The 54612-nt window shown below is 70.8% G+C and carries 60 protein-coding genes and 2 pseudogenes (1 of these 62 only partly in view); 34 read left to right on the top strand and 28 right to left on the bottom strand.

The features are described 5' to 3' along the window. A protein-coding gene (locus ABNG04_RS16730) for a bifunctional metallophosphatase/5'-nucleotidase (protein ID WP_371163506.1) crosses the window boundary here: on the top strand, positions 1-914 show its end. It extends 1006 nt beyond the left edge of the window; 914 of the gene's 1920 nt are visible here — the last part of the coding sequence; its start codon lies beyond the left edge, outside the window; it ends in the stop codon at positions 912-914. Positions 915-935: 21 nt separating this feature from the next. Here ABNG04_RS16730 and ABNG04_RS16725 read toward each other — a convergent pair whose 3' ends face one another. Further along, positions 936-1403, bottom strand: coding sequence for a VanZ family protein (locus ABNG04_RS16725; protein WP_371163505.1), 468 nt, complete (start codon positions 1401-1403; stop codon positions 936-938). Positions 1404-1585: 182 nt separating this feature from the next. On the opposite strand from ABNG04_RS16725, the gene ABNG04_RS16720 reads away from it, so the two are divergent. Beyond that, on the top strand, positions 1586-3517 hold the full coding sequence (locus ABNG04_RS16720; protein WP_371163584.1) for an aldehyde ferredoxin oxidoreductase family protein: 1932 nt from the start codon (positions 1586-1588) through the stop codon (positions 3515-3517). A 99-nt stretch (positions 3518-3616) separates the two neighbouring features. Beyond that, entirely contained in the window at positions 3617-3949 is a 333-nt protein-coding gene (locus ABNG04_RS16715) for a DUF8066 domain-containing protein (protein WP_371163504.1), read from the top strand. Positions 3950-3982: 33 nt separating this feature from the next. Here the strand turns inward: ABNG04_RS16715 and ABNG04_RS16710 are convergent, their stop codons facing one another. The 6 genes from ABNG04_RS16710 to ABNG04_RS16685 are packed head-to-tail and all read right to left on the bottom strand — an operon-like array spanning position 3983 to position 7336. Continuing rightward, on the bottom strand, positions 3983-4339 hold the full coding sequence (locus ABNG04_RS16710) for a branched-chain amino acid transport AzlD family protein (RefSeq protein WP_371163503.1): 357 nt from the start codon (positions 4337-4339) through the stop codon (positions 3983-3985). Beyond that, positions 4336-5025, bottom strand: a complete 690-nt coding sequence (locus ABNG04_RS16705) for an AzlC family ABC transporter permease (protein ID WP_371163502.1) — start codon at positions 5023-5025, stop codon at positions 4336-4338. The genes ABNG04_RS16710 and ABNG04_RS16705 overlap by 4 nt, the downstream gene beginning before the upstream one ends. A 1-nt stretch (position 5026) precedes the next feature. After that, on the bottom strand, positions 5027-5911 hold the full coding sequence (locus ABNG04_RS16700) for an RNA methyltransferase (RefSeq protein ID WP_371163501.1): 885 nt from the start codon (positions 5909-5911) through the stop codon (positions 5027-5029). After that, entirely contained in the window at positions 5908-6495 is a 588-nt protein-coding gene (locus ABNG04_RS16695; RefSeq protein WP_371163500.1) for a DUF8114 family protein, read from the bottom strand. Before ABNG04_RS16695 ends, ABNG04_RS16700 begins: the two co-directional genes overlap by 4 nt. 8 nt (positions 6496-6503) lie before the next feature. After that, a complete protein-coding gene (locus tag ABNG04_RS16690; RefSeq protein WP_371163499.1) occupies positions 6504-6941 on the bottom strand; it encodes a hypothetical protein in 438 nt (145 codons plus the stop codon). Beyond that, complete coding sequence (locus ABNG04_RS16685; RefSeq protein ID WP_371163498.1) at positions 6938-7336, bottom strand: hypothetical protein; 399 nt, start codon at positions 7334-7336, stop codon at positions 6938-6940. The genes ABNG04_RS16690 and ABNG04_RS16685 overlap by 4 nt, the downstream gene beginning before the upstream one ends. Before the next feature lie 131 nt (positions 7337-7467). Here ABNG04_RS16685 and ABNG04_RS16680 point away from each other — a divergent pair, with 131 nt between their 5' ends. Further along, positions 7468-8061 (top strand): DUF192 domain-containing protein, encoded by a 594-nt coding sequence (locus ABNG04_RS16680; RefSeq protein WP_371163497.1) that lies wholly within the window; start codon positions 7468-7470, stop codon positions 8059-8061. Between the two features lie 34 nt (positions 8062-8095). Here the strand turns inward: ABNG04_RS16680 and ABNG04_RS16675 are convergent. Beyond that, positions 8096-8524 (bottom strand): annotated as a pseudogene (locus ABNG04_RS16675) (desampylase). A 155-nt stretch (positions 8525-8679) separates the two neighbouring features. Between ABNG04_RS16675 and ABNG04_RS16670 the strand changes: the two are divergent. Both ABNG04_RS16670 and ABNG04_RS16665 read left to right on the top strand, forming a co-directional pair. Continuing rightward, entirely contained in the window at positions 8680-9918 is a 1239-nt protein-coding gene (locus tag ABNG04_RS16670) for a dihydropteroate synthase (protein WP_371163496.1), read from the top strand. 162 nt (positions 9919-10080) lie between these two features. After that, complete coding sequence (locus tag ABNG04_RS16665; RefSeq protein ID WP_371163583.1) at positions 10081-10824, top strand: 6-hydroxymethylpterin diphosphokinase MptE-like protein; 744 nt, start codon at positions 10081-10083, stop codon at positions 10822-10824. Here ABNG04_RS16665 and ABNG04_RS16660 read toward each other — a convergent pair. Then, positions 10821-11612, bottom strand: a complete 792-nt coding sequence (locus ABNG04_RS16660) for a creatininase family protein (protein WP_371163495.1) — start codon at positions 11610-11612, stop codon at positions 10821-10823. The genes ABNG04_RS16665 and ABNG04_RS16660 overlap by 4 nt on opposite strands. A 142-nt stretch (positions 11613-11754) precedes the next feature. On the opposite strand from ABNG04_RS16660, the gene ABNG04_RS16655 reads away from it, so the two are divergent. From ABNG04_RS16655 to ABNG04_RS16640, 4 genes are all read left to right on the top strand, one after another. Next, positions 11755-12162: a nascent polypeptide-associated complex protein gene (locus ABNG04_RS16655; protein WP_371163494.1), complete on the top strand. Its 408-nt coding sequence runs from the start codon at positions 11755-11757 to the stop codon at positions 12160-12162. Then, positions 12159-12899: a methyltransferase domain-containing protein gene (locus tag ABNG04_RS16650; RefSeq protein ID WP_371163493.1), complete on the top strand. Its 741-nt coding sequence runs from the start codon at positions 12159-12161 to the stop codon at positions 12897-12899. The genes ABNG04_RS16655 and ABNG04_RS16650 overlap by 4 nt, the downstream gene beginning before the upstream one ends. Before the next feature lie 100 nt (positions 12900-12999). After that, entirely contained in the window at positions 13000-14019 is a 1020-nt protein-coding gene (locus ABNG04_RS16645) for a transcriptional regulator TbsP domain-containing protein (RefSeq protein ID WP_371163492.1), read from the top strand. A 93-nt stretch (positions 14020-14112) separates the two neighbouring features. After that, the gene (locus ABNG04_RS16640; protein WP_371163491.1) at positions 14113-15234 is read left to right on the top strand and encodes a pyridoxal phosphate-dependent aminotransferase; all 1122 of its coding nucleotides are present in this window, start codon (positions 14113-14115) and stop codon (positions 15232-15234) included. A gap of 30 nt (positions 15235-15264) precedes the next feature. Here ABNG04_RS16640 and ABNG04_RS16635 read toward each other — a convergent pair whose 3' ends face one another. Then, a complete protein-coding gene (locus ABNG04_RS16635) occupies positions 15265-16254 on the bottom strand; it encodes a hypothetical protein (RefSeq protein ID WP_371163490.1) in 990 nt (329 codons plus the stop codon). A gap of 190 nt (positions 16255-16444) precedes the next feature. Between ABNG04_RS16635 and ABNG04_RS16630 the strand changes: the two genes are divergently transcribed. Both ABNG04_RS16630 and ABNG04_RS16625 read left to right on the top strand, forming a co-directional pair. After that, positions 16445-17647: a methionine adenosyltransferase gene (locus ABNG04_RS16630; RefSeq protein WP_371163489.1), complete on the top strand. Its 1203-nt coding sequence runs from the start codon at positions 16445-16447 to the stop codon at positions 17645-17647. A gap of 88 nt (positions 17648-17735) precedes the next feature. Then, on the top strand, positions 17736-18188 hold the full coding sequence (locus ABNG04_RS16625; protein WP_371163488.1) for a DUF5804 family protein: 453 nt from the start codon (positions 17736-17738) through the stop codon (positions 18186-18188). Positions 18189-18207: 19 nt separating this feature from the next. Here ABNG04_RS16625 and ABNG04_RS16620 read toward each other — a convergent pair whose 3' ends face one another. From ABNG04_RS16620 to ABNG04_RS16610, 3 genes are all read right to left on the bottom strand, one after another. After that, positions 18208-18750 carry a DUF7109 family protein gene (locus ABNG04_RS16620; RefSeq protein ID WP_371163487.1) on the bottom strand — a complete coding sequence of 181 codons (543 nt, stop codon included), beginning with the start codon at positions 18748-18750 and terminating at the stop codon, positions 18208-18210. 2 nt (positions 18751-18752) lie between these two features. After that, positions 18753-19964: a glycosyltransferase family protein gene (locus ABNG04_RS16615; protein ID WP_371163486.1), complete on the bottom strand. Its 1212-nt coding sequence runs from the start codon at positions 19962-19964 to the stop codon at positions 18753-18755. Positions 19965-20063: 99 nt separating this feature from the next. Beyond that, positions 20064-21248, bottom strand: a complete 1185-nt coding sequence (locus ABNG04_RS16610; protein WP_371163485.1) for an MFS transporter — start codon at positions 21246-21248, stop codon at positions 20064-20066. A gap of 163 nt (positions 21249-21411) precedes the next feature. On the opposite strand from ABNG04_RS16610, the gene ABNG04_RS16605 reads away from it, so the two are divergent. Beyond that, a complete protein-coding gene (locus tag ABNG04_RS16605; protein ID WP_004595617.1) occupies positions 21412-21582 on the top strand; it encodes an HVO_0758 family zinc finger protein in 171 nt (56 codons plus the stop codon). Positions 21583-21684: 102 nt separating this feature from the next. Here ABNG04_RS16605 and ABNG04_RS16600 read toward each other — a convergent pair whose 3' ends face one another. The 4 genes from ABNG04_RS16600 to ABNG04_RS16585 form a co-directional block, all read right to left on the bottom strand. Next, positions 21685-23037: a serine/threonine-protein kinase gene (locus ABNG04_RS16600; protein WP_371163484.1), complete on the bottom strand. Its 1353-nt coding sequence runs from the start codon at positions 23035-23037 to the stop codon at positions 21685-21687. Then, positions 23034-23693 carry a hypothetical protein gene (locus ABNG04_RS16595; protein ID WP_371163483.1) on the bottom strand — a complete coding sequence of 220 codons (660 nt, stop codon included), beginning with the start codon at positions 23691-23693 and terminating at the stop codon, positions 23034-23036. Before ABNG04_RS16595 ends, ABNG04_RS16600 begins: the two co-directional genes overlap by 4 nt. 57 nt (positions 23694-23750) lie before the next feature. Next, positions 23751-24863 carry an aldo/keto reductase gene (locus ABNG04_RS16590; RefSeq protein WP_371163482.1) on the bottom strand — a complete coding sequence of 371 codons (1113 nt, stop codon included), beginning with the start codon at positions 24861-24863 and terminating at the stop codon, positions 23751-23753. Positions 24864-24933: 70 nt separating this feature from the next. Next, on the bottom strand, positions 24934-25557 hold the full coding sequence (locus ABNG04_RS16585; RefSeq protein ID WP_371163481.1) for a class I SAM-dependent methyltransferase: 624 nt from the start codon (positions 25555-25557) through the stop codon (positions 24934-24936). 122 nt (positions 25558-25679) lie between these two features. Here ABNG04_RS16585 and ABNG04_RS16580 point away from each other — a divergent pair, with 122 nt between their 5' ends. From ABNG04_RS16580 to ABNG04_RS16550, 7 genes are all read left to right on the top strand, one after another. Beyond that, complete coding sequence (locus ABNG04_RS16580; protein WP_371163480.1) at positions 25680-27305, top strand: GMC family oxidoreductase; 1626 nt, start codon at positions 25680-25682, stop codon at positions 27303-27305. Positions 27306-27485: 180 nt separating this feature from the next. Beyond that, on the top strand, positions 27486-28295 hold the full coding sequence (gene dacZ / locus ABNG04_RS16575; protein WP_371163479.1) for a diadenylate cyclase DacZ: 810 nt from the start codon (positions 27486-27488) through the stop codon (positions 28293-28295). Positions 28296-28298: 3 nt separating this feature from the next. Then, complete coding sequence (locus tag ABNG04_RS16570) at positions 28299-29087, top strand: mechanosensitive ion channel domain-containing protein (RefSeq protein WP_371163478.1); 789 nt, start codon at positions 28299-28301, stop codon at positions 29085-29087. 104 nt (positions 29088-29191) lie between these two features. Next, on the top strand, positions 29192-29857 hold the full coding sequence (locus ABNG04_RS16565; RefSeq protein ID WP_371163477.1) for a GNAT family N-acetyltransferase: 666 nt from the start codon (positions 29192-29194) through the stop codon (positions 29855-29857). 70 nt (positions 29858-29927) lie between these two features. Further along, complete coding sequence (locus tag ABNG04_RS16560) at positions 29928-32336, top strand: DEAD/DEAH box helicase (RefSeq protein ID WP_371163476.1); 2409 nt, start codon at positions 29928-29930, stop codon at positions 32334-32336. Between the two features lie 46 nt (positions 32337-32382). Further along, complete coding sequence (locus tag ABNG04_RS16555; RefSeq protein ID WP_371163582.1) at positions 32383-32829, top strand: phosphate-starvation-inducible PsiE family protein; 447 nt, start codon at positions 32383-32385, stop codon at positions 32827-32829. A gap of 84 nt (positions 32830-32913) precedes the next feature. Next, complete coding sequence (locus tag ABNG04_RS16550) at positions 32914-34458, top strand: cryptochrome/photolyase family protein (protein ID WP_371163475.1); 1545 nt, start codon at positions 32914-32916, stop codon at positions 34456-34458. A gap of 27 nt (positions 34459-34485) precedes the next feature. Here ABNG04_RS16550 and ABNG04_RS16545 read toward each other — a convergent pair whose 3' ends face one another. After that, a complete protein-coding gene (locus ABNG04_RS16545) occupies positions 34486-34848 on the bottom strand; it encodes a DUF7522 family protein (RefSeq protein WP_371163474.1) in 363 nt (120 codons plus the stop codon). A gap of 82 nt (positions 34849-34930) precedes the next feature. Further along, positions 34931-35929 (bottom strand): phosphomevalonate decarboxylase MvaD, encoded by a 999-nt coding sequence (gene mvaD / locus ABNG04_RS16540; RefSeq protein ID WP_371163473.1) that lies wholly within the window; start codon positions 35927-35929, stop codon positions 34931-34933. A gap of 119 nt (positions 35930-36048) precedes the next feature. Between mvaD and ABNG04_RS16535 the strand changes: the two genes are divergently transcribed. Further along, positions 36049-36555: a hypothetical protein gene (locus ABNG04_RS16535; RefSeq protein ID WP_371163472.1), complete on the top strand. Its 507-nt coding sequence runs from the start codon at positions 36049-36051 to the stop codon at positions 36553-36555. Positions 36556-36642: 87 nt separating this feature from the next. Continuing rightward, complete coding sequence (locus ABNG04_RS16530) at positions 36643-36978, top strand: 2Fe-2S iron-sulfur cluster-binding protein (RefSeq protein ID WP_371163471.1); 336 nt, start codon at positions 36643-36645, stop codon at positions 36976-36978. Between the two features lie 18 nt (positions 36979-36996). Here ABNG04_RS16530 and ABNG04_RS16525 read toward each other — a convergent pair whose 3' ends face one another. Continuing rightward, complete coding sequence (locus ABNG04_RS16525) at positions 36997-38466, bottom strand: short-chain fatty acid transporter (RefSeq protein ID WP_371163470.1); 1470 nt, start codon at positions 38464-38466, stop codon at positions 36997-36999. 91 nt (positions 38467-38557) lie between these two features. After that, positions 38558-38875, bottom strand: coding sequence for an ASCH domain-containing protein (locus tag ABNG04_RS16520; protein ID WP_371163469.1), 318 nt, complete (start codon positions 38873-38875; stop codon positions 38558-38560). 191 nt (positions 38876-39066) lie between these two features. Between ABNG04_RS16520 and pyrB the strand changes: the two genes are divergently transcribed. From pyrB to ABNG04_RS16505, 3 genes are all read left to right on the top strand, one after another. Next, on the top strand, positions 39067-40008 hold the full coding sequence (gene pyrB, locus ABNG04_RS16515; RefSeq protein ID WP_371163468.1) for an aspartate carbamoyltransferase: 942 nt from the start codon (positions 39067-39069) through the stop codon (positions 40006-40008). Beyond that, the gene (pyrI, locus tag ABNG04_RS16510) at positions 40005-40463 is read left to right on the top strand and encodes an aspartate carbamoyltransferase regulatory subunit (RefSeq protein WP_297884641.1); all 459 of its coding nucleotides are present in this window, start codon (positions 40005-40007) and stop codon (positions 40461-40463) included. The genes pyrB and pyrI overlap by 4 nt, the downstream gene beginning before the upstream one ends. Positions 40464-40775: 312 nt before the next feature. After that, complete coding sequence (locus ABNG04_RS16505) at positions 40776-41636, top strand: hypothetical protein (RefSeq protein ID WP_371163467.1); 861 nt, start codon at positions 40776-40778, stop codon at positions 41634-41636. Between the two features lie 194 nt (positions 41637-41830). Here ABNG04_RS16505 and ABNG04_RS16500 read toward each other — a convergent pair whose 3' ends face one another. Further along, positions 41831-43489: an NADH-quinone oxidoreductase subunit D gene (locus ABNG04_RS16500; RefSeq protein ID WP_371163466.1), complete on the bottom strand. Its 1659-nt coding sequence runs from the start codon at positions 43487-43489 to the stop codon at positions 41831-41833. 84 nt (positions 43490-43573) lie between these two features. Between ABNG04_RS16500 and ABNG04_RS16495 the strand changes: the two genes are divergently transcribed. Then, on the top strand, positions 43574-44242 hold the full coding sequence (locus ABNG04_RS16495; protein WP_371163465.1) for a helix-turn-helix domain-containing protein: 669 nt from the start codon (positions 43574-43576) through the stop codon (positions 44240-44242). Positions 44243-44296: 54 nt separating this feature from the next. Here the strand turns inward: ABNG04_RS16495 and ABNG04_RS16490 are convergent, their stop codons facing one another. Further along, on the bottom strand, positions 44297-45040 hold the full coding sequence (locus tag ABNG04_RS16490) for a ThuA domain-containing protein (RefSeq protein WP_371163464.1): 744 nt from the start codon (positions 45038-45040) through the stop codon (positions 44297-44299). Between the two features lie 92 nt (positions 45041-45132). On the opposite strand from ABNG04_RS16490, the gene ABNG04_RS16485 reads away from it, so the two are divergent. Next, positions 45133-45348, top strand: a complete 216-nt coding sequence (locus tag ABNG04_RS16485; protein WP_371163463.1) for a hypothetical protein — start codon at positions 45133-45135, stop codon at positions 45346-45348. A gap of 28 nt (positions 45349-45376) precedes the next feature. On the opposite strand, the gene ABNG04_RS16480 is transcribed toward ABNG04_RS16485, so the two are convergent. Continuing rightward, entirely contained in the window at positions 45377-45763 is a 387-nt protein-coding gene (locus tag ABNG04_RS16480; RefSeq protein ID WP_371163462.1) for a TlpA family protein disulfide reductase, read from the bottom strand. A gap of 422 nt (positions 45764-46185) precedes the next feature. On the opposite strand from ABNG04_RS16480, the gene ABNG04_RS16475 reads away from it, so the two are divergent. The 6 genes from ABNG04_RS16475 (at position 46186) to ABNG04_RS16450 (ending at position 51270) form a co-directional block, all read left to right on the top strand. Beyond that, a complete protein-coding gene (locus ABNG04_RS16475; RefSeq protein ID WP_371163461.1) occupies positions 46186-47106 on the top strand; it encodes a PLP-dependent cysteine synthase family protein in 921 nt (306 codons plus the stop codon). 57 nt (positions 47107-47163) lie between these two features. Then, entirely contained in the window at positions 47164-47562 is a 399-nt protein-coding gene (locus tag ABNG04_RS16470; RefSeq protein WP_371163460.1) for a hypothetical protein, read from the top strand. Beyond that, positions 47562-48134, top strand: coding sequence for an MOSC domain-containing protein (locus tag ABNG04_RS16465; RefSeq protein ID WP_371163459.1), 573 nt, complete (start codon positions 47562-47564; stop codon positions 48132-48134). The genes ABNG04_RS16470 and ABNG04_RS16465 overlap by 1 nt, the downstream gene beginning before the upstream one ends. Positions 48135-48237: 103 nt before the next feature. After that, entirely contained in the window at positions 48238-49350 is a 1113-nt protein-coding gene (locus ABNG04_RS16460) for a DUF3179 domain-containing protein (RefSeq protein ID WP_371163458.1), read from the top strand. After that, a complete protein-coding gene (locus tag ABNG04_RS16455; protein ID WP_371163457.1) occupies positions 49340-49969 on the top strand; it encodes a hypothetical protein in 630 nt (209 codons plus the stop codon). The genes ABNG04_RS16460 and ABNG04_RS16455 overlap by 11 nt, the downstream gene beginning before the upstream one ends. 83 nt (positions 49970-50052) lie before the next feature. Beyond that, a complete protein-coding gene (locus ABNG04_RS16450) occupies positions 50053-51270 on the top strand; it encodes an MFS transporter (RefSeq protein WP_371163456.1) in 1218 nt (405 codons plus the stop codon). A gap of 68 nt (positions 51271-51338) precedes the next feature. Here the strand turns inward: ABNG04_RS16450 and ABNG04_RS16445 are convergent, their stop codons facing one another. The 3 genes from ABNG04_RS16445 to ABNG04_RS16435 are packed head-to-tail and all read right to left on the bottom strand — an operon-like array spanning position 51339 to position 53422. Then, positions 51339-51596, bottom strand: coding sequence for a lamin tail domain-containing protein (locus ABNG04_RS16445; protein ID WP_371163455.1), 258 nt, complete (start codon positions 51594-51596; stop codon positions 51339-51341). Next, positions 51593-53137, bottom strand: a complete 1545-nt coding sequence (locus tag ABNG04_RS16440) for a peroxidase family protein (RefSeq protein WP_371163454.1) — start codon at positions 53135-53137, stop codon at positions 51593-51595. The genes ABNG04_RS16445 and ABNG04_RS16440 overlap by 4 nt, the downstream gene beginning before the upstream one ends. Before the next feature lie 33 nt (positions 53138-53170). Continuing rightward, positions 53171-53422 (bottom strand): hypothetical protein, encoded by a 252-nt coding sequence (locus ABNG04_RS16435; protein ID WP_371163453.1) that lies wholly within the window; start codon positions 53420-53422, stop codon positions 53171-53173. Between the two features lie 165 nt (positions 53423-53587). Between ABNG04_RS16435 and ABNG04_RS16430 the strand changes: the two genes are divergently transcribed. Then, complete coding sequence (locus tag ABNG04_RS16430; protein WP_371163452.1) at positions 53588-54373, top strand: PHP domain-containing protein; 786 nt, start codon at positions 53588-53590, stop codon at positions 54371-54373. 118 nt (positions 54374-54491) lie between these two features. Here ABNG04_RS16430 and ABNG04_RS16425 read toward each other — a convergent pair. Next, positions 54492-54612, bottom strand: a pseudogene (locus ABNG04_RS16425) (IS630 family transposase); the annotation flags it as partial.

Below are 54612 nucleotides of genomic sequence, written 5' to 3'. Positions count from 1 at the left end.
GCGAGACCGGATATGGGAACCTGATCACCGACGCGATGCGAGAGCGCGTTGACGCCGATGTCGCGATCACGAACGCCGGCGGTATCCGTTCGAACGCCGTGTACGGGCCCGGCGAGATCACCGGCGGGGACATCTTCAACACCCTCCCGTTCCCGAACACCGTCGTCACGCTGGAGCTCACCGGCGAGGAGCTCATCGAGACGCTGGAGAGTCAGGTCATCACGCTGGAAAGCGAAACGGGGCAGAGCTTCGGAGAAGAGATCTCACAGCAGACCAGCGGCCTGCGCTTCGAGTGGGTCCCCCACGAGGACGCCGACGAACTGGTTCGCGACGTGTACGTCGGCGGCGAGCCCCTCGACCCCGACGAGACCTACGCGGTCGCCGTCAACAGCTACATCGCGAACGGCGGGAGCGGGTACCTAATTGAAGACAAGGTGATCGAGGATACGGGAGAGCTTCAGGCGACGACCGTCGTCAAGTATCTCGAAGAACGGGAGACGATCGCCCCGGAGCCTGAAGGCCACATGCAGCGCGTCGACCGCGACCTCCCTGACGCGTCGGTCACCGTCGACGGGAACGGGAAGGTCGTCACGCAGTTCGATGCGCCCGAAGATGTCGACTCGGTCGCCGACGAGACCGTCGCGGTGTGGACGCCGGACGGCGAGCACCTCGACGCCGAACAGGTCGTCTTTGACGAGGACGACGAGACGCTAGTCGTCCGCGTCGACGACGGCGACCTTGCGGAGACGGTCGACGACGCCGACGACGGTGACGGCGTCGCACTCGACCTCTACGCCGAGTACGAGTCGAGCGAGTTTGAGCAGATTTACTTCGAGCGGTCGCGCCTGAACGCCGACGTCGCGGCGACGGTGCGGCGTCGGGGTCGCGGTCGCGCCGGTCCGCCCGGCCGCTGACGACCGCGCCGTCGTTCTTCCTCAGCGAAACCGATCGCGGTTCCCGTTTTTCCGGACCGTTCGCCACGCCGAGAAGAGTCCCGCTCCGACCGTCGCGCCGACCGCGTTGATCGCGACGTCGCTCCACGCGAACGACCGCCACGGGATCGGGGCTTGGACGAGTTCCACGCCGAACCCGAACGCGGTCGCGGCCGCGACGCCGACGGCGGTGGCCCCCACCGTCGCCCGCTCCCGTCCGGCGACCGCTCGGACCGTCAAGACGGCGAGCGCGGCGTACCCGATCAGGTGAAAGGGCGCGGTGAGCGCGATCCACGCCGGAATGATGGGGAGCATCCCCCTGCCGGTTCCCGGCACGGTCGGCACCGGGACGACCGACGCCGCGAAGACGAGCCCCGCGACCGCAGTGAGCGTCCGACAGTCCTTGCCGTCGATCGACCGCATGCGCGGGTCTTGACCGCGTCCGCCGGCCTCCTCGTCGCGGCTGTTCACGCGGCCACCTCGGTCTCGATTCGGGTTAATTCCCCGTTTCGACGCGCCGTCGCCTCTCGCGGCGAAGCCGGCGCACCGAGCGTCGCGCAACGCGAGGAAGACGGCGCCGATAACCGCTACCGGTTACGCAGCCGAATCAACAACTAACCCGATACGGCCCTAATATAATGATAGAGCATTACATGACTGAAATGGGCGGCTACAGAGACCGTGTGGCACAGGTCGATCTCGGCGGCGGGGAGGTCAACTATCAGGGGATCGACGACGAGGACGCAGAGAAGTACATCGGCGCGCGCGGGCTCGGCGTCAAATACGTCTTCGACAAGGGCCCAGACGTGGACCCGCTGGGACCGGAGAACCGACTGGCGTTCATGACCGGGCCGCTCACCGGTACCCAAACAGTGATGAGCGGTCGGATCGCGCTGGTGACGAAGTCCCCGCTGACGGGGACTGTCACCGACTCGCACCACGGGGGCTGGTCCGGCGCACGGCTCAAGTGGGCCGGTCTCGACGGGGTCCTCCTCGACGGAGAGAGCGACGAGCCGGTCTACCTGTTCGTCGAGGACGGCGAGGTCGAGGTACGCGACGCCTCCCACCTCTGGGGCCAGGGCGTCCACGACACGATCGACCAAATCGGCGAGGAGGTCGACGGCAAGGTCGGCCGTGACGTCTCCGTGATGGCGATCGGGCAGGGCGGCGAGAACGAGGTGCGCTACGGCTGCGTCATCAACGAGGACGACCGCGCCTCGGGCCGCGGCGGCACCGGCGCCGTCATGGGCGCGAAGAGCGTGAAGGCCGTCGTCGTGAAGTCGGGCACGAACATGCCGAAGCCTGCCGACCCCGAAACGTTCCAGGAGGGGTACCAGCAGGCGATGGAGGTCATCCGCGAGTCCGACGTGACCGCGCCCAACGAGGGCGGCCTCTCCATGTACGGGACGAACGTCCTGATGAACGCGACCGAGGAGATGGACGGCCTCCCGACGAAGAACGCGAAGTACACCTCGACGGAGGCGTACCACGACGCGGAGGGCGCCGACATCGAGGCGGAGCAGGTGTCCGGCGAGAACGTCCGCGAGAACATCCTCGTCGACGAGCCGACCTGTCACTCCTGTCCGGTGGCGTGTAAGAAGGAGGTCGACGTCAACGTCACCCACAAGGGCCAGGAGATGAACGTCCGCACGGAGTCGTACGAGTACGAGTCCGCGTGGGCGCTCGGCCCGAACTCGGGCCACTCCGACCGCGACGAGATCGCCCGCATGTTAGAGCAGTGCAACGACCTCGGGCTCGACACCATCGAGGCCGGTAACATGATGGCGATGGCGATGGAGATGAGCGAGGAGGGCAAACTCGACGGCGTCGGTCACCTCGACTGGGGCGACTCGGAGACGATGATCGACCTCATCGAGGAGATCGGGCACCGCTCGTCCGACCTCGGCGACCTCCTCGCGGAGGGTCCCGAGCGCGTCGCCGACGCGAAGGACGCGCACGGCAACAAGCTCTCGGTGAAGGGCCAGACGATGGCCGCCTACGACCCGCGCTGTATGAAGGGGATGGCGATCGCGTACGCCACCTCGAACCGCGGCGCGTGCCACCTGCGCGGCTACACGCCGGCCGCCGAGATTCTCGGGATCCCGGAGAAGGTCGATCCGTACGAGTGGGAGGGGAAAGGCGAACTCACCGCCACCTTCCAGGACCTCCACGCCGTTTCGGACTCGTTCGACATCTGTAAGTTCAGCGCGTTCGCCGAGGGGATCGAGGAGTACGTGCTCCAGTACAACGGTGTGACCGGCCAGGACCTCTCGGAGGACGAGCTGTTCGAGGCCGGCGAGCGCATCTACAACCTCGAGCGCTACTACAACAACCTCGCCGGCTTCGGCGGCGCGGAGGACACGCTGCCGAACCGGTTCATCGAGGGCCATCCGGACGCCATCCCCGGCACGGGTGCCAGCGAGGGCGAACTCGTCGAGCTCGACAAGCTGAAGGCCGAGTACTACGAGACCCGCGGCTGGGTCGACGGCGTCGTCCCGGACGAGAAGCTCGCCGACCTCGGCATCGATGTTGGCCCCGGCACCGGCGTCTCCGCCGGCGACTCCGCGGCCCCCGCCGACGACTGACCGGGGACGCGCCGCGAGCGCAGGCGACCGCGCTCACGCTCCGCGGTCTCTCGCCGCTTCGTGTTTATTTTTAAGTAAGTTCCGTCGGAAGCTCCGCGTATGGCACACGACCCGCTTTCGCCCTCCGAGGCCCTCCGCACGCGCGTCGGCGTCTCGCTCGCCGCCGTGAGCCTGTTCGTGTTCGTCTACTCGCTGCTGATCCTCGGACAGATACTGTTCGGCGTCTGGACCGTCCTCGTCCTCACCGTGGGACCGTACCTCTCGTACCGGGTGTTCGCCGCGCTCGACTCGCTCGCCGACGCCGCCCAGCGGATCGCCGCCGCCCGCGAGCGCGAGGTCGACCGAGACGATCGGTTCGACCGACCCGTCGACCGCGAAGACTCGGGGGCACGCGAGCGCCGAACGAAGCGACAAACTGAACGCGAGCGCTGACGACCGCGTCGCCGACCGGCCGCCCCGCCCGTCTCACGCGAACACGACGAATCGGAACGCCCAGAGCGTGACCATCCCGGTCGCGATGGTGGCGAACACGTTCTCCGTTCGCCACGCGACCGCGCCGGCGACGAGGCCGGCGACGAGCCGCTCGTCGAGCAGGGTCGCGGCGACGGACGGCTCGAGCGTCACAAGGTCGGGAAGCACAAGCGCCGCGAGGACCGCCGGCGGAACGTACCGCAGCGGCCGCTGGAGCCGCGTCGGGACGCCGTCGATCCGGCCGAACAGGTGGATGAACGAGAGCCGGATCCCGTAGGTGACAAGCCCGATCGCGACGATGGCGATCCAGGCGCGCGGCGAGGCGACGACCGACGCGAGCGCGCCCGTCACGACCCGGTCACCTCCGTCACCAGCCCGGCGGTGATCCCGGAGAGCGCTCCGATGAGAAGGCCGAGGTTGAGCGGGAGGCCGGCCGCGACGACCGCGACCGCGCCGCCCGCCGCACCCGCGACGGTGGTCGGCCGGTCCTTCATCGCGGGGACGAGGAGCGCGAGGAACACGAGCGGGACCGCGAAGGTGAGCCCCCACGCGTCGGGGACGCCCGCGCCGAGGACGACGCCGGCGACCGTCCCGACCTGCCAGACGACCCACAGCGACGCGGCCGCGCCGAGGTAGTAGCGCCAGCGGCTGCGGTCGGGGTTCTCGTCGAACTCGGCGACTGAGAGGGCGTACGCCTGGTCAGTGAGGAGGTACGCGAGTCCCGCGCGGAGCCGGCGACCGTACTCGGCGAAGTGCGGCGCGATGGAGGCCGAGTACATCAGCATCCGGAGATTGATGACGACGGCCGTCCCGACGACGACGGCGAGCGGCGCGTTCTCGCCGAGCAGTTCGAGCGCCGCCAGCTGGGAGGCGCCCGCGAACACGATCACCGACATCCCGACCGCCTCGGCCAGGCCGAGGCCGGCGTCGACCGCGGCGATGCCGGCCACGAGCGCGAAGGGGACGATCCCGAGCATGAGCGGGGAGACGTCGCGCACGCCGGCGACGAGGTCCTCGTCGATGGCGGGGCCGCGCACGCTACCGCTCCGTGGGATACGGCGGCTCGTCGTACTTCGCCGCGAGGTGGTCGGCGTGCTCCAGCTTCGCGTTCGCCTTCCGGAACGTGCCGAGCAGGGTGTGGATCTCGCGCTCGGTGGGGTGGGCGCGGCCGAGCAGCCGGCGCATCAGCAGCTCGTTCTTGTCGCGGACGTGCTCGCGCTGGCCGGTCGCGGCGAGGAACTCGGCGTAGAACTCGTGGAAGCGCTCGACGTCCGCCTCCGGGGCGCGGGTGACCTCGGTGTCGGGCTGCTGCGTCTCGTTGACCGTGAGGTCGCGCAGCTCGTACAGCAGCACCGTCGCGGCCTGCCCGAGGTTGAGGACGGGGTACTCCTCGTCGGCGGGGATCGAACACACCTCGTCGAGCCGCGAGAGCTCCTCGTTGTTGAGGCCGCGCCCCTCGCGGCCGAAGACGATGGCGGTGGGCGCGTCGACCGTCTTCAGCGATTCGCGCAGCTCGACGGGCGTCTTGAACGGGTAGCGCTCGTGGCTCCGGTCGTCCTCGCCGGTGATCGCGGTGGTGCCGACGGTGTGGTAGTTCGCGACGACCTCGTCGAAGCTCACCTCGTCGGCGTTCGGCAGCACGTCCTCTCGCGCGTGGCCGGCGAAGCCGTACGCCTCGCCGCCCTCCGCGATCTCCGGCGGGTTCACGAGCTTGAGGTCCGTGAGCCCGAAGTTCTTCATCGCCCGGGCGATGGTGCCGACGTTACCCGGCGTCTCCGGCTCGACGACCACGACAACGGGCTTCCGCCGCGACCGGGCTGGCTCCGCGTCGTCGGCCGGGTTCGGCTCCGCGCCGTCGGCCGGGTTCGGCTCTGCGTCGTCTACGGACTCTCCACCGTCCCCCGCCGCCTCCTCGTCGCTCATCGGTCCGACGGGTAGTCGGTCGAGAGGTCGAGGTCGGAGTCGGCGACCTCCTCCTCGGTCAGTTCCTCGTCGGACCGCTCCTGCCCGGCGAGTTCGAGGATGTCGATCCGGTCGCCCTCGAAGTCCTCTTCGAGCCGCTCTTGGACCTCCTGCTGGTCGGGGAGGTCCGGGAGTCCGTCGGGGTCCTCCTCGACGTGCTCGACCGAGCCGTACCCCTCCGGCGCCTCGTTGCCGGCGGCGACCCACTCGTGGAAGCGGTCGGCGAACTCGACGGACCCCTTGTGCTCGCTGCCGCCCGCCTCCCGGAACCAGTAGAGCAAGTCGCGCTCGTGTTCGGGGCAGAGCAGCACCTCTCCCTCGGGTTCGCCGTAGACGATCTCCGCCTCCTTACACCGGTGGACCTCCGCTTCGCCGTAGTCGAGGTAGCAGACGTCGCAGGGCTCCTCGACGAGCTTGACGAGCCGCAGGAGCCGCTCTCGCGGGTCCTCCGGGATCTCGTCGAGGGGCTTCAGCTCCTCGTCGTCGGTGAATATCTCGTCCTCCTCGAAGCGCCACCCGCGGAGGCCGATGCTCACTTTCGCCATGTCCCACGCTACGCTCCGGCGGCGATAAAAGCGCGTCCTTCCCGGAACGAGGGGTCGCTACGGCGCGTCAGCGACTCGGATGCCAAGCGCGGTCGTCGCCGAATCGGTTCCCGACGCCTCGATCGGACCAGAGAAACTCGCGTAGTTGACGACGACGAAGGCGACGGCGAGCAGCAGTGCGAGCGCGCCGAACCGAGGGCCAGCCGACAGCGACGCGCGGCCGAGAGCCCGAGACGGTCCCCGACGGGATCCGTCGAGAACGCGCCGGCGGCCGCGAGTGAGAGCCCGATCGCGACGACGTGCGCCCCGCCGAGGAGGGAGGCCGGCAGCAGCAGGAGCCCGTACAGCGCGACCGCCGCGCCGCCGACGAGCGCCGCGAGGCCGAGCGCGGTCTCGGTGCCGATGGCGGCTCGACGACCGGGCTGCGGGAGGGACGGGAGGTTCATACCGCGGACTGGGTTTGCCCGGGCCGATAGCATTTGTCGGAGCCTTGATAGCGCGACGGTGACGCGACGGCGACTGCTGCCGAGAAGCCGGGGTAGTCCACGGCGAAGAACGCGAGACCCAGCGCCGCCGCGAGCGCCGCGAGGCCGAGTGCCACGCGGCGGCGCGTCCCCGCTGAGAGCCCGGTCCGGCCACCGACTCGGTCGACCGCGAAGACGCCGGCGAACACGAACAGGAGACCGACCGCGGCGATGTGGCTTCCACCGCTCGCGGACGCCTGATACAACAGGAGACCGGACAGCGAGACCGCCGCCCCGAAGACGATCGCCGTGCCACCGAGAACGCTCGCGTTGTCTGGTGTCCCTCCACGCGACCTTCGGGTACTTTTACTGGTCATGCCGACGACTGTTCGTCGGCGAACATAATCTCCTCGGACCGTGCCGCGCCGACCGCAGCCCCGCAGTTCCGAGCGCGCTCCCGACGCGGGCGACGCGGCCGCTTATATCCCCGGCCGGCTTGGTGACGGCTATGAGACGGCGGCGACTCCTCGGACTGACCGCGGCCGCGACCGCGGGCGCCGCGGCTGGCTGTCTCGGGGGCGACGGCGTGCCCGGAGCGAGCGACGGGGATACCGGTGGCGGCGACGGCGGAGGCGACGACTCGGGGGGCGGCGGCGACTCGGGGGAAGACGGAACCGACGACGTCGAGTGGCCGAGCGGGACGTACGCGGACTACGAGACGACGACCGTGACCGTCGAGAGCCCGGGCGGCGAGGCGCGCGGCTCCGTCACCGCGGCGGTCGCCGACACCGGAGACAAGCGTCTGCTCGGGCTCAGCGACGCCGAGTCGTTGCCCGACGACGGCGGCATGCTGTTCGTCTACGACGCGCCGCGGGACTCGCTCACCTACGTGATGCGCCGGATGAGCTTCGGCATCGACATCGTCTACGTCGACGGCGACCGGCAGATCACCCGGATCCACAACGCGCCCGAACCGGGGCCGAACGAGGACGGCGAAGCGCAGCGGTACCCCGGTTCCGGCCAGTACGTGCTGGAGGTCCCCTACGAGTGGACCGACCGCCACGGCGTCGCCGTCGGCGACTCGCTGCGCTTCGATCGCTGAGCTGACCCCGCGAGGTGTCGGCCGCCCGGCGGCGTCACCGCTCGGATCGTACCGAGACGGTCTCTCGATCGAAGCCCGACTCGTCACCTCGCCAGCGCCAGGACCCGACGAACGGGTAGCCGTCGAGCGCGCAGATCACGTACGAGCGGTCGGGCTAGGTCGCCCGCGCGGCGTCGGTCTCGCTCGGCCGCGGCGGACCCGCCGGGTGCGAGTGGTAGAAGCCGACCACGTCGAGCCCGTCGCCCTCGATCGCCTCGATGAGCTCGAGTTGTTCCTCGGGGTCGATTCGATAGCGGATCTGGGGCCTGTCGGCGACGTTTTCCGCCCGGCGCGCGTCACTGACGACGGCTGGTTCGCCGGATTCACCGCGACTCCCGGCGAGCACGCCGCAGACCTCCGCCTCGCCGCCCTCGTACGCGTGGCGGACGATGTCGTCGTACGCCTCCCGCGACAGCGCTATCATGCTCGCGAAGACGGGCGTCTCGGTGATAAGTGCCGCCCGCCCGACGAGGAGGAACTGACTCCGGTGGCCACGTGGCGACAGCGCTCGCCGTCAGTTCTCCGGCGAGCGCGTCGGGTACTCGTCCCGTTTATATCGCTCGCGCCCGTGGTGATCGTATGCGAAACGTGGACGCCGCGGGGCTCGGGATCGGCGACGACCACCCGCCCAGGATCATGGGCGTGCTCAACGTCTCGGAGGAGTCGCCGTACGACCCTAGCGTGTACGACGACCCCGGCGAGGCCGCGGCGTACGTCGACGAGGAGCTGATCGGCGAGGGAGCCGACATCGTCGACGTCGGGCTGGAATCGGCCAACAAGGACCTCGACGTGCTCTCCGCCGAGCAGGAGCTCGACCGGCTCGACACCGCGATCGAGACGCTCGAGTCGACCTCCGGCGACGCCGTCTGGTCGATCGAGACGCGCTACCACGAGGTGGCCGACGAGGCCATTTCGCGCGGCTTCGACATGGTCAACGACATCTGCGGGTTCGCCGACCCCGAGATGCCCTGCGTCTGCCGCGAACACGACGTGGCGGTGTCGAAGATGGCCTCGCCGCCGGACCTCGAACGACCTGGCGCGATTGAGGACGTCGACGACATCTACGAGGCGCTCTCGATGAACGGCTTCACCGACAAGACGATCCTCGATCCTGCGTTCGGCGGCTGGTCCGCGGCCAAGACCCACGACGACGACCGCGAGACGTTCCACCGCCTCCGCGAGTTCCGGGGGTACGGCCGGCCGCTCCTCGTCTCGATCAACCGCAAGAGCTTCCTCCGGACGGTCGCAGGGCGCAGCACCGAGGAGGCGCTCCCGGTCTCGCTCGCCGCGACGTCGATGGCGGTCGAGCGCGGCGCGCACGTGATCCGCACCCACGACGTGGCCGAGACGCGCGACGCCGCCCTCATCGGCGCGGAGTTCGCGCGCGACCGCTATTCCGGACGCGGGGACGACGCCGTCACGGTCGAGGAACTCGACGTGACGACGGTCCGCGAGACCGAGCGGCACCTCGACCGGATCGGCGCTGCGGGCGCGACCCAGGGGAGCAACGCGGTCGCCGACAGCGCTGTGGTCCGCACCTTCGAACTCTCCGGCCTCGACGAGGCAGCGATCGGTGCGCTGCGCGCCGCGACCGTCGGCGGCGACGCGACCGGGGCGGCGTTCGCGCTCGGCGACTCGAACCGCGCGGCGGTGGCGACGCCTCACTCGGCGACGGACGGCGGCGACGAGGCCGCAGGCGACGACTGCGGGCTCCTCGTCGGCACGCCCGCGGCCATCGATTCGGTTCGAGAGGCGGTATCCGGCGTCTCGGACCCGCTCGACGCTGTGCTCGACGAGATCGACCGACACGTGAGTTAAGAGAAAGTTTATGCCCTCGTGTAGACAACCGATCGACCGGACGCCGGAGGGGCACGCGGGTAGGGGTACTCTGTGCCACTCCGGCCCATACCATCTATCGACTGGCGAGCGGCGGCGCCGCTCCGCGGCGAGCCCGGCTGGACCTCCGAGCGTGACCTCCTCGTGAACTTCGACACCTTCGAGCCGGTGTACGAGGCGATCCTCGACGACTTCGGCTTCGGCCGCGACGCAGACGAGCGCGTCCGCGACGTCGCCGCCGACCTCGCGACGCCGTTCCCGCTCGACCGCTTCGGCGACTGGGAGGGAAAGACGGTCGCCGTCGCGGGCGCGGCCCCCAGCCTCGCCGACGACGCGGCCCTCGCTCGCGACGCCGACGTCGTCGTCGCCGCCTCGACGGCGGCGGACGTGCTCGCCGACCGCGGCGTCGCCGTCGACTGTATGGTGACCGACCTCGACAAGAACCCGGAGACCGCGGCGGGGCTGACCCGAGAAGGGACCCCCGTCGCCGCGCACGCCCACGGCGACAACCTCTCCGCGGTCCGCGAGTGGCTCCCGCGCTTCGCCGACGAGTGGACGCTCCCGACGACGCAGGCGGCCCCCGCCGGGCCGGTCCGGAACACCGGCGGGTTCACCGACGGCGACCGCGCGGCCTTCCTCGCCGACCACGTGGGGGCCGGCGAACTCGTCTTCCCCGGCTGGGAGTTCGATGACCCCGAGGTCGACCCGATGAAGGCGCGGAAGCTCGACTGGGCGGCCCACCTGCTGCGCTGGCTCGAACGCCGCCGCGGCGAGCGCTTCGCCGTCTTAGACGGCCGACGCGAGGCGGCCGACGCCGCGCTCGAAGAGATACTCGGCGACGACCTCGTCGGCGAGAGCGGGCCCGAAGGCGGTTCAACCGACGGTTAGCGGATCGCCTCTTCGCCCTCGATCCGCGGCTCGGGGAACAGCTCGTCCGCGTCGCGGTCGCCGATCCACTCGGCCAGCTGGACGAGCTGATCCGTGGCCGCCTCGAACAGGCGCTCCGCCTTCTCCGGCGTCACGTCGGTGGGGTCGCCGAACGCGCCGTTCGGCGAGTTGTCGATCGCGTCGTAGAACGTCCGGGCGCCGTGGACGACCGCGTCCGACTCCGCGAGGTCGACGAGCCCGCCGTCGCGGGCGTCCTCCAGCCGGTCCTCGCGGACGAGGTCGGGCGCGAGGTGGGTGACCATCGCCGTCTCCTTGGGGCCCGCGTGGGGGCCGTTGCGCTCGAAGAGGTCATCGACCAGCTCCGGGATCGACTCGTCCCACATCCACTCGACGGCGTAGGCGACCTCGTCCTCGTGGAGCCGTCGGCCGACCTCTCGGAGGTGCTGGACGTTGCCGCCGTGGGCGTTCACGAACACGACGCGGTCGATCCCGTGGTACGCGAGGTTCCGGGTGAACGACTCGACGTAGTCGCGGAACTCCGGCGGGTCGACCCACATCGTCCCCGGGAACTGGCGGTGGTGCGGGCTGACGCCGACGTTGATCGTCGGCGTCCGGAACGCGTCGGAGCGCTCCGCGGCCGCCGTCGCCAGCCCCTCGGCGATCAGGTGGTCGGTCGCGAGCGGGAGGTGCGGGCCGTGCTGTTCGGTCGAGCCGAGCGGGACGAGCGCGACGGAGCCGTCGGACAGCGCGTCGCCGAGCTCCGGCCAGGTGTGGTCCGCGAGGTACATACCGCCGCCTCGCGCGCGACACGTATCAACCCCGCCGTCGCGGTCGGGTTCGCCGCCACCCTCCGGGAGCGGTGTGCCCCGAGCGGCGGGGTCTCGCCCCGTGTCGACACCCTTTTTGTATCGTCCGGCCGAACGTTCGGGCATGTTTGGAGGCGGCGGCATGAATCCGCGGAAGATGAAACAGATGATGAAACAGATGGGGATCGACGTCGAGGAGCTCGACGCCGAGCGGGTCGTCATCGAGACGGCCGACGGCGACGACCTCGTCTTCGACGGCGCGCAGGTCACCAAGATGGACGCCCAGGGACAAGAGACCTACCAGATCGTCGGCTCGCCCGACGCGGTGGCCGACGCGGGCGGCGCGACCGCGGTCGAGGGCGATGCGGACGCGAGCGCGATCGAAGCCGACGACGACGGCGACGACGAGGGGATCCCGGAAGAGGACGTCAAGCTGGTCGCTCAGCAAGCGGGCGTCTCGAAGGACGAGGCCCGCGAGGCGCTGGAGGCGGCCAACGGGGAGCCGGCGCGGGCGATCGCGGACCTGCAGTGACGGACGCCGCGTACCTGCTCGTCCACGAGGACCGCGAGTACCTGCTGGAGCCGGGCGAGGAGTTCGGGACCGACCTCGGCGTCATCGAGGTCCCCGAGGACGTCTCGGCCGGCGATGAGGTCGAGACGCACCTCGGCACCGTCTTCGAGGTCCGCGCGCTCCGCGGGCCCGACCTGTTCAACCACCTCGACCGCACCGGCGCGCCGATGATGCCCCGCGACGTGGGGCTCGTGATGGGCCACACCGGCGCGTCCGGCGGCGACCGCGTCCTCGACGCCGGTACCGGAACCGGGATCCTCGCGGCGTACCTCGGCCGGGTCGGCGCCGATGTCACCTCCTACGAGGTCGACGACGAGTTCGCGGACGTGGCCCGCGAGAACATGGTGACGGCCGGCGTCGCCGACCGGGTCGACGTCCGGACCGGCGACCTCACGGAGTCGCTGGACTCGCTCGCCGACGAGGGACCGTTCGACATCCTCACGCTCGACACCGGCGACGCCCCGGCGGTCGTCGAACGGGCGGACGACCTGCTCGCGTCCGGCGGCCACCTCGCCGTTTACTCGCCGTTCGTCGAGGGGACCCGCGAGGCGGCCCTCGCCGCCCGCGAGGCGGGGCTCTCCGAGATCGAGACGCTGGAGACGATCCAGCGCGAGATGGACTTCTCCGACCGCGGCTCCCGCCCCTCCACCGCCGGCGTGGGCCACACCGGCTATCTACTGTTCGCGCGCGCCCCCTGAGACGACCGCGCGCCGCTCTCCCGGCTCCGCGCCGTTCGCTCGATAGCCATCGTCCCTGAGCGGCGCAACGCTCTTTCGGGTCGCGCCGGTTGTCGACGGTGTGTCCGACGACGAGGTCGAGAACGACACTGCCGCGGACGGCGAGGGCGACCGCGGCTCCGTTCCCGATCCCAGCGGTGTCGAGGCTGGCCCCGAGGTCGCGGACGTCCTCCCCCGCGGCGACGACCCGCTCGCGGAGACGGTCGAGGCCGCGCTCGCGGGCCGAGCCGCGGTGGTCGCCGTCGGGGTCCCTCTCCGGCTCCTCCCGGCGGTGCTGGCGGCCCGCGAGCGCTCGTCGGGAGCGCCGTGGTGGATCGCGTGTCGCCCAGGCGTCGTCGACGCCCTCTCGCGCGCGCTCGTCCTCGGCACGGCGGTCGCCGAGGCGATCGAACGCGACGAGATACGGATCCGGACGGGGGAATCCCTCGACCACGGGTCGGGGGGGACCGTCCTCGCGAGCCCTAACAGCGTCGACGCCGTCGTCGGCCCCCGCGGCGACCGCTCGCTGGCGACCACGGCGGTTGACGACGATCCGGAGACAGTCGACGAGGTCTGCGAGGCCGCCGGGTCGCGGTTCGAGGCGGCGGCGGCGGAGCCGGTCGAGATGCCCTCGCGGACCCGCCTCCTCGCGGCCGCACGGGAGGTCCTCGACGACCGGTTCGCCGACGACTTGGCGACCCTGTTGGAGTCGCTCGAGCCCGGCGCGTTCGGCCGCACGACCGACATCACCGACCGCACCCTCCTCGTCGCGCTCGCGGCGCGACACGACCACCTCTTCCGGGACCTCCGCCGGTGGATCGGGGTCGACGGGGTCGACATCGCGCCGGAACAGGAGCTCACCGACGACCGTCGGACCCTCGTCGACCGGGAGCTGATCGAGTCGATCAAGATCCCCATGGGGCCGGGCAGACCGATGTACCGACTCCGCGCGGTCGACGACGCGCTGTTGCGCGCGCGACCGGAGGAGGTGCCGAGCATCCTCGAAGGGCAGTTCGCGCTGCCGACCGACGAGGACGGACGCCCGCGACGCGAGGCGAGCCGGAAGGAGCGACGCCCGGTGTGGGAGCGGCGGCGGTGGTGATCGCGCGGACCCGCTCGCAGCAAGGTCGCCTCCCGACCGGCGGACTGCCCGGACGTGACAAGAACTAACTCTCGGCGGCGCCCTCGAACGGATATGACGACGTTCTCCGAGCGGGTGGAACGGATCTCGATAAGCGGGATCCGCGAGGTGTTCGAGGCGGCCGGCGACGACGCGATCAACCTCGGGCTCGGGCAGCCCGACTTCCCGACGCCGACCCACGCCCGCCAGGCCGCGGTCGACGCGATCGAGTCCGGGAAGGCGGACGCTTACACCGAGAACAAGGGGACCCTCGGGCTGCGCCAGGCGATCGCCGAGAAGCACCGCGACGACCAGGGGATCGACCTCGACCCCGGCAACGTCATCGCGACCGCCGGCGGCAGCGAGGCGCTCCACGTCGCCATGGAGGCGCACGTCGACGCGGGCGACGAGGTACTGATCCCCGACCCGGGGTTCGTCTCCTACGACGCGCTGACGAAGCTGGCCGGCGGCGAGCCGGTCCCCGTGCCGCTCCGTGACGACCTCACCATCGACCCGGCCGCGATCGAGGACGCCATCACCGACGACACCGCCGCCTTCGTCGTCAACTCGCCCGGCAACCCCACCGGCGCGGTCTCCTCCGAGGCAGATGTCCGCGAGTTCGCCCGAATCGCCGACGAGCACGACGTGCTCTGTATCTCCGACGAGGTGTACGAGTACACAGTGTTCGACGGCGACCACCGCTCGCCGATCGAGTTCGCCGAGACGGACAACGTCGTGGTCGTCAACTCCGCGTCGAAGCTGTTCTCGATGACCGGCTGGCGGCTCGGCTGGGTGTACGGCTCCGCGGACCGCGTCGAGCGCATGCTGCGCGTCCACCAGTACGCGCAGGCGTGCGCCTCCGCGCCGGCCCAGTACGCCGCCGAGGCCGCGCTGCGGGGCGACCGCGGCGTGGTCGACGAGATGACCGCCTCCTTCGAGCGTCGCCGCGACATCGTGCTGGAGGGGTTCGCGGAGATCGGCCTCGACTGCCCGACGCCGCAGGGCGCGTTCTACGCGATGCCCCGGGTCCCCGACGGGTTCGTCGACGAGTGTATTGACCGCGGCGTCGTCGTCGTCCCCGGCGAGGCGTTCGGCGAGAACGGCGCCGGCCACGCGCGGGTCTCCTACGCGACCGACGAGACGCAACTCCGCGAGGCGCTCGACGTGATGGCCGAGGCGTACGAGGCGGCGCGCTGACGCTCCGGCCTCCGGGCCGCGGCTACCCTGTCAGTCGCCGCCCGAGAGACGCAGTTCCCACTCGTAGTAGTCGTCGCCGTACCGGATCATCCCCTTCCGCTCCGTGAGGACGCCGGCGTCGTTTCGAATACCGCCGTCGAGGTAGGGGCGCGCGTCGAGCGCGCGGAGCAGCGCCGTGTACTCGTCGGAGTACGGGTAGCGCTCGCCGTACTCGTCGGCGTCCGCCCGGTCGACGATCCTCCTGGCCTCGGCGGAGAGGTCGTCCGCGCCGATCCTCGGGCCGACGAACGTTGCCCGGAGAATCGCCTCCATGCGCTCGGGCCGCTCGGCCACGGGCTCCGCGGTCGGCCGATAAACGGTCTCGTGGAACCGCTCGCGATCTATCTCGACGCGGTAGGTGGTGTCTCGGTGGCGGACGTGGTCAGGGGCATCCGCGGCGAGGAGCGCACTCTCCTCGCGGGCGGCCGCGGTCCGGTAGGCGTAGCCGCCGCGGTCGACCAAGTCCGCGGGGTATCCACCCTCGTTCCCGCGGGCCCGCGCGGCGAAGTGCGCGATCCGGACCGCGCGCTGATCGACCCGCGGGAGCTCACCTCCCTCGCTGCCGTCGACCGGCGACTCGACCTCGTCTTCCGCCTCGAAGAGCCGGAGGATCGGATGTGTCTCGGCGACCTCGTCGACGGCGACGGACCGGAGCCGGTAGTAGGTCCCCTCATCGCGGACGTACGCGGGGTCGTCGGGTTCCGCGAAGAACGGCTTCCGGTGTTGGGTCGTGTACGAGTCCCCGGCCAGCACGGCGCCGAGCGCCGCTTCGTCCCAGTGGTCCGGCGGGTCGTCGCGGCCGCGAACGTGCCGGTCCCGCAGCGTCCCGTCGACCCGCGAGAGCGACAGCGAGAGCTCCGGGCCGTCGCCGCCGCTCTGCCCGTCGTTGTCGTCGTTTCCGAGACAGCCCGCGACGGCGCCGAGACCGCCGGCGACAGCACCGGCGAGGAGGGTGCGCCGAGACGGCGCGAGTTTGGTCATGACGTACCGTTCTGCGGGGGGACGGAAAAACGTCGCCGAGACACAAACGTCCGCTTGCGCGACCGGAGATGCGGCTGTGACGCGGTGATCGTGAGGCTCGTTACCTCTGTCCATAAATTACTAAAGGTAATTTGGTGTCGTCGAAGAGTTTCCGCAAGTTATACCGTCGCCCGCGGAGTATGCGGCGCTAATGGACCGGAACATACAGGTCAGCCGCCTCGACCGGCAGGCGGTCGAGGACCAGGAGGTCGAAATCGTCGAGCGGAAGGGGATCGGTCACCCCGACTCGATCTGCGACGGCGTCGCGGAGTCTGTTTCGCGAGCGCTCTCCCAGCTCTACTTGGACCGCGTCGGCAAGGTGCTCCACTACAACACGGACGAGACGCAGCTGGTCGCGGGCCGCGCGGCCCCCGCGTTCGGCGGCGGCGAGGTCGTCGAGCCCATCTACATCCTCATCGTCGGCCGCGCCACGAAGGAGTACAACGGCGAACAGCTTCCCGTCGACTCCACCGCGCTCGCGGCCGCCCGCGACTACCTCTCCGAAGCGATCCCGGAGCTGGAGTACGGCACCGACGTGGTCGTCGACGTGAAGCTCGGCGAGGGGTCGGGCGACCTCCAGGACGTCTTCGGCGAGGAGACCCAAGAGGTCCCGATGGCCAATGACACCTCCTTCGGCGTCGGCCACGCTCCGCTCACCGAGACGGAGACCATCGTCCACGAGTCGGAGCGCGCGCTCAACACGACCTATCACGACGACCACCCCGAGCTCGGCCCCGACGTGAAGATCATGGGCAAACGCGAGGGCGACCGGATCGACATCACCGTCGCCGCCGCGATGGTGGACGCCCACGTCGACGGCCTCGACGAGTACGACGACGCGGTCGCGTCCGTCCGAGAGTACGTCGACGACCTCGCTCGCGAGTACACGGACCGCGAGGTCCACGTCGACGTCAACACGGCCGACGACTACGACGAGGGCTCCGTCTACCTCACGGTCACCGGCACCTCGGCCGAGCAGGGCGACGACGGCTCGGTCGGACGCGGGAACCGCGCGAACGGGCTCATCACGCCCAACCGTCCGATGTCGATGGAGGCGACCTCCGGTAAGAACCCGGTCAACCACATCGGGAAGATCTACAACCTGCTCTCCACCCGCGTCGCCGAGTCCGTCACGAACGAGGTTGAGGGGATCCGCGACCTCCAGGTCCGGCTCCTCTCGCAGATCGGCCGGCCGATCGACGAGCCGCACGTCGCCGACGCGCAGATCGTCACCGAGGACGGCGTCGCGCTCTCGGACATCGAGGCGGACGTCCTCGCCATCGTCGACCGCGAGCTAGCCGACGTGACGGACGTGACCCGCAGCGTCATCGAGGGCGACGTCTCGACGTTCTGACCGGGGGGCCGCAGAACCCCACCCCTGCGCCCGCCCCTGCCGCCGGACGACCGCAACGGATTTGCGCCGTCCGGTCGGAGGTGCGCCCATGACGCGGGTGTGTCTCCTCGGCGACCCCGACGTGGAGCTCTCCTACGAGCTGCTCTCCCGCGAGACGGCTCGCGACGCGCTCGCCACCTACGATATCGAGGAGCCGTTCGAGAACAGCGTCGCCGTCGACACCGTGAGCCTCGGGGCCGCCGTCTCGCTGTTGAACGACCTCGACTGGTACCTCGTCCGCTTCGTCGACGAGGCGCTCGTGCTAGAGCCCTCGGTCGCGACCGACGAGTGGCTCTCCCGCGACCTCGCCCGCGAGGTCCGCGACGGCGACGTACCGCCGGAGGAGACGGACCAGCGACTGAAGCTGTTCGGCCTCGTCGACGGCCGCCCGGTCGAGCCGCTGTTCGTCCGCCGGCGACAGGGCGAGACGCCCGAGTACGATCTCAGAGATGTCGACGAGACGGTCGTCGTCCGCGTGAGCGAGGCCGAGTTCTCGGGGTGAGCGACGGGGTCGCGCCCCACTACGCGTCGACTTCCGCGAGGATCCGCGTCCGGACCGGATCCACGTCGACCGGGGCCCACGCCTCCACGTCGTAGGTCACATCCGCGAGCGTCTCAAGCCGCGCGGCGTCCCCCTCGTCTATCGCCGTCACCGCCTCGCGGCGAAGCCGTTCGAGGACCGCGTCCGCGAGGGCCTCGCGGTCGACGCTGCGGTCGGGCACGTCGAGGATGTGCGGGAGGTCCGCCGCGCCGTCCGGCAGCGTCGGGAACGCCGCCGGCCCGACCGCGAGGGGGGTCTCGTCCTCGATGGCCCCCTCCGCGTCGTCGCCGGCCGGACTGCGATCACCGGCGAGCGCTTCGTCGGGGGCGGGCACGAGCGTGTACTCGTCGACCGCGAGGTCGATGGCGGCGTCGATGGCCGCCTCGTCGACCTCGGTCCGCTGTTTGAACGCCAGCTCCGAGAGCGCCCGCGAGAGCTCGGCGCGGGTGAGCCACTCGAACAGGTCGACGACGCCCGCGAGGTCGTCTCGCGCGGCGACGCTCGGTCCGCCCTCGTCGGCCACCGTCAGTCCTCCCCCGGCGCGGGCTCCGGCTGTCCCGTCTCGACCGCCGACCCGCCGGCCGCGTCGCTCCGGTCGGCCGTCGGACCCGTTCCACTGCCATCGCCCGCGTCGTCGCCGCGCGCCGCGTCGAGGTCGTCGGTCGCGGCCGCGAAGATCTCATCGGGGTCCACCGGAGCGTCCCGCCACGCCGGCAGCCGGGTGTCGGGCCCCGGCGCGGCCAGCGCCTCGGCGTACGTCGCCACCTGCGAGCGCTCGTCGCCGGCGTCGTAGGAGAGCCCGTTGAACGCCGCGTCGGCGGCGTAGCTCTCCGTCAGCGACTCCGCTGCCTCGCGGTACCCCTCGGCGAGGCCGTCGTAGTCCACGTCGACGCCGGCGTCCTCGACCGCGCGCAGGGTCGCCGCGCCGACCGCACGGCTCATGTCGGCGAGGCCGGTCGGCCCGTCGACGGAGCGGTGGTCGTGCTCGTAGCGGCCCAGGTCGACCTGCGCGCTGTCGTCGAAGCCGGCGTGGCCGAACGCCTCGCCGAGCGTCCCGACCTCGAGCCCCCAGCCGCGCTGGACGCGGAGCCGGGAGACGAGGTCGCTCGTCGCCGCGAACTCGCCAGCGAGCGCGTAGCGGAACGCCGAGAGGTATCGGAGGACGTCGGGCTCCCGCCCCGGCGCGGCGTCGCCGAGCGCCCGCACGAGCGGCCGGAAAAACAGCCGGAACAGCCGCCCGTACAGCGAGCCGTCCTCGACGCGGGCGTAGTACCCCTTCGAGAACTCGTAGCCGCGCCCGAGCGGGAACAGCAGCCGGTTCACGAACGCCGGCGAGTACGTCTTCGTGTCCGCGTCGTGGACGACGACGAACTCCTCGTCGAGCGCGCGACCGAGGGCGAGCCACACGTCGCGGCCCTTGCCCCGGTCGCCGTCGAGTCCCCGCGCCTCCAACAGCGACGCGAGCCGGGGGCCGTCGCACCAGAGCGTCTCCACGTCGAGGTCGAAGCCGTCCAGCCACTCCGCGAAGGGGCCCGCGCGGTCGGCGGACGCCCGCAGCGGGACGATCACCCGGGCCGGGTCGACCGTCTCCAGCGTGGAGAGCACGCGCTCGGCCGCGAGCGTGCCGTACTCGCGCTCGGTCATCGGCACGACGACCGCCGCGCGGTCGGTCGGCGCGTCGGGCCGGTGGTCGGTCAACGCGTGGAGGGTCGTCACGCGCTCCTGAACGTACTCCATTTAGCGATCACACGGGTGCGACGACCAAAACAAGTGCGGTACCTCACCCCTATGCCGGTCCCCGACCGTGGGGCCGGGATCGGCGTCCGCGCCGTCGACTCAGACGGTCCGGGTCGCATCCGCCGCGCCTCCGGGGACGCGGCCGAACCGGTACAGCACGGCGTACGTCGCGACGAGGAGCGCCAGGCCGCCGGCGAGCGCGAGGAAGACCGCGTCGTACGTCGCGCCCGCCTCGATCGCCTCGCCGACGGCCCAGGAGCCGGCCGCCTGCGTGGACATCGTCCCGGCGGAGAACATCGCGTACGCCGACGCGCGCGACTCGTCCGGCAGCGACGCCAGCAGGTACGTGTCGCCGGCCGGGAACAGCATGTGGATGGCGAAGCCGACGACGACGCTCGCGGCGATTACCGCCGCCAGCCCCTCGGCGACGACGACGAGAACGACTCCGCCGACGAACGCCGTGACGATGCCGAGCAGGTACGGGACGTGGGGGAGCCGGTCCGCGAGGTCGCCCGAGACGAGGAACGCGGGGACGCCGGCCGCGAAGATCACCGTCAGGAGGTTCCGCGCGGTCGCCCGCGCCAGCCCCTTGTCGATCATGTACAGCTCGTAGAAGTTGAACAGCCCCTGCCAGACGAAGCTCGTGAGGCCCATCAGCACGATGCCGGCGAGGATCAGCTTCCACTCGCCGCGGGCGGCCCCGAGGAAGTCGGTGTCGCCCGCGCCGGCGTCCGGGAGGTCCGTCCGCCGCGCGAGCGCCGCGAAGATGAGCGTGCTGGCTGCCGCGGCGACCGCGAGCGCGTAGAAGGCGTACCGCCAGTCGTACCACAGCGCGACGGTGACCGCCGGCGCCGCGATGACGGCCGAGAGCTGGCTCGCCATGCCGTGGACGCCCATCACGCGGCCGACGCGCTGCGGGAACAGCTCCGCGATGAAGGGGTTCGCGGCGACGAAGTAGACGCCGGAGGCCAGCCCGACTGCGAAGGCGGCGACCATCAGCGCGAGCACGCTCGGCGCGAGGGCGACGCCGAGCGCGCCCGCCGTCAGCATCGCGCCGGAGACGAGGATAACCCGCTGCCGCGTGAAGCGCGTGAGCGCCCAGCCGGCGGGGAGCCGCGGGGCGGCCGAGCCGAGCCACGCGAGTGTGACGATGAGCCCGGCGGTCCCCTCGCGGATCCCGAACGCGTCGATGAACTCGCCCACGAGGGGGGCGAACACGACGCGCGCGAAGTTGACGAGGAACACCAGCGCGCAGAGCGATCCGAACAGCCGGGTCCGTGACACGGCGGCGATTCCGCGCGCCCGGACACAAGCGTTGCGAAAGCGGCTTGCGACGGCCCGAGGCCGGTCGCGGCGCGGCGAGGCCGCGTCTCCCGGCGGTTTCGGCCGATCCGTCAGCCCGACGTCGGACGGGGTTTTTATCCGCCCCGCCCCCGAACAGCGGGGTATGAAATCCACGCGCAAGGGACTCCGCGACGGCGACCTGATGAAGGACACCTACGAGCGGCTCAACTGCGCCGACTGCGAGCAGGTACTGAAGAAGGAGAACGACCCCGACGAGGTGTTCTCGGTCCGGATCTGTCCGGAGTGTGGCGCTCGATTCAAAGAGCTCCGCTGACCGCCGTCGTCGCGTCGTCCCCGCGCCGGTCGCCCGCTGCGCTCTTTTCACTCCTCCCGCGGCCCAGTACTCGCGACTCCGCCCCGTCCGCGTCGGCCCCGCTCACGACCCGAACTCGCTCGCGACCGACGTCGCGACCGCCTCGGCCTCGCCCGTCACCGTTTCGATCCACCGGTACTCGGCGTACGCCTCGGCCACCGAGCGCGCGCTCCGCTCGTCGGCCGCGAGCGCCGCGTCCTGCTTAGCGAACAGCGGCAGGAACTGCGTCGTCAGCCACCGAGCCAGCGGGTTCTCGTGGTCCGCGAGCGCCGCCGTCGACGCGATCGCCGCCTCGCGCGCCGAGCCGATAGCGTCGGGACCGTCCGGGAACATCGTCTCTCCGGCTTCGACGCGCGCGGCGACCTCGTCGACCGCCCGGAGACGCGTCAGGACGAGCGTGGTCCGCGTCAGCCCGGTCGCCGGATGATCCGGCTCGTAGTCACCGACGGCGACGGGGTCGAACCACATCCCGTCGAAGCTCCGGTAGACCGCGCTCGACAGGAGGGAGTCGCTCGGCGCGTCAGTCGCCACCCCGCGGTCCTCGACGAAGGCATCAGGGCCGGGGTTCTCTCGGAGGTCCTCGACGCCCTCGCCGTGGAGCTCGCGGAGCCGGTCGCCGACGGCCCGACCGAGACGGTTCATCTCCCGCCGGATCGGTTCGGCGACGGGTTCCGGGTCGGTGAGCGAGGACGCGTACCGGTCCCGGAGGTACCGCCCCACCTCGATGTACGACTGGACGCGCTCGACGTTGCCGACCGCCTCTCCCGCTCGAATCGGGTTCGCCTCGTCGGCCGGACTCCTGCCGCCGACCAGCGTCCGGCGGACCGCGGCGTCGTACCAGCGTTCGAGCGGTCCGTAGACTGCGGCCCCCGCGAGCGGGTCCGCGGCGGGCCCGGGGAGCGCGTCGAGCGTCTCGTACGCGCGGCTGCTCACTGTCCCTCCGTCTGCCGTGACCGCCTCCGGATCTCCCTCGACGGTCACGCCTGCCCACGTGCCGACGGCGGTCGCGGCGTGGTCGCGCGCCGCCGTGTACCGCTCGGCCGCTCCGAGCGGCGGGGGCGACTCCTCCGGTCCCGGGAGCGCCTCGCGGGCCGCCGCCCGCTCCGACTCGATGCGCTCGCGGAACTCGCCGTGCGGGAGCCGCTCCGCGGTCAGGGGGTCGGGGATCGGACTGAGCAGGCGGTCGACGCGGTCGCGGAACGCGGCGTCGACCGTCGGCTCGACGTCGACGGGGACGAGCCGCGGGCGGGACGGGACGGCCTCGTCGAACTCCCGCGGGATCGCGGCGACGTCGAGTGACGGCGAGTCGCTCCAGAACCGCGACTCGCTCCCGAGGCCCGAACACCCCGCAAGGGAGCCGAGCGCTGCCGCACCGACGGCCGCGAGCGCGTGTCGGCGGGTCACCCGCCGCGTCACCGGGAGTCACCTCCGGCGTCTATTGCGGTGTCGTTCCCCGGCACGGTCGCGTTCCCGTCGATCACCGCGTACTCCGTGTCCGTGGTCCGACACGGCGACCGTCCGCTAGACCCGGCGCCGGTGATCCGGCCGTCGAGCGCGACCGGCAGCCGGAAGAACAGACCGAGCGTGACCCACGTATCGGTCTCGCACGCCTCGTCCGGCGGCCTGAGTTCGCGGCAGTACTCGTAGTCCACGCGTTCGGGCTCCCACGAGACGGACTCGATGTGAATCTGTTCGCACGACCTGATGCCCGCGGGCGAGACGTACACCGTCTCCGCGTCGTAGTCGGTCGCGTCGAGGAACGACCGGATCCGCTCGCGGTCCGCGTCGGCGACGCCCTCGGCGGCGAACAGGTCGTCCGCTCGCTCCGCGCTCGTGACGAGTTCGCGACCGACGGAGATCGGTTTTCCCTCGCTGTCGACTTCGCTCCCGTCGAGGAGGATCCGGTCGCCGTCTGGGTTCCGCGGCTTCAGGACGGTCGGGTCCGGATCCGTGCCCGACGCCTGTCGCCGGACCGACTCCGCCCCGGGGTCGCTCGCGCCGGAACACCCGGCGAACGTGCCGAGCACGCCGAGGGCCGCGCTACCGAGGAGGGCTCGCCGCGTGGGGGACATGGGGGCTGCTACCGGCGGTCCGAATAAACGTCTTGTGGGGCCGGCCGCCGTCGGCGGTCACTCGAAGACCGCGTCGAACGCCGACGCGCCCAGCGGGTCGAAGGTGCCGGCCGCGACGTTCTCGCGGACGTGGTCCTGGTCGGCGCTCCCGACGAGCGACGAGGTGACGCCCGGCGCGCTCCGGGCGAAGTTGAGCGCGCGCTGGGCGGGCGTCTCCCCCGCGAGCGTCGCGTCGACGTCCGCCGGGATCGCGCCCTCGACCGCGAGGTCGCCCTGGCCGATGCTCGCGCTCGTCACCACCGAGAGCCCGGCCTCATGCGCGAACGAGAGCGCCGAGACCGGTCCGTCGGCGTCCGAACCCGGCGGCGCGCGATGGTTCCGCCGGGTGAACGCGTCGGCCATCGCGACGTTGAACGGGAGCTGGACCGCCTCGAACCCGTGGTCGTCGTCGGGGCCGACCGCCTCCCCCGCGGCCTCGGCGCGCGCGAGCACCTCGGCGAGCGAGAGGTACCGGTCGCCGTCCTGTGCGACGCGGAACGCGTCCCACGTCGCGACGCCGTAGGCCCCGACGTCGCCCGCGGCGCGCCGGCGTTCCAGCGCCTCGAATGCGGCTTCGAGCGCGTCGTACACGTCGCCCCGCGACCTGACGGCGAGTTGCGTCTCGGGGTTGTGGACGTAGAAGCAGTCGACCGCGTCGAGCCCGAGCCGGTCGAGCGAGCGGTCGAGCGACCACTCCAGGAACTCGGGCGTCATCGCGTGCGCGCCGTTCGCGAGGTCGTCGGGGACGACGATCCCCGGCTCGACGAAGCGCTCGCGGACGTACGCGCTCGGGTCGCTCGGGCGCTCCCCGTCGAACGGGAGGAAGCCGCCCTTCGTCACGACGACGACGGATTCGCGGTCGACGGGGGCCGCCCGGAGCGCCTCACCGACGACGCGCTCGGCGCGACCGCACCGGTAGTTGGCCGCAGTGTCCACGTGGTTCACGCCGGACCGCAGCGCCAGCTCGATCGACTCGCGCGAGGCCTCGTCGACCGCGGGCGTCGGCTCCCCGAGGTACGTCCCGATCCCGACGCTGGAGACGACGCCGGGACGGAACCGGCGGAAGTAGGTACGCCCGAAGGCGTCGCCGAACCGGTCCCGGTACCCCCAGAGGGCCTCGCGAGTCGCCATGTGGTTCGGGTAGTCGGCTCGCGGGTAAAAGTCGCGCGGGAGCCCGAGCCGGAGGGAGGCGAGCGATACGTCAATCGGCGACGCGGAACGTCCGCGTCGTGTCCCTGTCGCCGCGGACGACGTCGACCTCGTCGAACCCCAGGGAACCGAATATCTCGCCCCAGTCGCGGTAGTAGAGAGGCGTGTCGTCGTCGACGAAATTCACGTCCAGGTCCGCCGTCGGCTCCTTCACCGCCGTCGGTTCCTCGATCTCCGCCGTGACGAGGACCGCGTCGGTGATCCGCGCGATCTCTCCGAAAACCGGCTCGGCATCGGGGGGGACGTGCTGGAGCGTCTCGACCGAGTACACCGCGTCGAACGCGCCGTCGTCGAACCTTTCGAGGACGTCCGTCATTGCACCGCAGTAAAACGTCCCGGCGGCCGCGAGGTCGGGATAGGTCTCCCGCATCGTCTCGAAGGCTCCGGGGTCGATGTCGACGCCGGACAGGTCATCGAAGCCGTGCGCCGCGAGGTGTCGGAGGTGACGGCCCGACCCGCAGCCGAGTTCGAGGACCGCGGCGTCGCGGTCGAGACGCGCCCCGAGAGCCTCTCGAACGGCCGCGCTCGTCTCGTTCGGCCCGCGGTAGGCGTAGTACGCCGGCGAGTACTCTCCCGCCCGCTCTCGCCACGCGTCTCGGACGGTGTCGGGATCCACGGGTAACGACTCGGACAGCGAGGGATAACGGCGTCGAACGCCGCGCGGCGGCGCGGCGGTCCCGGACCGGCACCGGTCGCGGATTGGCCACAGTTAACTGGCGGTGACTCGCATGGTTGTCTATGACAGACACGGAATACGACTTCGTCGTCGTCGGGGCCGGCTCGGCCGGCTGCGTCCTCGCGAACCGACTGACCGCGGACCCGGACACGAGCGTGCTCCTGCTCGAGGCCGGCACGCCCGACGACGACCGGAACATGCGGATCCCGGCGGGCTTCCCGGAGCTGTTCGAGACCGACGCGGACTGGGAGTACCACACCGAGCCGCAGGACGGCTGCGCCGGCCGACGGCTCTACTGGCCGCGCGGCAAGACGCTCGGCGGCTGCTCCTCCACGAACGCGATGATATACATCCGCGGCCACCCGTCCGACTACGACAACTGGGCGGCCCTCGGCAACGACGGTTGGGGGTACGACACCATGTTGGAGTACTTCAAGCGGGCGGAGACGTTCGCCCCCTCGTCGTCGCCGTACCACGGCTCCGCGGGACCGCTCAACGTCGCGGCCCAGTCCTCGCCGCGGCCGGTCTCACGGGCGTTCGTCGACGCCGCCGCGCAAGCGGGGTACGACCGCAACGACGACTTCAACGGGGCGGCGCAGGCGGGCGTGGAGATGTACCACGTCACCCAGAAGAACGGGAAGCGCCACAGCGCGGCCGACGCGTACCTCAAGCCGGCCCTCGACCGGCCGAACCTCACCGCCGAGACCGGGGCGCAGGTGACCGAGGTGACCATCGAGGGCGGTCGCGCGACCGGCGTTCGGTACAGTCAGGACGGGAACGGTCGGTCCGTCGAGGCCGCCGAGGAGGTCCTCCTCAGCGCCGGCGCGGTCAACTCCCCGCAGCTGCTCATGCTCTCGGGCGTGGGCGACCCCGACCACCTCGCGGACCACGGCATCGACGTCGAGGCGGCGTCGCCCGGCGTCGGCCGGAACCTCCGTGACCACCTGTTCGCGTTCACGATCTACGAGACCGACGACGACGTCAGCACGCTGGACGACGCCGGGGGGCTGAAGGACGTCTTCAACTGGTTCCTCCGCAAGCGCGGGAAGCTGACCTCCAACGTCGCCGAGGCGGGCGGCTTCGTCGCCACCGACAACGACGAGTCGCGGCCGGAGCTCCAGTTCCACTTCGCCCCGACGTACTTCATGGACCACGGCTTCGAGAACCCCGAGACCGGGCGGGGGCTGTCGATCGGTTCGACGCAGCTCCGCCCGGAGAGCCGGGGGCGAATCACGCTCCGGTCGGCCGACCCGTTCGACGACCCGGTCATCGACCCGAACTACCTCGACGCGGACGCGGACGTCGAGGCCCTCGTGGACGGGGTCAAGCGGGCCCGCGAGATCGCACGGCAGGACGCGCTCTCGGAGTACGTCGGGCGCGAGGTGTGGCCCGGGGAGGACGCGCAGAGCGACGCGGAGATCGCCCAGCACGTCCGTGACACGTGTCACACGGTGTACCACCCCGTCGGGACGTGTAAGATGGGCGACGACGAGGCGGCGGTCGTGGACGACGAGCTCCGGGTCCGCGGCGTCGAGGGGCTCCGCGTCGTCGACGCGAGCGTGATGCCCACCCTCGTCGGCGGCAACACGAACGCCCCCACGATCGCCGTCGCCGAGCGGGCTGCGGACCTGATCCGCGACCGACCGACGCCGAGCGCGGAGGAGGCGGCGGCGGCCGCCGACGACTGAGCGGGTGATCGACGCCGCCGCGGTTCCGAGCGCGGGCCGGCGACCGCTCAGCCGTGGGTCGCGCGTCGATTCGGTCCGCCGGCCCTTCCGCTCCGGAGCACGTGCCGATCCGCCACTGCGTCAGACGCTCGCACGACGCCGACGCAACGACTATACGGCCACCGGGAGTCACCTCAGCCAATGGCCTCGCTCACCGAGCACCTATCCGATCTCGTCGCCGAGGTCGACGCCGTACTGCTGTTCTCTCCGACGAGCTCCTTCTACGAGCGGTTCGCGGACGACGGGATCGAGGTCGTCGTCGTCGCGCCCGACAACGACGTCGACGCCGAGACGTTCGTCGATCTCCCGCTCCCCTTCGACAACGTGAAAGACCGGATCCGGTTCGGGATCGAGGGCGCGATGGACGCAGACCTCGTCTCCGAGGGCGACGAGGTTGCGTGCGTCGCCTCCGTCTTCGAGGGCGGCTCGGACGCGATCGTCCGGGTCACCGTCGACGAGAGCATCCACACCGGCATCTTCGACCTGTTCGCCAACTCCCGCGCCGAGCCGAGCGTCATCCGCGACGTGTTCGAGGTCGCGATCGAACTCGGCCAGAAGGGACAGAAGGGGAAGCCGGTGGGCGCGCTGTTCGTCGTCGGCGACGCGGGCAAGGTGATGAACAAGTCGCGGCCGCTGTCGTACAACCCCTTCGAGAAGTCGCACGTCCACGTCGGCGACCCCATCGTGAACGTCATGCTGAAGGAGTTCTCGCGGCTCGACGGCGCGTTCGTCGTCTCCGACTCCGGGAAGATCGTCTCCGCGTACCGCTACCTCGAGCCGGCCGCGGAGGGGGTCGACATCCCGAAGGGGCTCGGCGCGCGCCACATGTCCGGGGCCGCGATCACCCGCGACACCAACTCGACCGCTATCGTCCTCTCCGAGTCGGACGGGCTCGTTCGGGCGTTCAAGGCCGGTGAACTCGTCTTGGAGATCGATCCGGAGGAGTACTGACAGATGTCCGCGGTCCAGACCGCCCTCTCCGAGTTCGCGCGCACCGTTCCGGACCGGATCTGGCTGGCGCTGTTCGTCCTCGTCATCGGTCTCGTGTTGGCGTACCTCGTCGGCGTGATCAACCGCCGGCTCCTCCGGCGCGCTGGCGTCCCCGAGGTGATCGAGGGGACGGCCTTCGAGCGGACGGCCCGCGAGTTCGACACCTCGACGGTGCGGATCTTAGCGCAGCTGTCGAGCTACTTCATCGTCGCCGTCGCGGTCATCGTCGCCCTGACGGTCGCGGACGTGAACTACCTCGAGCAGTTCTGGGCCGGGGTCGCCGCCTTCCTCCCGCGGCTGTTCGTCGCCACCATCGTCCTCATCGTCGGGGTCGTCGTCGGCGACAAGGCGGAGCTCCTCGTCGCCGAGCGCCTCCGCGGGATCAAGCTCCCCGAGCTGGGCGTCCTCCCGACGCTTGTGAACTACAGCGTCGTCTACGTCGCCGCGCTCATCGCGCTCGGCCAGGTCGGCGTCCAGACGCTCGCGCTCATCGTGCTGCTCGCGGCGTACGCGTTCGCGGTCGTGCTGTTCGCCGCGCTCGCGACGAAGGACTTGGTCGCGTCGGCCGCCGCCGGCGTCTTCCTCCTCCTCCGGCAGCCGTACGGCATCGGCGACGAGGTCCGCGTCGCGGGCGAGCGCGGCGTCGTCCAGGAGGTCGACCTCTTCGTCACTCACATCGAGACGGACGGCGAGGAGCACGTCCTCCCGAACCACGCGGTGTTCCGCGAGGGCATCGTGCTGATCCGCGAGTAGGCACCGACCCGACCGCGTCGCGGCCGCCGTCGGCGCTGTGATCGATTCCCACGCCGTGAAAGTCGTTGTCACCCTATAACACGACACGGCGACAACGTCAAGACATGACCCCCGATACCGCGAGCGTCGCTTGCGACGGCTGGGACGGGAGCGAGTGCGAGGGGACGCCGCACTGTCCGCCGCGGTGTCCGCGCTTCGTCGACAAGGAGGGCATGCGCTGGACGATCCGGCCCGCGACCGACGCCGACGAGCCGTTCCTCGCCGAGATGTACGAGCGGTTCGGTCGACGCCACCGCGCGCAGGGGCTCCCGCCGGTGAGTCGGCGACGGCGCGTGGACTGGATCCGGTCGATGCTGTCGGACGGGAACAACGTCGTCGCCGAGCGGAACGGCGATCTGTTCGGCCACGCGATGTACACGCCGACCGACGCCGAGACCCCCGAACTCGCCGTCTTCGTCCACCCCGACGCGCAGGACCGGGGCGTCGGGACGGAGCTGTGCCGACACGTGATCGCGAACGCCGCGGCCGCCGGCCGCGACGGGATCGAACTCCACGTCGAGACCGGCAACCGCCCCGCTCGGAGCGTCTACCGGACGGTCGGCTTCGAGGTCGTCGAGCGACGCGGCGACCTCCGCATGCGGCTCGATCTCGACCAGCCGATCGCGACCGAGGTCCGCTGGCCGCCGCTCGCGCGGCACGGGCCGACTGAGTCGCTCCGCGACGCGCCGACCGTCGAAGCTGAGGCGACGCGCTCGCCGGCGGGCGACTAGACCGGCGAGCGCGCGCCGCGCCGCCGCCACCGCAACCGTTAGGTCCCGCCGACCCCAGGGTACCGTAACCGTGGACGACGCCATCGAGTGGCTGCGGGACCGCCCCTTCTACGAGGGACAGATCGACGACCACCGGCGGATCCCGGCGCGCGAGCCCGAGTTCGCCGACGTCGACCTCGAACCGCGGCTCGCCGACGCGCTCGGCGACCGCGGGATCGACCGGCTCTACCGGCACCAGGCCGACGCGATCGGCGCGGTCCGTGACGGCGACGACGTCGTGCTCGCGACCGAGACGGCCAGCGGCAAGTCGCTCGCCTACACCGTCCCCGCGTTCGAGGCGGCGATGGACCACGGCGGGCGCACGCTCTACCTCGGCCCGCAGAACGCGCTGATCGCCGACCAGGAGGAGTCGCTGTCGGAGCTCGCCGCCGACCTCGGCTTCGGCAACCGCGTGTCGGTCGACTCCTACACCGGGCGACTCTCGCGCTCGGAGAAGCGCGACGTGCGCGACCGCCGCCCGACCGTCCTCCTCTCGAACCCGGACATGCTCCACTACGCGCTGTTGCCGTACGCGGGGCGACTCTGGGACTGGTTCTTCTCGTCGCTGGAGTACGTCGTCATCGACGAGGTCCACAGCTACCGCGGCGTGTTCGGCTCGCAGGTGGCGCTGACCCTCCGCCGGCTCGCCCGGACCTGTGAGCGGTTCGGCTCCGCGCCGCAGTTCGTCTGCTGTTCGGCGACGATCAACAACCCCGTCGACCACGTCGCGACCGTCACCGGCCGCGATCCCGACGGGATCGCTCTCGTGGACGAGGACACCTCCGGGCGCGGGCCGCGCGACTGGGTGCTGTGGAACCCCCCCGAGTACGACGACGACTGGCAGGAGCGGGGCAGCGGCCGCCGGAAGTCGAGCCACACGGAGAGCAAGCGGCTCTTCGTCGACCTCGTCACGGCGGGCCAGCAGACGCTCGCGTTCACCCGTGCCCGCCAGACCGCCGAGCAGTACGCGACCGACAGCGCGAGCGACCTCCGCGACCGGGGGGAGCGCGACCTCGCCGGGAAGGTCGGCGCGTACCAGGCGGCGCTCACGGACGACCGCCGCCGCGAGATCGAGTCGGCGCTCCACGCCGGCGACCTCCGCGGCGTCTGGTCGACGAGCGCCCTCGAACTCGGCGTCGACGTGGGCGGGCTCGACGCCGTGGTGCTGGACGGCTACCCCGGCACCCGGATGTCCGCTCACCAGCGCGCGGGGCGAGCCGGCCGCGGCGACGACCCCGCCACGGTCGTGCTGGTCGGCGGCGAGGACCAGCTCGACCAGTATCTGATGCGCAACCCGAGCGACTTCTTCGACGCGCCGCCGGAGGACGCGATCTGCGACCCCGAGAACGGCCAGCTCATGCCCGGCCACGTCGCCTGCGCGGCCGACGAGAGCTGGCTCTCGCCGGAGGACGAGCGCTTCTTCGGCGACTCGTTCCCGAGCGTCGTCGCCGACCTGACCGAGGCGGGCGTCCTCGAGCGGCGCGAGGCCGCGAAGGGGACGCGCTGGGTCCACGCCGGCGGCGGGAGCCCGCAGCAGTCGGTGAACCTCCGCACCGCCGAGGAGCGCGAGATCTCGCTGATCGAGCGGTCGAGCGGCGAGACGGTCGCGACGCTGGGCTTCGCCGACGCGCTCCGCGACGCCCACCCGGGCGCGATCTACCACCAGCAGGGCCGCACCTACGAGGTGGTCGAACTGGACCTCGACCGCGACGTCGCCGAGCTCCAGCAGTCGTGGGCGGACTACTACACGCAGGTGCGCTCCGACAAGGACATCGTCGTGAACGCGGACCTCGACGAGCGCACGCTCTCGGCGCGCCCCGACGTGCCCGTCCGGTTCGCGGACGTCACGGTGACCGAGCAGATCACGGGGTTCGTCCGGAAGGACGCCGCGACCGGGGAGTCGCTTGGCGAGTCGACGCTCGACCTCCCGGAGACGACGCTGCGGACGAAGTCGCTGTACTTCCCCGTCCCTGAGGACGTCGAGCGCGAGATGCGCCGCCTCGGCGATGCGGTCGACGAGGACGCGCCGGACCCGGAGGTCAGCGCCGACGGCGGCGAGCCGATCCCGGGCGGCGAGTACGCGTTCAACGGCGGGATCCACGCCGCCGAACACGGGATCATCTCGCTGTTCCCCTTCCACCTGCTGTGCGACCGCGCCGACGTGGGCGGGATCTCGACCCCCCACCATCCCCACACCAAGGGACCGGCGGTGTTTGTCTACGACGGCTACCCCGGCGGCGTTGGGCTGACTCGGCGCGGCCACCGCCGGATCGAGGAGCTGATGACCCGCACGGCGCGGCTGATCGACTCCTGCGACTGCGAGGGCGGCTGCCCGGCCTGCGTCCAGTCGCCTCACTGCGGCAACGGGAACGACCCGCTGGCGAAGGCGCCGGCCGTGCGACTGCTCGAATCGCTTACGGGGGCGGACGCCGACGCCTGACAGGGCCACCCAAAGCTCCATGCCGCCCGGGGCCGACGGGATGATCATGGCCATCGACCTCGACGACGCCGCGGACCCCGCGGCCCGGGCGATGGAGTGGCTCGTCCTCGGCGCGGCGTACTTTCTCCTCCTGCTCTTCCTCATCGGCGTGTTCGACCTGTTCGTCTCGCTGTACCGCCTGCTCGTCGCCGGCAACTTCACCGACCCGGCGCAGGTCGTGGAGCTGCTTGACAGCGTCCTGCTGCTGCTGATCATCGTCGAGGTCCACCGGACGCTCGTGGCGTACGCGCGGGGCCAGCCCGTCCTCCGAACCGTCGTGAGCGCCGCGATCATCGCCGTCTCGCGGCGCGTGATCAGCTTCCGGCTCGAGGACTACGGCACGGGCGACGAGGCGCTGCTCGCGGCCGTCTCGCTCGGTGTGCTCGTCCTCACGCTGACGGTCGGCTACTTCCTCCTCGACTGCGTGAGCGTCCCGGGGCGGCTAGAGCTCTGACCGAGGGCGAAGCATGGGTCCGACCCCCGCCGAGGCCCCCGGCGGTCCCGGTGGTTTCACGGTGGACGCGCCCGTGTTGATCCCATGGAGCTGTTCTGGCACCGCCGCGACCTCAGGGCCGCGGACAACGTCGGGCTTGCGGCCGCTGCGGGGATCGAGAGCGACAACGCCGACCGGGGGCCGGCCGCGCCCGTCTTCGTCTTCGACCCCGACGTCTTGACCCACGCGAGCGACGTGCGTGTCCGCCGCCTGCTCGACGGGCTCGCCGCGCTCCGCGAGGCGTACCGCGAGCGCGGGAGCGACCTCCTCGTCGCGCACGGGAACCCCGAGACCGTCCTCCCGCGCCTCGCCGACGCCCTCGACGCCGAGCGCGTCGTCTGGAACCGCGACTACTCCGGGCTCGCTCGGGAGCGCGACGCCGGCGTGCGACGCGCGCTCGACGCGGTCGACGTCGCGCGCGAGGCCCACCACGACGCGGTCCTCCACGACCCCGACGCCATCCGGACGAACGCCGGCGACCCGTACTCCGTGTACAGCTACTACTGGAAGAAGTGGACCGACCGCGCGAAGGACGACCCGGCTCCCGCGCCGACCGACGAGGCGCTCGTGGACGCAGACCGCCTGACTGACGCGGTCGACGCCATCGACGGGACCGACGGGACCGACGGGACCGACGCGACGCTGGCGGACGGCGGCGTCGACGAGCCCCCAGTCGCCGCGGTCGGCGACCTCCCGACGCCCGCCGACCTCGGCTTTGCGGAGCCGGACGCGGACGTCGGCCCGGCGGGGACCGACGCGGCCCGCGAGCGCCTCGACGACTTCCTCGACGAGGCGGTGTTCGCCTACGAGGCCGAGCGCGACTTCCCCGCCGAGGACGCGACCTCGCGGCTGTCGGCGTTCTTCAAGTACGGCGAGATCGGCGTCCGGGAGGCGTACGCGGCGACCGAGGCGGCGATGGCCGAGGCGGAGTCCGGCGCGCGGCCCGACGACGCCCCCGAGCAGGTCGAGGAGTTCCAACAGCAGCTGGCGTGGCGGGAGTTCTACACGCAGGTCCTCTTCCACAACCCCGAGGTGGTGACGGCGAACTACAAGGAGTACGAGGAGGGGATCGACTGGCGCGACGACCCCGACGAGATCGCGGCGTGGAAGCGCGGCGAGACGGGGTATCCCATCGTCGACGCCGGGATGCGCCAGCTGCGCGAGGAGGCGTTCATGCACAACCGCGTGCGGATGATCGTCGCCTCCTTCCTCACGAAGGACCTGCTCGCGGACTGGCGGCACGGCTACGACCACTTCCGCGAGCGGCTGGCCGACCACGACACCGCGAACGACAACGGCGGCTGGCAGTGGGCCGCCTCGACGGGGACCGACGCGCAGCCGTACTTCCGCATCTTCAACCCGATGACGCAGGGCGAGCGCTACGACCCCGACGCGGAGTACATCACGGAGTACGTCCCCGAACTGCGCGGCGTCGAGCCCGACCTGATCCACGAGTGGCACGAGCTGTCGCCGACCCAGCGCGCGAACGCGGCCCCGGCGTACCCGGCACCGATCGTCGACCACTCGAAGCGCCGCGAGGAGGCGCTCGCGATGTACAAGCGGGCTCGCGGCGAGGACCCGGAGGAGTGACCGGCGACGGCGGCCGTCCGCTCCGGCTCACTCCTCTCGCTTGGCCTCGCTGACCGCGCTCACCAGCGCGTTCACGGGGAACGACTCGTCGTAGTCGAACGACGCGAACACCGCGTCGTACCGGTCCGACGGGAAGAGAAACACCACGAGGTCCTCGAAGAACAGCGTCTGGGCCACGTACTTGCTCCGTTCCACGAGGCGCTTGAAGTCGTCGCCCGTGATCTGGTTCGACATCACCAACTGGTACGCCTCGTCGAGGTCGGCGTCCGAGTAGCGGTCCTCGACGTCCTCGCGGACGTACTCGATCTCGAACGAGACGCTCCGGAGATCCGCGACGACGCGGGGGGTTGCCCCGTCGAACGCGAGGATCGCGTCGGCGATCGGCGACATATCGCCTTAATTCAGCCTACGAGCCCATAAATCACCGCGACGGAGCCCGCCAGCGCCCTTCCGCGCCGCCCGTCGCGCCCTGTCAAAACAGCGCCTCGCTCTCGTCGAGGACGCGCGCCGGGCCGCCGACCTCCCAGACGTCGGTGTCGATGCCGACCTCGGCGATCCGGTTCTCAACTTCGTCGACGTGGTCGGCGAGCGTGTTCACGTACACCGAGGCGCCGGTGTCGGTCGAGAAGTAGACGGGGACGCCCGACTCCCGCAGCTCGCGGACCGCGTTGAACACGGCGATCGTCTCGGGCTGCCAGTACACCCACCCCGCGGGGCCCGTCATCGTCGTGGCCGTCAGGGACAGCGAGTCGTGCTCGGCGGTCTCGAAGATCCGGTCGAAGTCGCCCGCGCGGAGCGCGTCGGTCATCTCGACCAGCTGGTCTTGGACGTGGGCGGTCCGCGCCTGCATCATGTGGCTCGCGGCGGCCTCGCGGTGGGCTTCCTCCGTCTCCTTGTACGCGGGGACGTGCGCGGCGACGATCCGGAGGTCCTCCTCGGGATCGAAGCCGTCCTCGCTCGCGCCGACGTCGAGCCGGTAGGAGCGGCAGTCCGCGTCGTTGAGCCCGGCGTCGAGCCGCGAGTACGCCCCGGTCACGGCGCGGGCGGCCGACGAGGACCCGCGGCGGGCGACGGTGGAGACCTCCGGGAGGGACATGTCGAGTCCCGCGGCCTCGACGAGGGCGAGCGCGGCGGCCGCGAACCCGGACGACGAGGAGCCGAAGCCGATGTTCGACGGGAAGGAGTTCTCGCTCTCCAGTCGGACCGGAGCGTCGACCCCGGCCAGTTCGCGGACGTGCTCGACGACCATGTCGATGCGCTCGGCGGCGCGCCCGTCGACCGCCTCGCCGCCGATGACGTAGGCGTCCTCGCTCGCGTCGGGCTGCCACTCGACGGTCGTCGTCGTCGCGGTCGGGGCGGTACAGAGGCTGATGCTGTCGTGGTACGGGAGCCGCAGTTCCTCGTCGCGCATCCCGTGGTACTTTACGAGCCCCTGGATCGGGTGGGCTCGCGCGGTGGCCTTGCCGGTCATATCTCGGGAAGCGTCCGGCGGGGGATTAGTCGTTGCGATGGGCGGGAGCGACGCGGCGCGGCCGACAACGCGGACGACCCCGAGGCAAACTATTAGTGACGGCCGACGCCCGAGCCGACATGGTCCTCGGTGATGCGCTCGCCCGGCGACCGCGGGCGAAGGTGTACGTCCTCGCCGCCGTTTCGGCGGCCCTGTCGTTCCTCGAACACTTGGTTCGGTCCCGCCAGTACGCGATACGGGAGGGCCAGCCCGTGCCGGCCCGGACGCCCCTCGATCTGCTCGTCGACGTCGCCGGGACGTATCTCCTCGTGCCGGGGCTCCTGTTCGTCGCCTACTACGCGATCGACGGTATCGGACCGCGGGTCTCTCTGACCGGTCGGTCGCTCGGAGCGCTGCTCGCGGGCGTCGTGGCCGGCGGCCTCGCCGGGCAGTACGTCGGCGTGGCCCCGCACACGCTCCGGTTCCTGCTGGGGTCGAACGCCGTCGCCGCCCGCCCGCTGACAGCGCGCCTGTGGCTCGACGTGTTCGGACCCCTGGGCCGCGACTTCCTCGCGGCCGTCGGCCTGTTGGTCGTGACGAGGGCCGTCCGCCACGCGAGGGGCGACCGCGGAGACGCCGTCGAGTAGCGACCCCGCGTCGCGCCCGCTTCCGTCCCCGCGAGGGCGACGGGATAGAGGGAACCCTTTTTGCCCGGCCGGCGGGTACTCCGCGGCATGACAGAGTACACCGTCGAGTTCGTCGGCACCGACGAGACGATCGAGGTGGCCGACACGGAGACGATCCTCAGCGCCTGCTTCGAGGAGGGGATCGCTCAGGAGTACTCCTGCCGCGTCGGGATGTGCCTCGCCTGTTCCGCCGAGATACTCGAGGGCGAGGTGACCCAGCCCGCGGCCCGCGGCTTCAGCGACGAGGAGGCTGAGCACTACGCGCTCACCTGTATGGCGCGCCCGCAGTCCGACCTGAAGCTCGAACGCGGGAAGTACCCGCCGAGCATCGAGGACGACGCGGCGACCGCGGCGGGCGACGGCGCGGCCGCGGACGACGACTGAAGCGGGTTTCTCAGCGGTTCAGTACGGCACCGCGTACAGCGCTACCGCGAGGAAGGGGATCAACGCGAGCAGCATCGCGATGGCGTAGCCGAACATCTCGCGCGCCCTGACGTTCGTGATTGCGAGGAGCGGCAGCGCCCAGAACGGGTTCAGCAGGTTCGTGTGCGCGTCGCCGACCGCGTACGCGATGGTCGCCTGTCCGTAGGGGACGCCGAGTTCCTGCGCGGCCTGGAGCACCGAGGGACCGACGACGAGCCACTCGCCGCCGCCGGAGGGGACGAACAGGTTCGCCACGGAGCCGACGACCCACGCGATCACGGGGTACGTCGCCGCCGTCGACACGTCGAGCAGGGCCTCGGCGAGCAGCAGCGCCAGCCCGGAGCTGGCCATGATGCCCTGGATCCCGGCGAAGAAGGGGAAGAGAAGGACGATCCCCGCCGCCGCCCCGGCCGCGTCGTTGAATCGGTCGCGATAGTACGCCGGCCGCTGGTAGATGAGGAGACCCGCGAAGAGGAAGCCGAAGTTGACGGCGTTCAGCGTGAACGCGCCGAGCCCCTGATTGGCGAACTGGAGCGCGAGGAGCGCGACGCCCGACAGCGCGACGAGCCCGCCGACGAGCCGGCTGTTGTTCAGCCGCTCCGCGGGGACGTCGTCGATCGCGGCCGGCGACTCGTCGACCGGGTCGGCCGCATCGGCCGCGTCGGTACCGCCGTCGGTGGCCGCGTCGTTACCTGTGCGACCCCCGTCCGCGCTCGCGTCGAACAGCTCCGCCTCGTCGACGTACTCTGTGATCCCCTTCGCCCGGCTCCCGGAGGGCGCGAGGACGTACAGCACGGCGCTCGCGAACAGGACCGAGAGGGCGGTGAGCGTGAGCGCGTACGGGTGGAAGATGGTCTCCGCGGCCGGGACGGTCGACGCGAGGAACTCGAACCCGGTCCCCTCACCGATGTTGCTTGCGTCGGTCAACTGGAGCGGGGCCGACCCGGAGATCCCCCAGTGCCAGGTCAGGCCGAGACCCATGTAGCCGGCGACCGCGAGCAGCGGGTAGTGGACGTCGATCCCCTTCCGGTGGGCTACCTTCCCCATCTCGCGGGCGAAGATCGCGCCCATGATGAGGCTGAACCCCCAGTGGACCCACGCCAGCGACATCGAGATGAACCCGACGAATGCGGCGGCCTGCGCGCCGGAGTTCGGAATCTCGGCCAACCGCTGGAGCACCGCGTTCACTCGCGGGTGGTACGCGATGACGAACCCGGTCATCAGGATGAGCACCATCTGCATCGAGAACCCGAGGAACGCCCAGAACCCGCCGTACCAGAACTCCAACAGTTCCACCGGCCCGGAGTCGGTGGCCACCAACCCGGCCCCGTAGACGAGATACGTCAACAGGATGGCGAAGACGAACGGGCTCGGCATCCACCGTTCGACGACGTTCGATATTTGGAATCCGACACGTTCGACGACACCGGCGCCGTCACTGGCTGCCATGGCTCCCGTATCCAGCATCCTACAGTATAAATAATGGGATACGGCGATGAGAATCAAGTGGTCCGCCGCCGCGTCGCCCGATGGCGCGGTCCTACTCGGCCCGCTCGAATCGGTGTCTGACCACGTCGGCGTCGTCGTCCCACTCGAAGTTCCCGCCGTGCGCGCGGACCATCCGCTCCTTGTACGCCGACAGCGATGGCGACCCCTCGCGTTTCGCGTCCTCGTCGGTCATGTCGCCGAGCGTGCGCTCGGTCACTTCGACCAGTTCGAAGGCGACGCCGTCGATCTCGAAGGTGTCGCCCTCCTCGCCGTACTGGTTCCCGCGGTGGAGTTGCGTCACCTCGCCGTCGATGGCCGCCTGCTTCACGCGGTCGTTCGGGAGCAGGTCGGCCGGGTCGTTGTCTGCCATGCGATCCGCTTCGGCCCGCGGCGGCTTATGCGCGGCGGCGGGCATCCGATGCGGCGGCGGTCGTCAGACTCCTGATCGGGGCGCGTTACGGATATCGAAACGGCGATCCGCGCGGGTACGCACGTCCGTGAACACCCGCGCTGCGCCCCGAGCCGAGGGATTCAAGATACTGCCGACACCCATCTCTGACGATGCGACAGGACCACCTCATCACCGCGACCCAGCTCTCGCGGGATGACATCGAGGCCGTACTCGACCGGGCCCGAGCGGTCGCCGACGACCCCGCCGCCTACGCGGACCGGCACGCCGGGCGGGTGCTCGCGCTCTGCTTCTTCGAGCCCAGCACGCGCACCCGGATGAGCTTCGACAGCGCGGCCAAGCGCCTCGGGATGAACACCATCGACATGGGCGACGTCGACTCCTCGTCGGTGTCGAAGGGCGAGTCGCTGTCGGACACCGTCCGCGTCATCGAAGGGTACGCGGACGCGCTCGTCCTCCGGCACCCGAGCGAGGGCGCGGCCACGCTGGCGGGCGAGCGCGTCGACGTCCCCGTGGTCAACGCGGGCGACGGCGCGGGTCAGCACCCGTCGCAGACGCTCCTCGACCTCCACACGATCCGCGAGGACCACGGGCTCGACGACCTCACGATCGGGATCATGGGCGACCTGAAGTACGGGCGGACGGTCCACTCGCTCGCGGCCGCACTCACCGAGTTCGACGCCAATCAGCACTTCATCAGCCCCGACTCGCTGCGGCTCCCGCGGTCGGTCCGCTTCGACCTCCACGAGACGGGCGCGCAGATCCGCGAGCACGACGAGCTCGACCCGGTCTTGGAGGAGCTCGACGTGCTGTACGTCACCCGGATCCAGAAGGAGCGGTTCCCGGACGAGAACGAGTACCACCGCGTCGCGGGCGAGTACCAGATCGACGCCGAGACGCTCGAGGCCGCCGGGGACGACCTCACCGTGATGCACCCGCTCCCCCGCGTCGACGAGATCGCGCCCGACGTCGACGAGACCGACCACGCGCGCTATTTCGAGCAGGCGCACAACGGCATCCCGGTCCGGATGGCGCTGCTCGACACCTTACTGGAGAACGCCGAAGGCGACGAGGGGACGGAGGTGGACCGATGAGCGACCACGAGCTCCGCGTCTCGAAGATCCGCGACGGGACCGTGATCGACCACGTCGAGGGCGGGCAGGCGCTAAACGTCCTCGCGATCTTGGGCATCGACGGCTCCGAGGGGTTCGGCGTCTCGGTCGGCATGAACGTCCCGTCCGACCGGCTCGGCCGCAAGGACATCGTGAAGGTCGAGGACCGCGAGCTCTCCCAGTCCGAGGTCGACGTGCTCTCGCTCATCGCGCCGGAAGCGACGATCAACATCGTCCGCGACTTCGAGGTCGTCGAGAAGAACCGCGTCACCCGCCCCGACGGCGTGACGGGCGTCCTCTCCTGTCCGAACCGCAACTGTATCACCAACGCCGGCGAGCCCGTCGAGACACGGTTCGACGTCGTGGCCGACGGGGTGCGCTGCGACTACTGCGCGACGATCCTGCGCTCCGACATCGCCGACCACATCGACGTGTGAGGCGGCGAGCGCCGCGGGCCGCCTCTCTCGGGGCCGATCCCCGCTCGGTCCGGTAAGTTTTAGCGCCCGCCGTTCCAACTGCCGCGTATGAGCAAGAAAGCCAAGCTCGTCCTCGTGCTGTCGCTCGTCGCGCTCGCGTACTTCCTGTTCGCCGGCGACAAGGAGCCGGTCGAGATCGAGTAACCGCGCGACGTCGCGCCCGCGCCCTCCCCGAACCGCACCGACGACCGAGCGGCAGCGCAGACTGACCCGCAGCCGCGGTCGACCGCCCGATACCGTCCGTTTTTACCGACCAGTCCCGTAGCCGGGCCCATGTACGGGGTCGTCACGCGGAACGCCGACGAGGTCGCGATGGAGCCGTTCGACCTCGGCTTCTACGAGGTGAAAGACGTCACGGGGCGGGCGGCCGAGCCCCTGCCGAACGCCGTGAACATGGTGTCGTGTTTCGGCGACAACGCGGCCGCGAGCGAGGACAAAGACCTCGTCCCAGTCGACGAACGCGGCGAGCCGGCGACCCGCGACCGCGACTACTTCGATTGGGCGTACATCTGCCCGACCCACCCCGAGTACCGCGAGGGACTCCTCGAGATCATCGCGGACTGCGCCGCCGAGAACGATGACGTGCGCCTCGACGACGTGGGGTTCCCCCGCGAGGGGTTCTGTCACTGCGACCGCTGCGAGCGCCTGTTCGCCGAGAGCGACCGCGACGACTTCGCCGACTGGCGCGCGGACGTCATCACCGAGTTCGTCGCCGAGGCGGCCGACTTCGTCCCCGGCCGCCTCCTGCTCACGCTGTACCCCGACCCCTACCCCGACCACCTCTACGAGCGGGCCGGCCTCGACCTCGACCGCCTCGCCGATCACGTCGACGAGTTCGTTGTCCCGCTGTACGACACCGAGTACGCGACGACTTACTGGTTGGAGGCGATCGCTCGCGGGTTCCGCTCGCGGCTCGGCGGCGACTACGACGTCCACGGCGCGCCGCCGGAGACGCCGTTCTCGCTGGAGCTGTACGCGGTCGAGGTGGACGTCGACGACCTGATCCACGCGACCGGGGTCGCCGAGACGTACGCGAAGGACGTGTTCTTCGGCTACGACGCGAACAACGCGGCCGCCGCGATCCGCCGGAAGAACGCCGACTCCCGCGACGGCGAGGTCCACCGCCCGGACTGACCGCGGGCTCGACCGTTCTCTCGCGGTCCCGTGAACGAGGGTTTATATACGGCCACGGTCCACCTGTACTCGACCGGCCGCCGGCGCGCGACACAACCGGTCGTCTCGCGTTCGCGCGAGGCGGTCGCCTTTCAACGTCCGCGCCGTAGCGGCGGTCGTCCGACACCGATGAGCCGTCGGCTCGCCGTGTCTTTTTACCGATCGACTTCTCCCATGATCGTGTCGAGACTACCGAGCGCGGCGATCAGGTCCGGTATCGATTCCCCCTCGGCCATCTCCGGGAGCGTCTGGAGGTTCGAGAACGACGGCCCGCGGATCTTGAACCGGGCCGGCTTGTCCGTGCCGTCCGCGCGGATGTAGATGCCGAGCTCGCCTTTCGCGCCCTCGACGGCGCGGTAGATCTCCGTGTCTTCGTCCGGGCGAATCGTGCGCGGCACGTTCGACTGGACGGACCGCTCGTCCTCGGGCCAGTCCTCGAGCAGGTCGACGCACTGCTCGATGATATTCGCGGACTCCTCGACCTCGCGCACACGGACGAGGAGCCGACTGTAGTTGTCGCAGCCGTCCTCGGTGATGACGTCCCAGTCGAGTTCGTCGTAGTACCCGTACGGGTCGTCGCGCCGGAGGTCGTAGTCGACCCCCGAACCGCGGACGACCGGACCGGTCGCGCCGTAGCTCTTCGCGACCTCCGGCGGGAGGACACCCGTGTCCACCGTGCGGAGCTGGAGGATCTCGTTCCGCGTGAGGAGGTCGTGGTACTCCTCGATGCGGCGCGGGAGGCCGTCGAGGTACTCGCGGATCGTCGAGAGGAACTTCCCTCTGGGCTCCGGGAGGTCCCACGCGAGGCCGCCGAGCCGGAAGTAGTTGAACATCAGCCGCTGTCCCGTGAGTTCCTCTAAGATGTCTTGGACGCGCTCGCGCTCCTGGATGGCGTACATGAACGTCGCCGTGAAGTCGCCGATCACGTCGAGCGCGTACGCGCCCATCGCCAGCATATGCGAGAGGATCCGGCTGAACTCCGCGGCCATCGTGCGGACGACCTGCGCGTACTCGGGCACCTCGATGTCCGCGAGGTCCTCGGCGACCCGGGCGTACGCCCACTCGTTGAGCAGCCCCGCGCCGCCCCAGTCCCATCGGTCGGGGTACGGCATGATTTGGTGACGGTACGTCCCGGACTGCGCCATCTGCTCCTCGCAGCGGTGGATGTAGCCGATGTCGGGCTCGACGCCGACGACCGTCTCGCCGTCGAGCGTGACCTGGAGGTGTAAGACGCCGTGAGTCGCCGGGTGGTGCGGGCCGACGTTGAGCAGCATGGTGTCGCTGCCGGTGGCGGACGAGGATCCCGGCTCGATCGGCTCGTTCTCGGAGAGCGCGGCGATCTGCGGCTGGTCCTCGTCGTAGTCCATCGACAGCGGATGCCCCTGCCACGTCTCTGGGAGGAGGATCCGGCGGAGGTCCGGGTGGGCGTCGTACTCGATCCCGACGAGGTCGTACGCCTCGCGCTCGTGCCAGTCCGCGGTGCGGAACACGGGGGCGGCCGACTCGGAGATCGGGTCGCTCTGGTCGGCCGGGACCACGACGCTGAGCTCCCGGGTCGGGTCGTCGTAGGAGCGCAGGTGGTAGATCGACTCGTACCGGTTCTCGTACTCCTGTGCCGTGACGCACGCGAGGTGGTCGTACCCCCGCTCGTCCCGCAGCGTGGTGAGGGCCTCTCGAACGGCGTCCGGGCGAACTCTCGCCGCGGGGGCGTTCAGGTGCGTCTCGCGCGCCGTGACCAGCTCGCCGATCGACGAAAACGGATCCGCCGTCTCCTCGCCGTCCTCGTCGCCTTCGCGCAGCAGCTCTGTCGACATACCGGAAGCAACGCGAGCGCAGGACCCGAGGCTTCTGCCGGCTCAGTACGGGTATTTATCAAACCGCCGTCGTCATTGTCCGGCGTGAAGTACCTGCGCCTCGAACTCCGGTACCCGCCGGAGCTCCTCCATCCGATACACCGATTGGTCGACGAGTCGGCGGCCATCGATCGGGACGTACTCCTTCACGGCAGCCTCTTCGACGAGACCGCGGACACCTTCCTGTTCTACGTGGAGGGGGACATCGACGTGTACGTCGACGCGCTGCGCTCCGTCGACCGCATCCGAGAGTTCGAGGTCACTCGGATCGACGGGTCGGGATACTACGTCTTCCTCACGCAGCGACGCGACGACATCGACGACGCGATGTTCGGGTCGCTCCGGCGGACCGGGATCGTCGTCGTCCCGCCGATCGACTTCCGTCCGGGCGGCGTCGCGCGGCTGACGATCCTCGGCGACCACGGGCCGCTCCGGGAGGCGCTCGCCGCGCTCCCGGACCGGATCGAGAGCGAGGTCCTCCGCGTCGGCGAGTACGACTGGCGTCAGCACCTCTTCGATCCGGGACTCACGGACCGGCAGTTCGACGCGGTCGCGGCCGCCGTTGAGTGCGGCTACTACGAGTCCCCGCGCGCGGCATCCGTCGCGGAGGTCGCCGACCGGATCGGCGCCTCGCCGAGCACAGCCTCCGAACACCTCCGGAAAGCCGAGTCGGCGGTGATGAACGCGTTCATGCGACTGCGCGACGTGGCCTGAACGCGCGCGACGGACGGCACTCTCGCACGAGGCCGCCGCCGACCGCGGATCCCCTCAGTGAACGCTCCGGTCGTCGCTCGTGTCGATCTCCTCTCTCGGGTCCGCGTTGCCGAACTCGGGCGTCGGCCCATCGCCCGGCTCAGCCCAGTCGACCGCGTTTCGAAGCACCTGCCGGACATCCTCGTCGTAGTAGATCGGATACGTCTCGTGGCCGGGCCGGAAGTAGAACACCCGCCCGTTCCCGCGGCGGTAACAGCAGCCGGAGCGGAACGTCTCGCCGCCCTCGAACCAGGAGGTGAAGACGAGCGTGTCCGGCGCGGGGACGTCGAACCGCTCGCCGTACATCTCGGCCTCGTCGAGCTCGATCGTCTCTCCGATCCCGTCGGCGATCGGGTGGCTCGGTTCAATGGTCCAGAGCCGCTCTCGCTCGGCGGCCTCGCGCCACTTCAGCGAACAGCTGGTCCCCATCAGCCGCTTGAAAATCTTCGAGTAGTGCGCGGAGTGGAGCACGAGGAGGCCCGTCCCGTTGAGGACGCGCTCGTGGACGCGGTCGACGACCGCGTCACGGACCTCGTCGTGGGCCGCGTGGCCCCACCAGACCAGCACGTCGGTGTCGTCTAAGACGGCCTCGGTGAGCCCGTGCTCCGGGCCCTCGTCGAGGGTCGCGGTGCGGACCTCGTGGCCGCCCTCCTCCAGCGCGTCGGCGACGACGGCGTGGATGCCGTCGGGGTAGACGTCGGCGACGACTTCGCTCTCGCGCTCGTGTCGGTGCTCGTTCCAGACCGTGACGCGTGCCATACGCGGGGTCGACGCCGGACCGACTTGAGCGCTCGCCTCGGCCGTCGCCGACCGACCGGAAAACACTCGTCGGTGGCGAGACAGGGCTGGACATGGCAAGTCCTCGTCAGCTGTACCGCCGCGCCGACGACTGGGCGCGCGGGCTCTCCAGAGTTCGGTACGCTCTCCTCACCGGAGCCGTGGTGACTGCCTCGGTTCTCGCCGTCGGCGTCCTCCTCGACACGTCGACGATGGTTCAGGCGGTCACGATGGGCATTACCATGGCCGTCCTCTACTACGCGTTCGACGTGAACGCGGAAGACGACTGACTCCGGCGGGCGCGGTAGGAAAGGCAGCTCAGGCGGTCGCTTCGGCGTCGGCGAGCCGCTCGGCCAGGTACGCCGCGATGGCGGCGTCTTCCTCCTCGACGAACCGCGCGAGCTCCTCGCCGTCCGGCGACTCGACGACGACCGTCGGGATCAGCTTGATCTCGTACGCCTCGACAAGTTCGCCCTCTTTCCCGTCCGGCCCCTTCGTCACCGGGTACGCCTCGATTCGATCGTCCGGGACGCCGGCGGCCGCGAGTGCGGCGCCGAACTCGGGAAGCTGTCGCTGACAGTCGCCGCACCAGTCGCCGCCCCACACTTTGAATACGTAGTCGTCCGCCGCGAGCGCGTCGAGCACGGAGTCGTCGAACGTGTCCGCGTCGGCCTCGTCCGCGGGCGCGAGCGTTTCGAGTGACATAGCGTCCCGTTGGTCGCCGAGCCACGTAAACGGCGCGTCGGTGGCAATGGCAAACTCGGCTCGGGACCGACGACGACGCACCGTCGAGTTCGCGTACACTCTCGCTCTCCGTCGTCGACCATGGACCGACTGCCGACACCCACGAAGCCCCACACGACACCGCACCTCTCACCTCCCTAGCCTCGTCGCTGGCGGCGGAAGCCGCCAGCGACTCCCTCGCGCGTGCTGACTCGCGGCTGCCGACAGCGGCCGCTCGCAGGCACGCGCCACCGCATCTATCTCCGTATCTCCGGGGTGCGGTCACTGCTTGTCAGCACACTCGGTCGCTGCGTCGAGATTTATTCGGAGAGTCCGTCGTCGCGGTCGACATCGCTTGCCGGAGTCCGCGGGGCCTTTTTGTCGCGACCGCCTCCATCCGAGTAATGGACGACGACATTCTGTCGACGCTCGGCTCGCCGCTGGTGCGGGTCGACGCGCCCGCGGGGACGACGGTCGCGGCGAAGGTCGAGTCCCGCAACCCGGGCGGCTCGGCGAAGGACCGCCCCGCGCTGTACATGATCGAGGCCGCCGAGGCGGCGGGCGAGATCGAGCCGGGCGACCGCATCGTCGAGCCCACGTCGGGCAACACCGGCATCGGGCTCGCGATGGCCGGCGCGGCGCGCGGCTACGACGTCACCCTCGTCATCCCCGAGGGGAAGTCGATCGAGCGCCGCCGGCTAATGAAGGCGTACGGCGCGACCGTCGAGCTCGTCGACGGCGACATCTCGGACGCGAAGGACCGCGCGGACGAGATCGAGGGCGAACCGAACACCGTCCGGCTCCGCCAGTTCGAGAACCCGGCGAACCCCCGCGCCCACTACGAGACGACGGGACCGGAGATACTCGACCAAGTGGGCGACCGCACCGTCGACGCGCTGGTCGCCGGGGTCGGCACCGGCGGGACGATCACCGGGATCGGCCGCCGGCTGCGCGAGGCCTTCCCGGACGTGCGGATCGACGCCGTCGAGCCCGCGGACAACGCCGTGCTCTCCGGGGAGGCGCCGAGCGTCGACGGCTTCCAGGGGATGGGTCCGGGGTTCGTCTCGCCGAACCTCGACGTGGACCTGATCGACGAGGTCCACACGGTCGAGCTGGCCGACGCCGAGGCCGAATGCCGCCGGCTCGCCCGCAAGGAGGGCATCCTCGTCGGCCAGTCGTCGGGGGCATCGAACCTCGCGGCGAAGGATGTCGCGGCCGAGCTGCGCGAGAGCGGCGCCTTCGACGGCGAGGAGCCGCTCGTCGTCACCGTCTACTGGGACAGCGGCGAGCGGTACCTGACCGCAGGCACCTTCGATGACGAGTGACTGCCCCGCCGGCCGACCCACCCGGGAGTTGATTAGCGTCCGGCGCGCAGATCCGTCGTGAACACGCGCGCTGAACCGACGGAGCCGTCCGACGGCGACTCGGCGGGCTCGCCCGACGCCCCGGACCGACGCTTCGACGGGCCGTGGCTCGCCGCGCTGACCGCCACCGTCGCGGGCTGGACGCTCCTGTACGCGCTCGACTGGGCGCTCTTGACCCCCGAGACGCCCGTCGGCGCGGCGGTCTCGTTCGCGTACGGGTACCTGCTCGCACCGCTGGCGACCGCGACCATCCTGCTCGACGCACTCTCGCTCGCCGAGCGGGGGGTCGCCGACCTCGGTGTCTTCAAGTGGGTGTACGCGCTCGCCGCGCTCCCCGCGCCCCCGGTCGCCGCGCTCTACTATGCGCACCGCGAGTGGCTGAAGCCGGACGATGAGACCCTCCTCGGAGGGCCCTGATGTCGGCCGATCGGCCACCTGAGTCGACCGACCCGGACGCGACCCCCGGCGCGGTCGCCGGCCTCGTGACGGCTCCCGAGGGCGGTGCCCCGCCCGTCGGGCGCGAGGCGGTCGAGATCCGTCCGGACGGGATTGAGGGGGACCGCTACCGGCGCGGCGACGGCCACTTCCAGCTCGACGGCTGCGCGGTCACCCTCGTCGCCGCGGAGGCGCTCGCCGCGGTCCGCGAGGAGACCGGCGTCGACGTGCGCGACGGCCGTCACCGCCGGAACGTGGTCGTCGAGGGGTTCGGCGCGGGGATGGACCCGCTCCTCGGCGCGACCGTCGCCGTCGGCGACGCGCTCCTGCGACCGACTCGCCGGAGGCCGCCGTGTGCGCACCTCGAGGAGCTCGCCGGCCAGGACGGCCTCGCGTCGGCGCTCCGGAACCGCGGCGGCCTCTGTTGTGACGTGGTCGAACCCGGTCGCGTCGCGGTCGGCGACGCGGTGACGGTCCGCGAGGCTGATCCGCGGACCGCCGGCGCGGCCATCGCGGGGCGCCTCGCGGAGCGGTCGTCGAGCGGTCACGAGTAGCGAACGCGGCCCGTCGAGTTCCGACTCGCCCTCGAACAGCGGATGTGCGTGTCACTCACACCCGCGCTTCGGACTTTAGACGCTCGAAGCCGGAGAGAGCGGTATGAATAGAACCCGTCGCGCGGCGCTGGCCGGAATCGCGGCGGTCGGCGGCGCGTCCCTCGCCGGCTGCGTCGGGACCCCTGCGACGGACTCTGCCGGTCGAAGCGCCGACGAGTCGGACGGCGAGTCTCCCCCGCCGACGGTCGACGACGGCTATCACCTCGCGTACGAGGCCGAGTCGCTCGTCTCCGAGTCGCTCGACGGCGGCGTGAGCAAGGACGGGATCCCCTCGGTCGACGACCCGATCTTCCGTCCGATCGCGGAGACGGATCCGCCGGGCAACGAGCCGGTGTTCGGCGTCGTCCGCGGTGGCGAGGCGAAGGCGTACCCCCGCCGCATCCTCTCGCACCACGAGATCGTCAACGACGAGGTCGGCGGCGAGCCGGTCGCGGTCACGTACTGTCCGCTCACCGGGATGGCGCAGGGGTTCCACCGCGGCGACACGACGTTCGGGGTGTCGGGGCGACTCGTCAACTCGAACCTGATCATGTACGACCGGGCCACCGACAGCTGGTGGCCCCAGATGCTCGCCACCGGGATCGATGGGCCGATGGCCGGCGAGACCCTCGACGAGTTCAGCGTCGCGTGGACGACCGCGGGCGACTGGGCGACGCGACATCCCGACTCGCTCCTCATGACCGAGGAGACCGGTTACGTCCGCCGCTACGACGAGGACCCCTACGGGAGCTACGTGCCGCTGAGCGGCTACTACTCGCGGAACGGGACCCGGTTCCCGGCGCTCGCGTCCCCGGAGGCGGGCCACGCCAAGTCGGTCGTCGTCGGAGCGCGGACCGAGACGGGCGCGGTCGCGTTCGACGAGGCGACGCTGCGCTCGGAGCGCGTCCTGACCGGGACCGTCGGCGACGGCGGCGCTGCCGTCGTCGCCGTCGCGGATCAGACCCTCTCGACCGGCCACGTCTACCGGAATCCCGATAGCGCCGCGGTCGAACCGGACGGCGACGAGTACCGGGTAAACGGCGAGGATGGGTTCGCGGCCGCGGACCTGCCGCTCGAACGACTCCTCGCGTTCGACGCGATGTGGTTCGCTTGGGCGGGCTTTTATCCGGACACCACGTTCGTCGGCGAGCACACGGGGGCCGGCGATGGCCGCTGAGACCGCCGCCCCGGCGGAATCGGCGCGCACGTGGCTCGTCGGGCTGGTTCGTCGGACGGCGTTCGCCGTCCGCGCCGCTCTCAGCCGACGCGACGGTCGGGCGACAGCCGTCACCGTCGCCGCCGCCTATCTCGTGGCGTACCACCTCGGCCTCGGCCACCTCGGCCTGCGCGCCGGCGCGGTCGTCTCGCGGCCCCGGTTCGACCTCGTCGTCGTCGAGGATCCGGTCGCGCTGGCGACGCGTCGCGTCGCGCCGTTCCAGTACGAGCCCGTGGCGCTGCTCTCCGCGGGGCCGGTCGAGTACCTCTTCGCCCCCGTCAACGCCGTCGTCGGGCTCGCGCTCGCGGGGCTCGTCGGCGTCACGCTCGCCGTCTCCGTCGTCGCGTGGCGCGGGCCCGCCGCCTGCCGGATCGGTGCCGGCGCGGGCGCCGCCGCGGGCCTCCCGGGAATCCTCTCGGGGGTCGCCTGCTGCGGCCCCGCCTTCCTCGCGGTGATCGGCGTTCAGGCGTCGGCGGGACTGCTCGCCGCGTTCCGGTGGTTCCTGCCCGCGTCCGTCGCCGGGCTCCTCCTCACGCTCCTGTGGGTTGGGAGTCAGGTGGACCCGGCGGCCGCGCGCTGACCCCGCACCCGGACGGCTCGCGGCCTGCCGAAACCGAAAGGGTTGACGCCCGACCGCCCCGAGGAGTCGCCCGTGACTGTCGGATGAACTGGCGGTACCGCCACACGGTGTTGACGCTGTGTATGCTGGCGTTCTTCGTGACCTACTTCGCCCGGCTGGCGATCAGTCCGGTCGTCCCCCTCATCATCGACGACTTCGGCGTCTCGAACACGGCCGTCGGGGTCGCGCTTTCGGGGATGTGGTTCGCCTACGGCCTCTCGCAGTTCCCGAGCGGGATCCTCGCCGACCGGTACGGCGAGCGTCGGGTGATCCTCGTCGCGGTCGGCGGGACGACGACGATGAGCCTGCTGCTGGCGGCGGTTCCGATATTCCCCGCGTTCGTGTTGGCGGCGGTGCTCTTGGGGCTCGCGGCGGGTCTCCACTACGCCGTGGCGACAACGCTGCTCTCGCGGACGTTCGACGACCTCGGCACCGCGGTGGGGATCCACTCGCTGGGCGGGCCGCTGGCGGGCCTGATCGCGCCCGTCGCCGCAACGTGGGTCGGCGTGCGCTACGGGTGGCGGCCCGGCGTCGCGCTGGCCGCGCTCGTCGGGGTGCCAATTTTCCTTCTGTTCGCGCGACGCGTCCGCCCGACCGAACCGCGTCGGCCGGAGCAGCCGATGGCCGAGCGGCTCCGGCTCGGCCCGCTGTTCGAGTTGGTCGGGCGGCGCGAGATACTCGTCCCGCTCGCGGTGGCGACGCTCGGGACGTACGTCGCGCAGGGCGTCATCTCCTTCCTGCCGACGTTCCTCGTCGAGTTCCGCGGCTACTCGCCGGCGTTCGCCGGCGGCGTCTTCTCCGCATTCTTCGTCGTCCGAGCGGGGGCGCAGGTCGGGCTCGGTCGCCTCTCCGACCGGTTGGGACGCGACGCGAGCATCGCCGCGTCACTCCTCGGCGGGGCGCTCGGACTGGGCTCGCTGGTCGCGCTCCCCGACCTCGTCCGACTCCCGGTCGCGGTCGGCCTGCCGGCGCTCCCGACGACCGTCGGGCTCGGCGTCGCCGTGTTCCTCGCCGGCCTCGGCTCCTCGTTCTTCTCCGCCATCGACCCCCGGTTCATGGACGCGCTCGGCGACGCAGAGCGGGGGGCCGGCTTCGGACTGATCCGGACCGTCTACACCGTGATCGGTTCGGCCGGCTCAGTCGGCGTCGGGCTCGTCGCCGACGTCCTCGGCTGGGGCGCGTCGTTCGCGCTCATCGCCGGCCTCTCGGGCGTCTCGTTTCTCGTCATCTCGACGAACGCGCTCGTCGGCGAGGGGCGGTGAAGCGTCGCCGACGCCGTTACCCTCCCCCGCCGATCTACGCCGCCGCCTACCTCCGTTGAACCGACCCGTCACCCGACGTATCGCCGCCTCGTCGTGCGCTCGCCGTCCGGGTCGTACACTGCCACGACTTCCCCCTCGTCGTCGAGGGCCGGAGCGTCTCGACCGAGGTAGTGGTCGGCGGCCGAGTTCGCGCCGCTCCCGACGTGGACGGTCAGCGTCTCCTCGGGGTCGAGCGTCGCGCCCGGGAGATCGTCGCGCTGCCCGTCGAAGTCGATGACGTAGCCCGTCAGATCGATCGGGTCGTCGGCGATGTTCCGGAGCGTCACCGACTCGTCGAGCGCGTCCCCCGTACCGTCGCCGACCCCGCGTCGACGGCGTCGATGACGAGCCCGTCCGGTCTCGCCTCCGCGGCGAAGGCCGTGATGTCGGCCAGCGTGTACCCGTCGGTCGGCGTCGGCTGCGGGAGGCTCGGCTCCCAGTCGTCGGGCGCGGCGTTGGGGTAGGCAGTCTCGTCGGCCTCGATGAGCGTCTCCGCGACGATCCGACTGCCGACCGCGCCGAGCCGCTCGCCGTCCTGCTGATAGTCGGCCTCGGCGAGCACGTAGTACCACAGCGGCGAGTCGGGGTCGGCGCCCCGGCCGTGCGCCCGGAGCGTCCGCATGATCGCCGACTCGTCGCCGAACGCCTCGTTCCGGATCGGGTCGTACCCCACCCGGGCGGCCACGTCCTGTCCGGAGCCCAGCCCGAGCGCCTTCCCGCGGCGGAGGTTCCGGACGGCGAGCGATCTGTCGCCGGACACCGGGAGTTCGAACAGCGCCGGCGCGAGGAGGGGCTCGATCTTCCGCGAGGGCTGGTAGTCGCCGTCGCCGGTGTCGAGCAGTCGGGACCAGTCGACGACGAGGTCGCTCGACACCGGCCCCCCGCCGCGGAGGTGCCGGTCCTCCTCTCCGGAGTCGGTCGGGAACAGCGACACCTCGCCGACCTCGTCGTTGACGTCGAACGCATGTAGGATCATGCTGTGGCCGAACCGGTGCGCGGCCCCGCCGAACTCGACCGGGATCGCCGGCGGGCGCCCCGCCGGGAGGAAGAACTGTCGGCCGCGCTCCTCGATGTCGGCCAGGACGTAGCGGTCGTAGATCCGCGGGAGGAGGTCGTGTCGCACGACCCACTGGTAGTGCCACCTGACGAGCCGCTGCGCGGCTTCGAGGACGGACTCGTCCTCTTCGACGAGCGAGGAGCCGGGGCCGCGCAGGTGATCGACGATCCGGTTGTGGAAGTTCGCGAACGCGAGTTGGAGCTGCGAGACGACGACGTTCTCGTCGTTCCGCGGGTCACCGATCACTGCCGTGCCCTGCTCGTTCCGCTGGAGGTCCGTCCCCGGCGGTCCGAAGGCGCCGCCGTCGCCGTCCCCCTCCGCCGCGACCGCCTCGCCGGTGAGCAGCTTGCGCTCGTCCGCGTCGTGGTCGTAGAGGAACGGCGCCGCCTCGGCGTTGGTCCGGTAGAGCGAGTCGAGGTCGAGCGCGGGCGTCCGGAAGTTCCGGAGCGCGGCCGGGTCGTTGCGCCGGTCGATGTCCGAGGTCGGGTCGAACGTGATGTCGTGGTCGACGTACTGGCCGAAGATGCCGTAGCCGGCCGGGGTCTCGGTGTCGCCGACCGGGTCGTCGGGCGTCTCCATCATCGGCGCTCCGGCCTCGCCGTCGGTCCCGCCCAGCGTCCGGAGTAGGTCCCCGTCGCGGTCGTAGGGGTCCAGATCCGGGAACTGCGTGTAGAACCGGTGGCTCCGGACCGGGCCCGCGGCCGTACACGCGGCGTCGTTCATCCCGCGGTGTTCGCTGCCCCCGTGGAGCATGATGTCGCGCGCGTTCACCGTCAGGTGGAGCGTCGCCTCGCTCTCGTCTGGTCACTTCCGCCGTCGGACCGGCTCCTCGGTCCCGCCCTGCGCGGGGTTCCGCACGGTGAAGGAGACGTCGTCGAGGGCGGTGCCGCCGTCCGCCTCGAGGACGAAATCCCCGTCGGCTCCGGTCATCCAGTGGCCGATGCGGTCGCCGTCCCGCCGCTCGCCGATGACGATCCGCCCCGCCAGCGGCCGGGAGTCGTCGTCGACGACGCGACAGGTCACCTTGTTAGCAGCATCCATGTGTCCAGATGCCATATATAAATATTAAAAAGTTTTCTAAATGAACTTTCAATTTGTTTTCCGGATTATATTGCTGGCTTCGTGCCCGCCGATCGGTCGACGCGGTCGCGAGGGACCACGGCATGCCGGTCGTTCCCACGCGACCCGAACCTTCGAGTTCGCCCGGGGCCAACGCCCGCCGTGTACGACTACCACGCCCACACGAACTACTCGGACGGGGCGTTCCTCCGGTGGATGGTCGAAGCCGCCGCGGACGCGGGGCTCGACGGGATCGGGTTCGCCGACCACTGTAACGTCTCGCCGGAGCCGACCGCGAGAGCGCACAAGCGCGCGTTCGGGTTCAACCTCGACCTGACCTACGAGCGCCGCCGCGACGCGATCGAGTCGGTCCGCGACGCCGTCGACGTCGACGTGTTCGACGCGGCGGAGATGGACTACGACCCGGCTCACGAGGGCGCAATCGCCGAGTTCCTCGACGAGGCGGCGTTCGACTACGCCGTCGGCAGCGTCCACGATCTCGACGGCGCAAACGTCCACACCCGCTCGCACTTCGCCGACAAACCAGAGTCCGAGCGTCGGGCGCTCGTCGACCGCTACTTCGAGAAGCTGGTCGCTTTGATCGAGTCGGAGCTGTTCGCGATCGCCGCCCACCCGGACCTGATCGAGCGCAACCCGCACCTCCGCGGGTTCGCGACCGAGGACCACTACACGGCGGTCGCCGAGGCGTTCCGCGACTCCCGGACCGTCCCGGAGATCAACGCCGGGCGGCTGCTCGACGACTACGGCCAGTTCCACCCGGCCCCCGACTTCCTCGACCGCCTCGTCGACGCCGGCGTCGGCGTGACGGTCGGGACCGACAGCCACGACCCCGACGTGATCGGTCCGCGGGTTCAGGAGATTGAGGCGGAACTCGACCGTCGCGGGTTGGAGCCGGTCGGCCTCGATCGGATCGTCGCGGACGCCTGACCGGAGCGGTCACGCTCGCGACGATCTGAACTGTAAAAAACGGTCCGCGTCGGCTTCGGCTCACGCCTCGTCGAACAACGCGAATCGGAGATTCGTTCGCTTGACGAAGCGATAGTACCTAGCGTAACTTTTGAAGATAATTGCCGAGATGATTATCGATCCAAGAGGCCGCGAAACTCAGCTGGTCTGTGAGCTTCTCAAAGAGTTCGGTGAGGAGAGCGCGGTATTCTGCCGCGCTC

The organism is Halorubrum miltondacostae (genome assembly GCF_041379815.1).
Classification (GTDB): domain Archaea; phylum Halobacteriota; class Halobacteria; order Halobacteriales; family Haloferacaceae; genus Halorubrum; species Halorubrum miltondacostae.
This window is presented reverse-complemented; position numbering and strand designations above follow the sequence as displayed.

Bases quoted from the DNA above. Each gene is read 5' to 3' on its own strand.
- ABNG04_RS16435 (WP_371163453.1), bottom strand. From the start codon at position 53,422: ATGGCATCTGGACACATGGATGCTGCTAACAAGGTGACCTGTCGCGTC.
- ABNG04_RS16580 (WP_371163480.1), top strand. From the start codon at position 25,680: ATGACAGACACGGAATACGACTTCGTCGTCGTCGGGGCCGGCTCGGCC.
- ABNG04_RS16530 (WP_371163471.1), top strand. From the start codon at position 36,643: ATGACAGAGTACACCGTCGAGTTCGTCGGCACCGACGAGACGATCGAG.
- ABNG04_RS16570 (WP_371163478.1), top strand. From the start codon at position 28,299: ATGTCCGCGGTCCAGACCGCCCTCTCCGAGTTCGCGCGCACCGTTCCG.
- ABNG04_RS16695 (WP_371163500.1), bottom strand. From the start codon at position 6,495: ATGGCGAAAGTGAGCATCGGCCTCCGCGGGTGGCGCTTCGAGGAGGAC.
- ABNG04_RS16690 (WP_371163499.1), bottom strand. From the start codon at position 6,941: ATGAACCTCCCGTCCCTCCCGCAGCCCGGTCGTCGAGCCGCCATCGGC.
- ABNG04_RS16520 (WP_371163469.1), bottom strand. From the start codon at position 38,875: ATGGCAGACAACGACCCGGCCGACCTGCTCCCGAACGACCGCGTGAAG.
- ABNG04_RS16685 (WP_371163498.1), bottom strand. From the start codon at position 7,336: ATGACCAGTAAAAGTACCCGAAGGTCGCGTGGAGGGACACCAGACAAC.
- ABNG04_RS16480 (WP_371163462.1), bottom strand. From the start codon at position 45,763: ATGTCACTCGAAACGCTCGCGCCCGCGGACGAGGCCGACGCGGACACG.
- ABNG04_RS16545 (WP_371163474.1), bottom strand. From the start codon at position 34,848: ATGTCGCCGATCGCCGACGCGATCCTCGCGTTCGACGGGGCAACCCCC.
- pyrB (WP_371163468.1), top strand. From the start codon at position 39,067: ATGCGACAGGACCACCTCATCACCGCGACCCAGCTCTCGCGGGATGAC.
- ABNG04_RS16670 (WP_371163496.1), top strand. From the start codon at position 8,680: ATGCGAAACGTGGACGCCGCGGGGCTCGGGATCGGCGACGACCACCCG.
- ABNG04_RS16655 (WP_371163494.1), top strand. From the start codon at position 11,755: ATGTTTGGAGGCGGCGGCATGAATCCGCGGAAGATGAAACAGATGATG.
- ABNG04_RS16485 (WP_371163463.1), top strand. From the start codon at position 45,133: ATGGCAAGTCCTCGTCAGCTGTACCGCCGCGCCGACGACTGGGCGCGC.
- ABNG04_RS16640 (WP_371163491.1), top strand. From the start codon at position 14,113: ATGACGACGTTCTCCGAGCGGGTGGAACGGATCTCGATAAGCGGGATC.
- ABNG04_RS16635 (WP_371163490.1), bottom strand. From the start codon at position 16,254: ATGACCAAACTCGCGCCGTCTCGGCGCACCCTCCTCGCCGGTGCTGTC.
- ABNG04_RS16505 (WP_371163467.1), top strand. From the start codon at position 40,776: ATGTACGGGGTCGTCACGCGGAACGCCGACGAGGTCGCGATGGAGCCG.
- ABNG04_RS16625 (WP_371163488.1), top strand. From the start codon at position 17,736: ATGACGCGGGTGTGTCTCCTCGGCGACCCCGACGTGGAGCTCTCCTAC.
- ABNG04_RS16490 (WP_371163464.1), bottom strand. From the start codon at position 45,040: ATGGCACGCGTCACGGTCTGGAACGAGCACCGACACGAGCGCGAGAGC.
- dacZ (WP_371163479.1), top strand. From the start codon at position 27,486: ATGGCCTCGCTCACCGAGCACCTATCCGATCTCGTCGCCGAGGTCGAC.
- ABNG04_RS16500 (WP_371163466.1), bottom strand. From the start codon at position 43,489: ATGTCGACAGAGCTGCTGCGCGAAGGCGACGAGGACGGCGAGGAGACG.
- ABNG04_RS16535 (WP_371163472.1), top strand. From the start codon at position 36,049: ATGGTCCTCGGTGATGCGCTCGCCCGGCGACCGCGGGCGAAGGTGTAC.
- ABNG04_RS16460 (WP_371163458.1), top strand. From the start codon at position 48,238: ATGAATAGAACCCGTCGCGCGGCGCTGGCCGGAATCGCGGCGGTCGGC.
- ABNG04_RS16450 (WP_371163456.1), top strand. From the start codon at position 50,053: ATGAACTGGCGGTACCGCCACACGGTGTTGACGCTGTGTATGCTGGCG.
- ABNG04_RS16565 (WP_371163477.1), top strand. From the start codon at position 29,192: ATGACCCCCGATACCGCGAGCGTCGCTTGCGACGGCTGGGACGGGAGC.
- ABNG04_RS16700 (WP_371163501.1), bottom strand. From the start codon at position 5,911: ATGAGCGACGAGGAGGCGGCGGGGGACGGTGGAGAGTCCGTAGACGAC.
- ABNG04_RS16615 (WP_371163486.1), bottom strand. From the start codon at position 19,964: ATGGAGTACGTTCAGGAGCGCGTGACGACCCTCCACGCGTTGACCGAC.
- ABNG04_RS16630 (WP_371163489.1), top strand. From the start codon at position 16,445: ATGGACCGGAACATACAGGTCAGCCGCCTCGACCGGCAGGCGGTCGAG.
- ABNG04_RS16680 (WP_371163497.1), top strand. From the start codon at position 7,468: ATGAGACGGCGGCGACTCCTCGGACTGACCGCGGCCGCGACCGCGGGC.
- ABNG04_RS16550 (WP_371163475.1), top strand. From the start codon at position 32,914: ATGGAGCTGTTCTGGCACCGCCGCGACCTCAGGGCCGCGGACAACGTC.
- pyrI (WP_297884641.1), top strand. From the start codon at position 40,005: ATGAGCGACCACGAGCTCCGCGTCTCGAAGATCCGCGACGGGACCGTG.
- mvaD (WP_371163473.1), bottom strand. From the start codon at position 35,929: ATGACCGGCAAGGCCACCGCGCGAGCCCACCCGATCCAGGGGCTCGTA.
- ABNG04_RS16595 (WP_371163483.1), bottom strand. From the start codon at position 23,693: ATGTCCCCCACGCGGCGAGCCCTCCTCGGTAGCGCGGCCCTCGGCGTG.
- ABNG04_RS16720 (WP_371163584.1), top strand. From the start codon at position 1,586: ATGACTGAAATGGGCGGCTACAGAGACCGTGTGGCACAGGTCGATCTC.
- ABNG04_RS16660 (WP_371163495.1), bottom strand. From the start codon at position 11,612: ATGTACCTCGCGGACCACACCTGGCCGGAGCTCGGCGACGCGCTGTCC.
- ABNG04_RS16455 (WP_371163457.1), top strand. From the start codon at position 49,340: ATGGCCGCTGAGACCGCCGCCCCGGCGGAATCGGCGCGCACGTGGCTC.
- ABNG04_RS16605 (WP_004595617.1), top strand. From the start codon at position 21,412: ATGAAATCCACGCGCAAGGGACTCCGCGACGGCGACCTGATGAAGGAC.
- ABNG04_RS16590 (WP_371163482.1), bottom strand. From the start codon at position 24,863: ATGGCGACTCGCGAGGCCCTCTGGGGGTACCGGGACCGGTTCGGCGAC.
- ABNG04_RS16715 (WP_371163504.1), top strand. From the start codon at position 3,617: ATGGCACACGACCCGCTTTCGCCCTCCGAGGCCCTCCGCACGCGCGTC.
- ABNG04_RS16525 (WP_371163470.1), bottom strand. From the start codon at position 38,466: ATGGCAGCCAGTGACGGCGCCGGTGTCGTCGAACGTGTCGGATTCCAA.
- ABNG04_RS16465 (WP_371163459.1), top strand. From the start codon at position 47,562: ATGTCGGCCGATCGGCCACCTGAGTCGACCGACCCGGACGCGACCCCC.
- ABNG04_RS16475 (WP_371163461.1), top strand. From the start codon at position 46,186: ATGGACGACGACATTCTGTCGACGCTCGGCTCGCCGCTGGTGCGGGTC.
- ABNG04_RS16555 (WP_371163582.1), top strand. From the start codon at position 32,383: ATGGCCATCGACCTCGACGACGCCGCGGACCCCGCGGCCCGGGCGATG.